The organism is Streptomyces sp. DT2A-34 (genome assembly GCF_030499515.1).
GTDB lineage: Bacteria > Actinomycetota > Actinomycetes > Streptomycetales > Streptomycetaceae > Streptomyces.
The window spans coordinates 5,042,161-5,098,922 of sequence record NZ_JASTWJ010000001.1 but is presented as its reverse complement, the minus strand read 5'-3'; the positions used below and the strand labels follow the sequence as shown (position 1 = coordinate 5,098,922).

General features: G+C 68.5%; 52 protein-coding genes, 1 pseudogene and 1 riboswitch (2 of these 54 only partly in view). Of the genes and pseudogenes, 29 read left to right on the top strand and 24 right to left on the bottom strand.

Annotated elements, in window-relative coordinates:
- The 3 genes in view from QQM39_RS22575 to QQM39_RS22565 are tightly spaced (each overlapping or abutting the next) and all read right to left on the bottom strand, a layout consistent with a single transcriptional unit that may run on beyond the window.
- Positions 1-25 carry the beginning of an ABC transporter ATP-binding protein gene (locus tag QQM39_RS22575; RefSeq protein ID WP_301999239.1) on the bottom strand. The gene continues 887 nt to the left of window position 1, outside the view, so only the first 25 of its 912 coding nucleotides appear in the window; it begins with the start codon at positions 23-25; its stop codon lies off the left edge, out of view.
- The gene (locus QQM39_RS22570; protein WP_301999237.1) at positions 22-948 is read right to left on the bottom strand and encodes an ABC transporter permease; all 927 of its coding nucleotides are present in this window, start codon (positions 946-948) and stop codon (positions 22-24) included. Before QQM39_RS22570 ends, QQM39_RS22575 begins: the two co-directional genes overlap by 4 nt.
- A complete protein-coding gene (locus QQM39_RS22565; protein ID WP_302003685.1) occupies positions 938-1,927 on the bottom strand; it encodes an ABC transporter ATP-binding protein in 990 nt (329 codons plus the stop codon). Before QQM39_RS22565 ends, QQM39_RS22570 begins: the two co-directional genes overlap by 11 nt.
- A gap of 302 nt (positions 1,928-2,229) precedes the next feature.
- Between QQM39_RS22565 and QQM39_RS22560 the strand changes: the two genes are divergently transcribed.
- From QQM39_RS22560 to QQM39_RS22530, 7 genes are all read left to right on the top strand, one after another.
- Positions 2,230-3,117 carry a M24 family metallopeptidase gene (locus QQM39_RS22560; protein WP_301999235.1) on the top strand — a complete coding sequence of 296 codons (888 nt, stop codon included), beginning with the start codon at positions 2,230-2,232 and terminating at the stop codon, positions 3,115-3,117.
- A gap of 8 nt (positions 3,118-3,125) precedes the next feature.
- Positions 3,126-4,883 (top strand): SDR family oxidoreductase, encoded by a 1,758-nt coding sequence (locus QQM39_RS22555; protein ID WP_302003683.1) that lies wholly within the window; start codon positions 3,126-3,128, stop codon positions 4,881-4,883.
- Between the two features lie 15 nt (positions 4,884-4,898).
- Entirely contained in the window at positions 4,899-5,924 is a 1,026-nt protein-coding gene (locus tag QQM39_RS22550) for a MerR family transcriptional regulator (RefSeq protein WP_301999233.1), read from the top strand.
- A gap of 122 nt (positions 5,925-6,046) precedes the next feature.
- Positions 6,047-6,595 (top strand): RNA 2'-phosphotransferase, encoded by a 549-nt coding sequence (locus QQM39_RS22545; protein WP_301999231.1) that lies wholly within the window; start codon positions 6,047-6,049, stop codon positions 6,593-6,595.
- Positions 6,596-6,620: 25 nt separating this feature from the next.
- On the top strand, positions 6,621-7,091 hold the full coding sequence (locus tag QQM39_RS22540; RefSeq protein ID WP_301999229.1) for a hypothetical protein: 471 nt from the start codon (positions 6,621-6,623) through the stop codon (positions 7,089-7,091).
- A 41-nt stretch (positions 7,092-7,132) separates the two neighbouring features.
- Positions 7,133-8,035 carry an LLM class flavin-dependent oxidoreductase gene (locus QQM39_RS22535; RefSeq protein ID WP_301999227.1) on the top strand — a complete coding sequence of 301 codons (903 nt, stop codon included), beginning with the start codon at positions 7,133-7,135 and terminating at the stop codon, positions 8,033-8,035.
- Between the two features lie 130 nt (positions 8,036-8,165).
- On the top strand, positions 8,166-9,038 hold the full coding sequence (locus tag QQM39_RS22530) for a Cof-type HAD-IIB family hydrolase (RefSeq protein ID WP_301999225.1): 873 nt from the start codon (positions 8,166-8,168) through the stop codon (positions 9,036-9,038).
- A 15-nt stretch (positions 9,039-9,053) separates the two neighbouring features.
- Here QQM39_RS22530 and QQM39_RS22525 read toward each other — a convergent pair whose 3' ends face one another.
- From QQM39_RS22525 to QQM39_RS22510, 4 genes are all read right to left on the bottom strand, one after another.
- Positions 9,054-10,136 (bottom strand): M23 family metallopeptidase, encoded by a 1,083-nt coding sequence (locus QQM39_RS22525; protein ID WP_301999223.1) that lies wholly within the window; start codon positions 10,134-10,136, stop codon positions 9,054-9,056.
- Between the two features lie 157 nt (positions 10,137-10,293).
- Positions 10,294-13,800, bottom strand: a complete 3,507-nt coding sequence (gene cydD, locus QQM39_RS22520) for a thiol reductant ABC exporter subunit CydD (protein WP_301999221.1) — start codon at positions 13,798-13,800, stop codon at positions 10,294-10,296.
- A 64-nt stretch (positions 13,801-13,864) separates the two neighbouring features.
- On the bottom strand, positions 13,865-14,884 hold the full coding sequence (gene cydB / locus QQM39_RS22515; protein WP_301999220.1) for a cytochrome d ubiquinol oxidase subunit II: 1,020 nt from the start codon (positions 14,882-14,884) through the stop codon (positions 13,865-13,867).
- Between the two features lie 20 nt (positions 14,885-14,904).
- Positions 14,905-16,413 carry a cytochrome ubiquinol oxidase subunit I gene (locus QQM39_RS22510; protein WP_301999218.1) on the bottom strand — a complete coding sequence of 503 codons (1,509 nt, stop codon included), beginning with the start codon at positions 16,411-16,413 and terminating at the stop codon, positions 14,905-14,907.
- Between the two features lie 140 nt (positions 16,414-16,553).
- Between QQM39_RS22510 and QQM39_RS22505 the strand changes: the two genes are divergently transcribed.
- Positions 16,554-16,946: a cyclophilin-like fold protein gene (locus tag QQM39_RS22505; RefSeq protein ID WP_301999217.1), complete on the top strand. Its 393-nt coding sequence runs from the start codon at positions 16,554-16,556 to the stop codon at positions 16,944-16,946.
- 44 nt (positions 16,947-16,990) lie between these two features.
- On the opposite strand, the gene hisC is transcribed toward QQM39_RS22505, so the two are convergent.
- Positions 16,991-18,070, bottom strand: coding sequence for a histidinol-phosphate transaminase (gene hisC, locus QQM39_RS22500; protein ID WP_301999215.1), 1,080 nt, complete (start codon positions 18,068-18,070; stop codon positions 16,991-16,993).
- A 428-nt stretch (positions 18,071-18,498) separates the two neighbouring features.
- Here hisC and QQM39_RS22495 point away from each other — a divergent pair, with 428 nt between their 5' ends.
- The 3 genes from QQM39_RS22495 to QQM39_RS22485 all read left to right on the top strand — a co-directional run bounded on the left by QQM39_RS22495 (position 18,499) and on the right by QQM39_RS22485 (position 21,993).
- Positions 18,499-19,611 carry a LacI family DNA-binding transcriptional regulator gene (locus tag QQM39_RS22495; RefSeq protein WP_301999214.1) on the top strand — a complete coding sequence of 371 codons (1,113 nt, stop codon included), beginning with the start codon at positions 18,499-18,501 and terminating at the stop codon, positions 19,609-19,611.
- A 242-nt stretch (positions 19,612-19,853) separates the two neighbouring features.
- Positions 19,854-20,930 (top strand): metallophosphoesterase, encoded by a 1,077-nt coding sequence (locus QQM39_RS22490; protein ID WP_301999212.1) that lies wholly within the window; start codon positions 19,854-19,856, stop codon positions 20,928-20,930.
- 193 nt (positions 20,931-21,123) lie between these two features.
- Entirely contained in the window at positions 21,124-21,993 is an 870-nt protein-coding gene (locus QQM39_RS22485) for a hypothetical protein (protein WP_301999210.1), read from the top strand.
- 174 nt (positions 21,994-22,167) lie between these two features.
- On the opposite strand, the gene thiC is transcribed toward QQM39_RS22485, so the two are convergent.
- Positions 22,168-23,952, bottom strand: a complete 1,785-nt coding sequence (gene thiC, locus QQM39_RS22480; RefSeq protein ID WP_301999208.1) for a phosphomethylpyrimidine synthase ThiC — start codon at positions 23,950-23,952, stop codon at positions 22,168-22,170.
- Positions 23,945-24,134, bottom strand: a riboswitch (TPP riboswitch). It overlaps the preceding gene by 8 nt.
- Positions 24,135-24,436: 302 nt before the next feature.
- Here thiC and QQM39_RS22475 point away from each other — a divergent pair.
- A complete protein-coding gene (locus QQM39_RS22475; protein ID WP_301999207.1) occupies positions 24,437-25,951 on the top strand; it encodes a YibE/F family protein in 1,515 nt (504 codons plus the stop codon).
- A 142-nt stretch (positions 25,952-26,093) separates the two neighbouring features.
- On the opposite strand, the gene QQM39_RS22470 is transcribed toward QQM39_RS22475, so the two are convergent.
- The 4 genes from QQM39_RS22470 to QQM39_RS22455 all read right to left on the bottom strand — a co-directional run bounded on the left by QQM39_RS22470 (position 26,094) and on the right by QQM39_RS22455 (position 28,396).
- Positions 26,094-26,531 (bottom strand): SsgA family sporulation/cell division regulator, encoded by a 438-nt coding sequence (locus QQM39_RS22470; RefSeq protein ID WP_062707976.1) that lies wholly within the window; start codon positions 26,529-26,531, stop codon positions 26,094-26,096.
- 95 nt (positions 26,532-26,626) lie between these two features.
- The gene (locus QQM39_RS22465) at positions 26,627-27,424 is read right to left on the bottom strand and encodes an IclR family transcriptional regulator (RefSeq protein WP_302003682.1); all 798 of its coding nucleotides are present in this window, start codon (positions 27,422-27,424) and stop codon (positions 26,627-26,629) included.
- Between the two features lie 280 nt (positions 27,425-27,704).
- Complete coding sequence (locus tag QQM39_RS22460) at positions 27,705-27,917, bottom strand: DUF5326 family protein (protein ID WP_030048440.1); 213 nt, start codon at positions 27,915-27,917, stop codon at positions 27,705-27,707.
- Between the two features lie 161 nt (positions 27,918-28,078).
- Positions 28,079-28,396, bottom strand: coding sequence for a cupin domain-containing protein (locus tag QQM39_RS22455; RefSeq protein WP_019755167.1), 318 nt, complete (start codon positions 28,394-28,396; stop codon positions 28,079-28,081).
- 60 nt (positions 28,397-28,456) lie between these two features.
- Here QQM39_RS22455 and QQM39_RS22450 point away from each other — a divergent pair, with 60 nt between their 5' ends.
- The 5 genes from QQM39_RS22450 to QQM39_RS22430 all read left to right on the top strand — a co-directional run bounded on the left by QQM39_RS22450 (position 28,457) and on the right by QQM39_RS22430 (position 32,192).
- The gene (locus QQM39_RS22450; protein ID WP_301999198.1) at positions 28,457-28,834 is read left to right on the top strand and encodes a phage holin family protein; all 378 of its coding nucleotides are present in this window, start codon (positions 28,457-28,459) and stop codon (positions 28,832-28,834) included.
- A 7-nt stretch (positions 28,835-28,841) separates the two neighbouring features.
- The gene (locus QQM39_RS22445; protein ID WP_301999196.1) at positions 28,842-29,333 is read left to right on the top strand and encodes a low molecular weight protein-tyrosine-phosphatase; all 492 of its coding nucleotides are present in this window, start codon (positions 28,842-28,844) and stop codon (positions 29,331-29,333) included.
- On the top strand, positions 29,330-30,484 hold the full coding sequence (locus QQM39_RS22440) for a cystathionine gamma-lyase (protein ID WP_301999194.1): 1,155 nt from the start codon (positions 29,330-29,332) through the stop codon (positions 30,482-30,484). Before QQM39_RS22445 ends, QQM39_RS22440 begins: the two co-directional genes overlap by 4 nt.
- Before the next feature lie 231 nt (positions 30,485-30,715).
- Complete coding sequence (locus tag QQM39_RS22435) at positions 30,716-31,621, top strand: LysR family transcriptional regulator (RefSeq protein WP_301999192.1); 906 nt, start codon at positions 30,716-30,718, stop codon at positions 31,619-31,621.
- 88 nt (positions 31,622-31,709) lie between these two features.
- Complete coding sequence (locus QQM39_RS22430) at positions 31,710-32,192, top strand: NUDIX domain-containing protein (RefSeq protein WP_062707956.1); 483 nt, start codon at positions 31,710-31,712, stop codon at positions 32,190-32,192.
- 34 nt (positions 32,193-32,226) lie between these two features.
- Here QQM39_RS22430 and QQM39_RS22425 read toward each other — a convergent pair whose 3' ends face one another.
- The gene (locus QQM39_RS22425) at positions 32,227-33,930 is read right to left on the bottom strand and encodes a globin domain-containing protein (RefSeq protein WP_301999188.1); all 1,704 of its coding nucleotides are present in this window, start codon (positions 33,928-33,930) and stop codon (positions 32,227-32,229) included.
- 415 nt (positions 33,931-34,345) lie between these two features.
- Positions 34,346-34,978 carry an HAD family phosphatase gene (locus tag QQM39_RS22420; RefSeq protein ID WP_301999186.1) on the bottom strand — a complete coding sequence of 211 codons (633 nt, stop codon included), beginning with the start codon at positions 34,976-34,978 and terminating at the stop codon, positions 34,346-34,348.
- A 252-nt stretch (positions 34,979-35,230) separates the two neighbouring features.
- On the opposite strand from QQM39_RS22420, the gene QQM39_RS22415 reads away from it, so the two are divergent.
- The gene (locus QQM39_RS22415; protein WP_301999184.1) at positions 35,231-36,094 is read left to right on the top strand and encodes a GNAT family N-acetyltransferase; all 864 of its coding nucleotides are present in this window, start codon (positions 35,231-35,233) and stop codon (positions 36,092-36,094) included.
- A gap of 5 nt (positions 36,095-36,099) precedes the next feature.
- On the opposite strand, the gene QQM39_RS22410 is transcribed toward QQM39_RS22415, so the two are convergent.
- Positions 36,100-37,317, bottom strand: coding sequence for an MFS transporter (locus tag QQM39_RS22410; RefSeq protein WP_301999183.1), 1,218 nt, complete (start codon positions 37,315-37,317; stop codon positions 36,100-36,102).
- Positions 37,318-37,459: 142 nt separating this feature from the next.
- Between QQM39_RS22410 and QQM39_RS22405 the strand changes: the two genes are divergently transcribed.
- Positions 37,460-37,918: a MarR family winged helix-turn-helix transcriptional regulator gene (locus tag QQM39_RS22405; protein WP_301999182.1), complete on the top strand. Its 459-nt coding sequence runs from the start codon at positions 37,460-37,462 to the stop codon at positions 37,916-37,918.
- A 9-nt stretch (positions 37,919-37,927) separates the two neighbouring features.
- Entirely contained in the window at positions 37,928-38,380 is a 453-nt protein-coding gene (locus QQM39_RS22400) for a GNAT family N-acetyltransferase (protein ID WP_301999180.1), read from the top strand.
- 46 nt (positions 38,381-38,426) lie between these two features.
- Here QQM39_RS22400 and QQM39_RS22395 read toward each other — a convergent pair.
- Positions 38,427-39,817: pseudogene (locus QQM39_RS22395) on the bottom strand (serine hydrolase domain-containing protein).
- Positions 39,818-39,877: 60 nt separating this feature from the next.
- Positions 39,878-41,356, bottom strand: coding sequence for a replicative DNA helicase (gene dnaB, locus QQM39_RS22390; protein WP_301999177.1), 1,479 nt, complete (start codon positions 41,354-41,356; stop codon positions 39,878-39,880).
- A 460-nt stretch (positions 41,357-41,816) separates the two neighbouring features.
- On the opposite strand from dnaB, the gene QQM39_RS22385 reads away from it, so the two are divergent.
- On the top strand, positions 41,817-43,154 hold the full coding sequence (locus QQM39_RS22385; protein ID WP_301999175.1) for an MATE family efflux transporter: 1,338 nt from the start codon (positions 41,817-41,819) through the stop codon (positions 43,152-43,154).
- 122 nt (positions 43,155-43,276) lie between these two features.
- Here QQM39_RS22385 and rplI read toward each other — a convergent pair whose 3' ends face one another.
- The 4 genes from rplI to rpsF form a co-directional block, all read right to left on the bottom strand.
- Positions 43,277-43,723 (bottom strand): 50S ribosomal protein L9, encoded by a 447-nt coding sequence (rplI, locus tag QQM39_RS22380; RefSeq protein WP_301999173.1) that lies wholly within the window; start codon positions 43,721-43,723, stop codon positions 43,277-43,279.
- Positions 43,724-43,741: 18 nt separating this feature from the next.
- The gene (gene rpsR, locus QQM39_RS22375; RefSeq protein WP_003949403.1) at positions 43,742-43,978 is read right to left on the bottom strand and encodes a 30S ribosomal protein S18; all 237 of its coding nucleotides are present in this window, start codon (positions 43,976-43,978) and stop codon (positions 43,742-43,744) included.
- Positions 43,979-44,035: 57 nt separating this feature from the next.
- Complete coding sequence (locus QQM39_RS22370; RefSeq protein ID WP_301999171.1) at positions 44,036-44,632, bottom strand: single-stranded DNA-binding protein; 597 nt, start codon at positions 44,630-44,632, stop codon at positions 44,036-44,038.
- 77 nt (positions 44,633-44,709) lie between these two features.
- A complete protein-coding gene (gene rpsF / locus QQM39_RS22365) occupies positions 44,710-45,000 on the bottom strand; it encodes a 30S ribosomal protein S6 (protein ID WP_005482942.1) in 291 nt (96 codons plus the stop codon).
- 263 nt (positions 45,001-45,263) lie between these two features.
- On the opposite strand from rpsF, the gene QQM39_RS22360 reads away from it, so the two are divergent.
- The 3 genes from QQM39_RS22360 to QQM39_RS22350 all read left to right on the top strand — a co-directional run bounded on the left by QQM39_RS22360 (position 45,264) and on the right by QQM39_RS22350 (position 48,042).
- Complete coding sequence (locus QQM39_RS22360) at positions 45,264-45,575, top strand: hypothetical protein (protein WP_301999169.1); 312 nt, start codon at positions 45,264-45,266, stop codon at positions 45,573-45,575.
- 218 nt (positions 45,576-45,793) lie between these two features.
- Positions 45,794-46,912, top strand: a complete 1,119-nt coding sequence (gene femX, locus QQM39_RS22355) for a peptidoglycan bridge formation glycyltransferase FemX (protein ID WP_128435528.1) — start codon at positions 45,794-45,796, stop codon at positions 46,910-46,912.
- Between the two features lie 98 nt (positions 46,913-47,010).
- Positions 47,011-48,042, top strand: a complete 1,032-nt coding sequence (locus QQM39_RS22350; protein WP_301999165.1) for an alanine racemase — start codon at positions 47,011-47,013, stop codon at positions 48,040-48,042.
- Between the two features lie 113 nt (positions 48,043-48,155).
- Here QQM39_RS22350 and QQM39_RS22345 read toward each other — a convergent pair whose 3' ends face one another.
- Entirely contained in the window at positions 48,156-49,655 is a 1,500-nt protein-coding gene (locus QQM39_RS22345; protein WP_301999163.1) for a glycosyltransferase family 87 protein, read from the bottom strand.
- A gap of 259 nt (positions 49,656-49,914) precedes the next feature.
- Here QQM39_RS22345 and QQM39_RS22340 point away from each other — a divergent pair, with 259 nt between their 5' ends.
- Complete coding sequence (locus tag QQM39_RS22340; protein WP_301999162.1) at positions 49,915-50,532, top strand: hypothetical protein; 618 nt, start codon at positions 49,915-49,917, stop codon at positions 50,530-50,532.
- A 241-nt stretch (positions 50,533-50,773) separates the two neighbouring features.
- The gene (locus QQM39_RS22335; protein ID WP_301999160.1) at positions 50,774-51,244 is read left to right on the top strand and encodes a transposase; all 471 of its coding nucleotides are present in this window, start codon (positions 50,774-50,776) and stop codon (positions 51,242-51,244) included.
- Positions 51,245-51,834: 590 nt separating this feature from the next.
- On the opposite strand, the gene QQM39_RS22330 is transcribed toward QQM39_RS22335, so the two are convergent.
- Complete coding sequence (locus tag QQM39_RS22330) at positions 51,835-54,474, bottom strand: transglycosylase domain-containing protein (RefSeq protein WP_301999158.1); 2,640 nt, start codon at positions 54,472-54,474, stop codon at positions 51,835-51,837.
- A gap of 352 nt (positions 54,475-54,826) precedes the next feature.
- On the opposite strand from QQM39_RS22330, the gene QQM39_RS22325 reads away from it, so the two are divergent.
- The 3 genes from QQM39_RS22325 to QQM39_RS22315 all read left to right on the top strand — a co-directional run.
- Positions 54,827-55,510, top strand: coding sequence for a PadR family transcriptional regulator (locus QQM39_RS22325; protein ID WP_301999156.1), 684 nt, complete (start codon positions 54,827-54,829; stop codon positions 55,508-55,510).
- A gap of 44 nt (positions 55,511-55,554) precedes the next feature.
- Positions 55,555-56,637, top strand: coding sequence for an inositol-3-phosphate synthase (locus QQM39_RS22320; protein WP_123761884.1), 1,083 nt, complete (start codon positions 55,555-55,557; stop codon positions 56,635-56,637).
- Positions 56,638-56,734: 97 nt separating this feature from the next.
- On the top strand, positions 56,735-56,762 hold the 5' end (the start) of the coding sequence (locus QQM39_RS22315; RefSeq protein WP_301999153.1) for an MFS transporter. The gene runs 1,250 nt beyond the window's last position; the window shows 28 of its 1,278 coding nt (coding positions 1-28); it begins with the start codon at positions 56,735-56,737; its stop codon lies off the right edge, out of view.

The following is a 56,762-nucleotide window of genomic DNA, read 5'->3' as shown; positions in this document are numbered from 1 at the left end:
CGTGGTCGATGGAGAGCGTGGTCACAGTCCGACCTTTCGGTAGCGGCGCATCAGGAGGCCGTAACTCGCGGCGATCAGGCCGAGGGTGACGAGGACGTAGACGACGCCGACGCCGTTGCTCGGGCCCACCGCGCCGGGGAACGCGGAGCTCGCGCCCAGGAAGGCCGACTGCACCCCGTCGATGAGTGTGACCGGCGAGAACAGGCCGATCCAGGCGATGGCGCCGCTGCTGCCCCCGCCGTCGCCGAGGGACTGGGCGTCGGCGATGGCCTGGAGGGTGGACACCGCACCGTAGGAGATGGTCAGGACGGCGATCACGGCCGCGATGCCGAAGCCCCGGCGCGGGGTGACGGATGCGATGACCAGGCCGAGGCCGGCGAAGAGCAGCGAGAGCAGTGCCACGGAGACGAGCCCCTGTGCGAATCCCTTGGTCTGGTCGGCGAAGTCGAGCTTGGCCAGCAGCGCGCCCACGTAGAGCACGATCAGCGGGGCCGCGGTGAGGATGAACAGCGCGGAGGCCAGCGCCGCGAACTTCGCCCGTACGTAGTCGGCGGTCTCGATGGGCCGCGAGAAGTACAGCGGTACGGTCTTGAAGCGCAGGTCGCGGGAGACGGACTGGGGTGCCTGCGAGGCGACGTACAGGCTGATCACGGCCTGCATGATGATCGCGTAGCGCGTGTAGTCGACGGGCAGGTCCTTGGCCTTGGTGGCGACCGCGACGGCGACCATGATGGCCGCGGGCACGCACATCACCACGAACAGCAGCATCGGCAGCACCTTGGACTTCACCGAGCGGCCGAGGCCGTAGGCGCCGCGCAGGGACTGCGAGTAGAGGGACCGCGTGGCGTAGGAGCGGCCGAGGCGGGGGCCGTCGTAGGTGCGGTAGCCGATGTTGTGGATGCGGGTCTGGTCACCCGACTGGGTGGCTACGGGATGCTCAACCGCCATGGCCGACGGCCTCCTTCCGCTGTGCGTCGGTGCTCTGCTCGCTGCCGTGCTCGCTGTCCGTGAAGACCTCCGCGATGTGGTGCCGGCGCTGTTCCATGCGCACCAGGCCGAGGCCGAGGTCGGCGACCACGTCGCGCACCAGGTCGTAGGTCTCGTCGCCCTGCGCGGTGAGCAGCAGGATGTGACCGGCGCCCGGGAGGCCGCCGTTGCCGTCGAGAACGTCCACCCCGCGCGCGTGGAGCGCGTCGCGCACCGCGCGGGTGCCGTCCGGGTGGTCGTCGGTGTCGGTGACCTCGATGGCGAGGGTCGTCGTGGTCTGGGTGAAGTCGGTGGTGGAGCTGGAGCGCAGGAGCTTGCCGCCGTCGATGATGACGACGTGGTCGCAGGTGCGCTCCAGTTCGCCCAGGAGGTGCGAGGTGACCAGGACCGAGATGCCGAAGTCGGTGTGGATGCGGCGGATGAGGCCGAGCATCTCGTCGCGGCCGACCGGGTCGAGGCCGTTGGTCGGCTCGTCCAGGAAGACCAGCTGCGGGTCGTGCACCAGGGCCTGTGCCAGCTTCACGCGCTGCTTCATGCCGGTCGAGTAGCCGCCGATGGGGCGGTAGCGCTCCTCGTACAGACCGACGTGGCGCAGCGTGTCCGCGGTGCGCTCGCGCGCGGCGGTGGGCGGCAGGCCGGACATGCGGGCCATGTGCACGACGAACTCGGTGGCCGAGACGTCGGGCGGCAGGCAGTCGTGCTCCGGCATGTACCCGACGCGCTCGCGGATGGCGCCGCCCTTGGTGGCGACGTCGAGGCCGAGCACTTCGGCGCGGCCCTCGGTGGCGGGGGACAGACCCAGCAGGATCTTGATCAGTGTGGACTTGCCGGCTCCATTGGCTCCGACGAGTCCGGTCACACCGGGCCCGACGTCCACGGAGAGCCGGTCAAGCGCGGTCACCCTGGGGAACCGCTTGCTCAGGCTTTCGGTCGCGATCACAGTCACGCTTCGAAGGTAGTCACGCGGGCCACGCCGGTCGTCACCCCGCAGAGCTGTCTTGGGGTCAGACTCCAGGACTACGGGACCCTAGGGGTCACCCTGAAGTCGAACAACGCGGCCCAGGTTTTCCACATCGGCGGAGACGTCGGCGGGGCATCGGCGGGGGCATCGGCGGCGATATCAGCGAGGTTTTCCACAGCCCTCGGCAGCCCTATTGACGCAGCCTCTAACAACTGTCACATTCGCCAGTGTCAAGTTACGGGCACGTACCGCAGTCGGCGTGGACGAAGTGGGGCGGTGGCATGACTACGGCGGTGACAGGCGAACTCCGTGCGGATTCCGCGGAATTGCGGGGGTTCAGGCAGGTCCAGCGAATGGCGTACGAGTGCGCCGAGGCCGTCGCCGCGCGGCTGGAACCGGGGATCACCGAGCGTGAGGCGGCGCGCATGCAGCGCGAGTGGCTGCGTGAGCGCGGTGTGCGGGACTGGTTCCATCTCCCCTTCGCCTGGTTCGGGGACCGCACGGCGTTCGTGAACTTCCGCATCCCGCTGCAGTTCTTCCCCACCAACCGCCGGCTGGAGCCCGGGATGCCGTTCATCCTGGACATGGCCCCTGTGTACGACGGCTACACGGCCGACATCGGCTACTCGGGCTCACTCGGCATCAACCCCGTACAGGACAAGCTGATGGCCGACCTGGAGGCGCATCGCGAACTGATCCTGCGCGAGGTGCGTGAGCGGCGGCCGCTGCGGGAGATCTACGAGGACGTGGACCGGCTCATGGTCCGCCAGGGCTACGCCAACCGGCACCGCGCCTATCCCTTCGGCGTGATCGCGCACAAGGTCGACCGGGTGAAGCAGCGCCGCTGGTCAGCGCATGTCTTCGGGTTCGGCACGCAGTCCCTGAAAGGGCTGGCGAGCGACGCGCTGCACGGTCACCGTGAGGGCTGGTCCCCGCTGTGGTCGCCGTACCGCTTCTCGGACCACCCGCCGCAGCCGGGCCTGTGGGCGGTCGAACCGCACCTGGGCTTTAGGGGTACGGGCGCGAAGTTCGAGGAGATCCTGGTCGTCACCGATTCCGCGGATCCCGAGGAGAGCGCCTTCTGGCTGGACGACGATCTGCCATGGGGGTCCCCCCGCGCGAGGTCGTTCGAGCGTGGGGGAGTGCGGCGTTGGGCGGAGGAGAAGTGACGGTGCCGGTGACTCTTCAGGGCGCGCGCGAACGCCGGGTGCGGACCGGCGGGGTCGAGCTGTGCGTCGCCGAGCTGGGCGACCCCGGGCAGCCGACAGTGATCCTCCTGCACGGCTATCCGGACAGCAAGGAGGTGTGGTCCGAGATCGCGCCGCGGCTGGCCGACCGCTTCCATGTCGTGCTGTACGACGTCCGGGGCCACGGCCGCTCCACGGCGCCGAAGCCGCTGCGGGGCGGCTTCACGCTGGAGAAGCTGACGGACGACTTCCTGGCCGTAGTGGCCGCGGTCAGTCCGGACCGGCCCGTGCATCTGGTGGGGCACGACTGGGGCTCGGTGCAGTCCTGGGAGTTCGCCACCGTCAAGCGCACCGAGGGCCGGATCGCCTCCTTCACCTCCATGTCCGGCCCGTCCCTCGACCACTTCGGTCACTGGATCAACAAGCGCCTCAAGCACCCCACTCCGCGCCGGGTCGGCCAACTCCTCGGCCAGGGAGCCAAGTCCTGGTACGTGTACCTGCTGCACACGCCCGTGCTGCCCGAACTGGCCTGGCGCGGACCTCTCGGCAAGAGCTGGCCGCGCATCCTGGAGCGCATGGAGAAGGTCCCGGGCGCCGGCTACCCGACCTCGTCCCTGCCGACGGACGCGGCGCACGGGGCGTGGCTGTACCGCGACAACGTACGGGCCCGGCTGCGCCGTCCACGTACGGACGCGTATGCGCACGCGCCCGTGCAGCTCATCACGCCCCTCGGGGACGCCTTCCTGTCGGAAAGGCTCTACGACGAACTGGAGCTGTGGGTTCCGCAGTTGACCCGGCGCACGCTTGCGGCGAAGCACTGGATCCCGCGCAGCCGCCCCGACCAACTCGCCGCCTGGATCACGGAGTTCGTGACGTCCGTGGAGGGCGGGCGGCCGGAAGCGGTGACGGCGACCGGGAAGTACGCCGACCGCTTCGGCGGGCAGCTCGTCCTGGTCACCGGCGCCGGCAGCGGCATCGGACGGGCGACGGCGTACGCGTTCGCCGAGGCAGGCGCGCGCGTGGTGGCCGTCGACCGGGACGCCGAGGCCGCGGCCCGCACGGCCGAGATGTCCCGTCTGATCGGCGCCCCCGCGGCCTGGGCGGAGACGGTCGACGTCTCCGACGAGCAGGCCATGGAGAAGCTCGCCGAGAAGGTCGCCACCGAGTACGGCGTGGTGGACGTCCTGGTCAACAATGCCGGGATCGGCCTGTCGGGCTCCTTCTTCGACACCACGCCGGAGGACTGGAAGAAGGTCCTCGACGTCAACCTGTGGGGCGTCATCCACGGCTGCCGCCTGTTCGGGAAGCAGATGGCCGAGCGCGGCCAGGGCGGCCATATCGTCAACACCGCGTCGGCGGCGGCGTACCAGCCCTCCAAGGCACTGCCCGCCTACAGCACCTCCAAGGCAGCCGTACTGATGCTGAGCGAGTGCCTGCGCGCGGAGCTGGCCGGCCGGGGCATCGGCGTCACCGCGATCTGCCCCGGCTTCGTCAACACCAACATCACCTCGACCGCGCACTTCGCCGGGGTCGACGCCGAGGAGGAGAAACGGCGCCAGAAGAAGTCCGCGCGGCTGTACGGGCTGCGGAACTATCCGCCGGAGAAGGTCGCCGACGCCATCCTGCGGGCGGTGGTGCGGGGTGAGGCCGTGGTTCCGGTGACGCCGGAGGCACGCGGGGCGTATCTCATGTCGAGGTTCACGCCGAGGGCGCTGCGCAGGATCGCGCGGTTGGAGCCGCCGCTATGAGTGGGGAGCACCACTATGAGTGAGGTCGGCCGGGTGGCCGGTCAGCGCGGTGAGGTCGGCCGCCTGGCGGACCAGCGCGGTGAGGTCGGCCACGCGGCCGACGGGCCGGCCCCTCCCGCCCACCGGATCGAGGACCTCGCGCACCTCAGCGGTGCCACCGTCCGCACCATCCGCGCCTACCAGGACCGGGGCCTGCTCCCCCGCCCCGAGCGCCGCGGCCGGGCCAACGTCTACTCCGACGCCCACCTCGTCCGCCTGCGCCAGATCGCCGATCTCCTCGACCGCGGCTACACCCTGGCCTCCATCAAGGAGCTCCTGGAGGCCTGGGACGCCGGACGGGGCCTCGGTGGGGTGCTCGGGCTGGTCGCCGAGGTGGACGGGCCGTGGACCGACGAGGAGGCGGTACGGATCTCGCGCGCCGAGCTGGACGAGCGCTTCGGCGGCACCCCGGACGACGCCGCCGTGGCCGATGCCGTGGAGCTCGGCGTGCTGGAGCCGGTCCCCGGCGACGAGGACTCGTTCCTCGTGCCGAGCCCTCAAGAACTCACTGTGGCAGTCGAGTTGCATGCGGCCGGGGTTCCGCTGTCCGCGATCTCGGGCCACCTAAGGGAGTTGAGAGGTCAGGTCGAGCACATAGCCGCCCGCTTCCTGGAGTTCACCACCGAACACGTCTTCGCCCGCTACCTCGACGGTCGACACCGTCCGACCGACGCCGAAGCAGCCGAGGCGGCCTCTCTCGTACGGCGGCTGCGCCCGCTCGCCCAGCAGACAGTGGACGCGGAACTCGCGCGCGCCATGCGCCTGTTGGCGGTTCAGCACCTGCGTCAGCACCTGGACTCGGGCGAGACCCCGGATCTGCGGAATCGGACGCGTTCCGTGACCCTCCCCGCCGACACGATGGCGGCCGTGGAAAGGCTCGTTGGCCCGGAGCAGGCTTCGCCCTTCATCGCACTGGCCGCCGAACGGGAGGTGCGCGCCCGCGTCTTGGACCGGCTCGCCGCAAGTCACGCCGCGTCAACTGATCTTGACGAAACCTCTTGAGTCGACGGGTCGTTGTCCACAGAATCGCCAATTCCCCTGTGGATAACCGCACTTGGTTGTGGATCAAACATCCGGAGCGAAATCATTCGCGTGATTCACACCTCTCCCGGCACGCTGGTCGCATGGACGAAAGACGCACCGTGAAGGTGTCGAAGTACCTCTCGAAGCACCTGCGCCATCAGCCCGAGCGCATCGGGCTCACGCTCGACGAGGCCGGCTGGGTCGAGATCGACACGCTGATCGCCGCCGCGGCCGCGCACGGATTCCGGTTCACCCGGGAAGAGCTGGACCACGTGGTCGCCGCCAATGACAAGCAGCGTTTCGCGATCGAAGGCACCCGGATCCGCGCCAACCAGGGCCACAGCATCGATGTGGACCTCGGACTGCCCCCGGCGACGCCACCGCCGTACCTCTACCACGGCACCGTCGCCGGCAACCTGGACGCGATCCGCGCCGAAGGACTGCGGCCCATGAACAGGCACGACGTGCACCTCTCACCCGACCGCGAGACCGCCACGCGGGTCGGCGCCCGGCGCGGCCGCCCCGTGGTGCTCTCCGTGGACGCCGGCGCCATGCACCGCGACGGCCATGTCTTCCACGTCAGCGCGAACGGCGTGTGGCTGACGAAGGCGGTGCCGCCGGAGTACCTGCGCTTTCCCGAGTCGCACTGATCCTACGTCCGGCAAGATCAGTGGTATGGACCATTACAAGAACCGCCACAGGGATCGCCTCACCACCACCGAGGCCGCCGTCACCGCACTCCGAGCCGTCGCCGCGGAGTACGCGCGCGAGATCGAGGTGAGCCATGACATCGGCGCCGACCAGACCTCCCGCCGCAGCGCCGCGGGCGTCGGAGTCACCACGGACCGGGACGGCTCACTGCCCCACGAGGCGTACGTCGAATTGGGCGGCCTGCCCCGGGTGAGCGTGCGGCTCTATCCGGAGGACGACGCGCTGATCACCGTCGAGGGCGTCGAATGCCCCGACGTCCGGCGCGACGATGTGCCCGCCTTCCTCCGCTCCCTCTACGACGGCCTGGCCCACGTCAAGGCGCGCCGCTTCCCGCCGGGCCACTTCTTGATCGTGCCGCTGCCGGGCGACCGTACATACCGGGAGTACATGCCGTTGATCGGCCTCACTCCGTGGCTGAGCGGCCGCGTGCGGTGACTGTTTCACGTGAAACCGTGCGGCCACTTAGGCTCGACCACATGAGTCTGCGCCTGAGCACCGTGATCCTCCCGTACCGCCGCTGGTCCGAGGGGGGCCGCGAGGCATGGCAGCGCGCGGAGCAGCTCGGCTTCCACACCGCTTACACCTACGACCACCTGTCCTGGCGCAGCTTCCGGGACGGCCCGTGGTTCGGTGCCGTGCCTACACTGACCGCCGCCGCGGCCGTCACCGACCGTCTCAGGCTCGGCACTCTGGTGACCTCGCCGAACTTCCGGCATCCGGTGCCCTACGCCAAGGAACTCATCTCCCTCGACGACATCTCCGGCGGTCGCTTCACGCTCGGCGTCGGTGCGGGCGGCTCCGGGTTCGACGCCACCGTGCTCGGCCAGGACCCGTGGACGCCGCGCGAGCGGGCCGACCGGTTCGCCGAGTTCGTCCAGCTCTTGGACCGACTGCTGACCGAGGACTCGGTGTCATACGAAGGCGACTTCTATTCGGCGCACGAGGCGCGTGACATCCCGGGGTGTGTGCAGCGCCCCCGGCTGCCCTTCGCGGTCGCCGCGACGGGACCGCGCGGACTGCGGCTCGCGGCACGCTACGGGCAGGCGTGGGTGACCACGGGCGACCCCAAGCTGTACGAGAACGGCACTCCTGAACAGTCGATTCAAGCCATTCGTGGACAGGCCGAGAAGCTGGCCGACGCCTGCGCCGAGATCGGCCGGGACACCGCCGGCCTCGACATGGTCCTGCTCACCGGTTTCACCCCGGACCGAGGCCGTCCGCTGGAGTCCCTCGACGCGTTCGTGGACTTCGCGGGGCGCCATCAGGAACTGGGATTCACCGAGATCGTGGTCCACTGGCCGATCCCCGACTCCGACTTCGCGGCCGACGAGAAGGTGTTCGAGCAGATCGCCATGGAAGCGGCGGCTCAGCTGCGGTGAGCCGGTCGCGCGCGACAGTGCTGGTCAGGGCTGTGTGGGCGGTGGTCTCAGGGGCGGTTTCTCCTCAGGTGCGGCCTCAGATGTGCGGACTGCCGCACGGCCGTGCGGGCATATGCGGGAGAATGACCCGGTGACCTCAGCGACTCGACAGCCCCAGACCCCGGCCGCCGCCGCTGTCCGCCCGCGGCTCATCGCCACCGACCTGGACGGCACCCTTCTGCGGGACGACAAGTCGGTCTCCCCCCGCACGGTGGCCGCGCTGGCCGCCGCCGAGGAGGCGGGCATCGAGGTGTTCTTCGTCACCGGCCGCCCGGCCCGCTGGATGGACGTCGTCAGCGACCACGTCCACGGTCACGGCCTCGCGATCTGCGGTAACGGCGCCGCGGTGGTCGACCTGCACGGCGGCCCCGGCGCCCACCGGTTCGTGAAGGTGCGTGAGCTGGCGCGGGAGAACGCGCTGGACGCCGTACGGCTGCTGCGCGAGGCGGCTCCGGGCACCGTGTACGCGGTGGAGCAGACCTACGGCTTCTACCAGGAGCCGGACTATCCCAAGCTGCACATGGAGATACCGGACGAGCTCGCGCCCGCCGAGGACCTCCTGGCGTCGGACGCCCCGGGGGCCGGCGAGCCCGTGCTCAAGATCCTCGCCTACCACCACACCCTCGACCCCGACGCCTTCCTCACCCTCGCCCGCCTCGCCATCGGCGACCGCGCCAATGTCACCCGCTCCAGCCCCAGCGCCCTGCTGGAGATCAGCGGCCCCGGCGTCTCCAAGGCCAGCACGCTCGCCCTGTGCTGCGCCGAGCGCGGTATCTCGCACGAGGAGGTCGTGGCCTTCGGGGACATGCCGAACGACGTGGAGATGCTGACGTGGGCGGGCCAGTCGTACGCGATGGGCAACGCGCACCCGGATGTCATCGCCGCCGCGTCGGGGCGGACGGTCGCCAACAACGAGGACGGCGTGGCGGTCGTGATCGAGCAGCTGCTGGCCCGGCGGGACTAGGCCCGGGCCGACCTCCTACCCCACCTGCACCCCGCGAGCCGACAGCCATGGCACCGGATCCACCGCCGAGCCCATCTCCGCGGTGACCCGTACCTCGAAGTGCAGGTGGGGGCCGGTGGAGTTGCCGGTCGTGCCCGTCTGGCCGATCCACTGCCCGGTGTCCACGCGCTCGCCCTGGTCGACGGCGGCGGAGGCGAGGTGGGCGTACTGCGTGAAGTAGCCGTCCGCGTGCCGGACGACGATCTCCATACCGAAGGCGCCCCCGCACGAGACCCTGACCACACGCCCGTCCCCGACCGCCCGCACCGGCGTGCCGATCGGCACCGCGAAGTCCTGCCCGGTGTGCTGGTTCGCCCACCGCGCCCCGCCGCTGCCGAACGCCGCGGACAGCTCGTACGACTCCACCGGCGCGACCCACTCGGTGGTGAAGTCCGTCTGCGGTTGGTCGAGCCGAACGGCACCGGCGCAGGATCCGGCGGCCACGGAGGCGTCGGCCTGCCCCTGCAACTGCCACCGTGCCGCTTCGAGCTTCTGCTCGATGCCCTTCTTCAGCTCGGCGAGCTCGGCGTTGCGCTTGTCCAGGCTCTGCCAGGCCGCCTCGGCTCTGTCCTCGTCCGCGGCCAGCCGGGCCTCGGCGCGACGGTTCTTCTCGATGGCGTTGTTGACGGCCAGGTTCGTCTGCGAGAAGACGTGCTGACCGCGCATCAACTGGTCCGGACTCTTGGCGAGGATCAACTGCGCGGTGAGCGGCATCCCGCCGCTGCTGCGGTACTGGGCGCGCGCGATCCGGCCCAGGTCCTCGTGCAGGATGCCGATCTGCCGCCGCTCGCGTTCGAGCAGCGCCTCGATCCGCTGTGCCTTCGCCCGCTGCACCTCGGCCTCCTGCCGCCCCTCCTCGTACCGCTGCGTCGCCAGAGCCGCGTCCTCGTACAGCCGCGCCACCTGCGCACCGAGGCCCAAGTCACCGCCGGTTCCCCCGCCGTCGCGGGCGGGGGTGTCCTTCCCGTCACCGGTGGCGTCGGCGGCCGGGGCGACGAGGAGGGCGAGCGCGCACAGCAGCGCCGGAACGAGCAGGCGTTTGCGGCGATATGAGCGCATGTCAGCGATCCTGGCCTGCGGACCGGGTCCGGGTCTTGTTCGGGTCGTACGCCTGGGGGACTTGTTGCTGCGGACGGGTCAGTACGGCTGTTGACGCGGGCGTCGACGAGCGGTCCCCACCGGAGAACATCACCCACGGCCACGGGCCGGTCGCGCGCTACGGCGCCCCCACCAGCGAATCCGCCTCCTCCTCCCGCTCCACCATCCCCCGCAGCGGCCCGTCCACAGCGGCCAGCTCCGCGAAGGTCCCCCGCTGCACCACACGCCCCTCGTTCAGGACGACAACCTCGTCCACCGCTTCCAGACCGGCCAGTCGATGGGTGATGAGCAGGGTCGTACGGCCCTCGGTGGCGGCCAGCAGGTCGGCGGTGAGGGCGTCGGCGGTGGGCAGGTCGAGGTGCTCGGCGGGCTCGTCGAGCACGAGGACGGGGAAGTCGGCGAGCAGTGCACGGGCCAGCGCGAGCCGCTGCCGCTGCCCGCCCGACAGCCGCGTCCCGTGCTCGCCCACGAGCGTGTCCAGCCCGTCGGGCAGGCTGTCGGCCCAGTCGAGCAACCGGGCGCGCTCGAGGGCGTCGCGCAGTTCGGCCTCGGTGGCGTCCTTCTTGGCGAGGAGCAGATTCTCGCGCACGGAGCTGTCGAAGAGGTGCGCGTCCTGCGCGCACAGGCCGACGAGCCGCCGTACGTCGTCGCCGTCCAGCGCGTACGCGTCCACGCCGCCCAGCGTGTACGAGCCCGCGTCCGCGTCCAGGAAGCGCAGCAGGACCTGCGCCAGCGTCGTCTTACCGGACCCGGACGGGCCGACCACGGCGATCCGGCGCCCCTCGTCCAGGGTCAGGTCGAGGCCGGCGAGCGCGTCCCTCTCCTGCCCCGCGTGACGGGCGGTCAGGTCCCTGACGGCGACCGGGAAGGGCGACGCGGGCGCCTGCCGGGGCCGCTCCGGCTCCCGTACGGGCTCAGGGGCGTCCAGCACCTCGTACACGCGCTCCGCGCTCTTGCCCACCCGCTGCCGGTACTGCACGGCGAGCGGCAGCCCCAGGACGGCCTCGAAGGCAGCCAGGGGGGTCAGGACGACGACCGCCATCGCCACGCCGCCCAGCCGCCCGTCGGCGACCCCCTGGGCACCCACGAGGGCGGTGGCGGCGACGGTGAGCCCGGAGATCAGCGCGATGAGTCCGTCGCCGAGCGCGGTGGCGGTGGCGGCCCGCGAGGCGATCCGGGTGAGCACCCCGTCGGCCCGCCGCGCTTCGGCCGTACGGCTGGGCAGGGCGCCGGCGACGGTGAGTTCCGCGGTGCCGGTGAGCAGATCCGTCACGCGGGTCGCGAGCACTCCGCGGGCAGGGGCCAGCCTGCGCTCGGCACGGCGGGCGACGGCACCCGTGACGAGCGGGACACCGGCCCCGGCCGCCAGAAGCCCCACCGCGAGCACAGCACCGGCCTCGGGCAGCAGCCACGCGGTGAAGCCGACGGCCCCGGCGGACACCACGGTCGCCGCGGCCGCGGGCATCAGCCACCGCAACCAGTAGTCCTGCAGCGCGTCCACATCGGCGACGAGCCGCGACAGCAGATCACCTCGACGCGTACGACGCAGCCCGGCGGGCGCCAGCCGCTCCAGCCGCCGGTACACGGCGACCCGGGTGTCGGCCAGCATGCGCAGCACCGCGTCGTGCGACACCAGCCGCTCGGCGTACCGGAACACGGCCCGCCCGATGCCAAAGGCCCGCGTCGCCGTCACGGCCACCATCAGGTACAACACGGGCGGCTGCTGCGAGGCCCGCGAGATGAGCCACCCGGAGGTCGCCATGAGCCCGACGGCACTGCCGAGCGCGAGGCTCCCGAGCAGCAGCGCGAGGGCGAGGCGACCGCGCCGGGGACCGGACATGGCGCGGACACGGGCAAGGACACCCCGTGCGTCCGTCGCAGGAGGCACGGCCTCGGCGTCGTCCGCAGCGGAACCGCCGTGCGCTTCCTGCTCGATCGGACGAATGGCAGACGCCCTCGGCAAGGCCTCTGCCTGCACAGGTGCCACGGCTTCCGCGAGCCGCACCACCCGGTCCGCCACGCCCAGCAGCGCCGGCCGATGCACCACCAGCAGCACCGTCCGCCCCACGGCCAGCCTCCGCACGGCCTCCACGACCGCGGCCTCGGTGGCCCCGTCGAGCGCGGCCGTCGGCTCGTCGAGCAGCAGTACGGGCCGGTCCGCGAGAAACGCCCGGGCCAGCGCGAGCCGCTGCCGCTGCCCTGCGGACAGCCCGGTCCCGTCTTCACCCAGCACGGTGTCGACGCCCCGGGGCAGCGCGTCCACGAACTCCAGCGCCCCGGCGTCCCTCAGCGCGCGTCGTACGGCGGCGTCGTCCGCGTCGGGACGCGCCAGCCGTACGTTCTCGGCGATCGTCCCGGCATACAGATGTGGCCGCTGCGGCACCCAGGCGATGCGTGAGCGCCATTCCCGCAGATCGAGTTCGGCGAGATCGACTCCCCCGACCAGCACCCGCCCCTCGGCCGGCCGCACGAATCCCAGCAGCACGTTCAGCAGCGTCGACTTGCCCGCGCCGCTCGGCCCGACGAGCGCGACCGTCTCTCCGGGCTCGACGGAGAGGGACACGTCCGACACGGCGTCGGTGGACCGTCCGGGGTAGCGGACGGAGACGCCCTCGAACGACACCGTCCCCGTCGGCACCGCGGCGGTCCCCGAGGCCGGCACCGGAGTCTCCAGCACCTCGAAGATCTCCTCGGCCGCAGCCAGCCCCTCGGCCGCCGCGTGGTACTGCGCGCCCACCTGACGCAGCGGGAGGTAGGCCTCGGGCGCCAGCACAAGGACGACCAGGCCGTCGTACAGATGCATCTCGCCGTGGACGAGCCGCATGCCGATCGTCACGGCGACCAGGGCCACCGAGAGCGTCGAGAGCAACTCCAGTGCGAAGGAGGAGATGAACGCGATCCGCAGGGTCCGCATCGTCGCCCTGCGGTACTCGCCGGTGATCCGCCGAATCGACTCGGCCTGCGCCTTGGCCCGCCCGAACACCTTCAGGGTCGGCAGCCCGGCGACGACGTCCAAGAAATGCCCGGACAGCCGGGACAGCAGCCGCCACTGACGGTCCATCCGGGACTGCGTCGCCCAGCCGATCAACATCATGAAGATCGGAATCAGCGGCAGGGTACCGACGATGATCGCCGCCGAGACCCAGTCCTCGGTCACGATCCGGGCCAGCACAGCCACGGGCACGACCACCGCGAGCCCCAACTGCGGCAGATAGCGCGAGAAGTAGTCGTCGAGGGCGTCGACACCTCGCGTGGCGAGGGAGACGAGCGAGCCGGTTCGCTGTCCGCTCAGCCAGCCGGGCCCCAGCTCGGCCGCCCGCCCCAGCAGCCGCCCCCGTAGCTCCGACTTCACCGCCGCGCTCGCGCGGTGGGCGGCGAGCTCGGTAAGCCACGCGACGACCGCACGGCCGACCGCCACGGCCGCCAACAGCAGCAGGGGACTACGCAGTTCGGCGGCGGACATCCCGTGCTCGAACGCGCCTACCACCGCCTCGGCGATGAGCATCGCCTGCGCGATGACCAGCACCGCACCGACGGCACCCAAGCCGACGACCGCGATCAGGAAGAGGCGAGTGGTGCGGGCGTATCGGAGGAGACGCGGATCGATCGGTTTCACGTGAAACATGCCCTTCGGTCCAGGGCGGGGTGTTTCACGTGAAACATCGTGAACCACCCCGCCCGCAGCGGACTCAGTGCGTGGCCCCCGCAGCGGCGTCCGCGGCAATGTGCTGCGTGCCGATCCGCTTGCGGAACACCCAGTAGGTCCAGCCCTGGTAGAGCATGACGATCGGTGTGGCGATCACCGCACACCAGGTCATGATTTTCAGGGTGTAGGGGCTCGACGAGGCGTTGGTGACCGTGAGGCTCCACTCGTCATTGAGCGAGGACGGCATGACGTTCGGGAAGAGCGTCAGGAAGAGCATCGCCACGGCCGCCACGATGGTCACGCCGGAGAGGGCGAACGACCATCCCTCGCGCCCGGCCTGGTTCGCCAGCAACGCCGCCACCAGCGCGGCCACGGCCACCACGAGAGCGACCAGGCTCTGCCCGTCGCCGTTCTCAACCTGCGTCCAGAGCAGGAAGAGCAGCGCCAGCCCAGCCGCGACGAGACCGACCCACAGGGCCAGAGTCCGCGCCCGCTCCCGGATCTCCCCGACGGTCTTGAGTGCGGTGAACACCGCCCCGTGGAACGTGAACAGCGTCAGTGTCACCAGGCCACCGAGCAGCGCATACGGGTTGAGCAGGTCCAGGACGCTGCCGACGTACTCATGACGCTGGTCGAGCTTCACGCCCCGCACGATGTTGCCGAAGGCCACACCCCACAGGAACGCCGGGATCAGCGAGCACCAGAAGATCGCGTGCTCCCAGTTGCGCTGCCAGTTCTCCTCGGGCCGCTTGGCCCGGTACTCGAAGGCGACACCCCGGACGATCAGGCTGACCAGGATGAGCAACAGCGGCAGATAAAAGCCCGAGAAGAGCGTGGCGTACCACTCGGGGAAGGCCGCGAAGGTCGCACCGCCGGCCGAGAGCAGCCACACCTCGTTGCCGTCCCAGACGGGGCCGATGGTGTTGATCAGCACCCGACGCTCGGGCCGGTTCCGGGCGAGCAGCTTGGTGAGGACGCCGACCCCGAAGTCGAAGCCCTCCAGGAAGAAGTAGCCGATCCACAGGACGGCGATCAGGACGAACCAGACGTCGTGAAGTTCCATGACTGTGCAGCTCCCTCGGCCTAGTACGAGAAGGCCATCGGCTTGTCGGCGTCACGGGAGTCGCCGCCGATCTTCGTGGGCGGGTTCAGGTCGGCCTCCGTCAGCTCGGGCGGGCCGGCCTTGACGTACTTCGCGAGCAGCTTGACCTCGACGACGGCGAGAATGGCGTAGAGCGTGGTGAAGACGATCATCGAGGTGATGACCTCGCCCTGGGAGACGCTGGGGGAGACCGCGTCACGGGTGCGCAGGACGCCGTAGACGACCCACGGCTGGCGGCCCATCTCGGTGAAGATCCAGCCCCAGGAGTTGGCGATCAGCGGGAAGGCCAGGGTCCAGATCGCGATGTGCCAATACCACTTCGTCAGCTTCGGGCCGAGCGCCTTCTTCGGGAGCAGCACCAGAAGCGGCACCTCGTCGTCCCCGACCCTCAGGTGCTGCGGCAGCATGAACTTCTTGCGGGTCAGCCAGAGTCCGACCATGCCGATGGTGAACGACGCCATGCCGAAGCCGATCATCCAGCGGAAGCCCCAGTAGGCGACGGGGATGTTGGGCCGGTAGTCACCAGGACCGTACTTCTCCTGCTCGGCCTTGTTGACGTCGTTGATGCCGGGGACGTACGAGGTGAAGTCGTCCTTGGCCAGGAAGGACAGCAGGCCGGGGATCTCGATCGCGACCTTGTTGTGGCCCTTGTCGACGTCGCCGACGGCGAAGACCGAGAAGGGCGCCGGCTCCTCGCCGTCCCACAGTGCCTCGGCCGCGGCCATCTTCATCGGCTGCTGCTCGTACATGATCTTGCCGAGGACGTCACCGCTGATCGCGGTGAGCATGCCGCCGATGACGACGGTGACCAGGCCGAGCCGCAGCGAGGTCTTCATGTCACGGATGTGCTTCTTGCGGAGCAGATGGAAGGCGGAGATGCCGACCATGAACGCGCCACCGGTGAGAAAGGCCGCGGAGAGGGTGTGGAAGGCCTGGGCGAGCGCGGTGTTCTGGGTCAGCACGAGCCAGAAGTCGGTGAGCTCGGCCCGCCCCTTCGCCTCGTTGATCCGGTAGCCGACCGGGTGCTGCATCCACGAGTTGGCCGCGAGGATGAAGTACGCCGACAGGATCGTGCCTATGGAGACCATCCACATACAGGCCAGGTGGATCTTCTTCGGCAGCTTGTCCCAGCCGAAGATCCACAGACCGATGAAGGTGGACTCGAAGAAGAAGGCGATCAGAGCCTCGAAGGCGAGCGGAGCGCCGAAGACGTCACCGACGAAGCGGGAGTAGTCGGACCAGTTCATGCCGAACTGGAACTCCTGCACGATGCCGGTGACCACACCCATCGCGATGTTGATCAGGAAGAGCTTGCCCCAGAACTTCGTCGCTCTGAGGTACTTCTCCTTCTCCGTGCGCACCCAGGCGGTCTGCAGCCCGGCCGTGAGAGCGGCCAGGGAGATCGTCAGGGGGACGAACAGAAAGTGGTAGACGGTGGTGATACCGAACTGCCAGCGCGCCAGAGTCTCCGGCGCCAAAGCCAGGTCCACGTCGCCGCTCCTTACTACGCTTGTGAAAGCGTTCACATTCACAAGCAATTATGCAGCACCCACTTTCCGGCCTCCGCGGGGGGTCCCTCATTAAGGTCACCCTCTTGGCGCGAACTTCAACATATTGTTGAATCGCCTGCATGCAGACACCGACACCACTCCGGATACGGATCTCCTGGCCCGCGGGGCACCTCACCGCGGCCCTCGACGACACCCCGACCACGCAGGCCCTCGCCAAGGTCCTGCCCCTCGTCTCCACCGCCCGCACCTGGGGCGAAGAGGTCTACTTCGACACGGGCGTCGCCGTTCCACGTGAAACCAACGCCCGGCAGGTCGTCCACCCGGGCACGGTCGCCTTCTGGACGGACGGCGACGCGCTCGCCCTCCCCTATGGACCCACACCGATCTCGCAGGGCGACGAGTGCCGCCTCGCGAGCCCGTGCAACGTCCTCGGCCGCATAGACGGCGACCCCCGCCTACTGGCGACCGTCCGCGCCGGTGACCCTGTGCGCGTGGAATTCATGGACGCCTGACCCTGCTCGCGGAGCCCTACAGCTCCTTGCCTGCTTGCGGAGCCCTACAGCTCCTTGCGGAACCCTTCCGCCACCTTCAGGAAGATGTCGTTCGCCTCGGCCTCCCCGACCGTCACCCGCACACCCTCGCCCGGGAACGGTCGGACCACCACGCCATGCTGCTCGCACGCCGCCGCGAAGTCGGCCGTGCGCTCCCCCAGCCGCAGCCACACGAAGTTGGCCTGAGTCTCGGGCACCGTCCAGCCCTGGGCACGCAGCCCGTCAACCACGCGGTTGCGCTCGCACACCAACGAGCCGACCCGGCCGAGCAGTTCGTCCTCCGCGCGCAGCGAGGCGATGGCCGCGTCCTGCGCGAGCTGGCTCACCCCGAAGGGCACGGCCGTCTTGCGCAGCGCCGCCGCGACCGGCTCCTGGGCGATCGCGAAGCCGACGCGGAGACCGGCGAGGCCGTACGCCTTGGAAAACGTCCGCAGGACACAGACGTTCGACCGCTCACGGTAGATCTCCACACCGTCCGGCACCTCGAGATCGCGGATGAACTCGCGGTACGCCTCGTCGAGCACCACCAGCACATCGCCGGGCACCCGGTCGAGGAACCGCTCCAGCTCGGCCCGCTTCACGACCGTGCCCGTCGGGTTGTTGGGGTTGCAGACGAAAATCAGCCGGGTGCGGTCGGTGATGGAGGCGGCCATCGCGTCCAGGTCGTGCACATCACCCGGGGTCAGCGGCACCTTCACGGATGTGGCACCGCTGATCTGCGTGATGATCGGGTACGCCTCGAAGGACCGCCAGGCGTAGATGACCTCGTCGCCGGGTCCGGAGGTGGCCTGCAGCAGTTGCTGGGCCACGCCGACCGAGCCGGTGCCGGTGGCCAGGTGGGAGGCCGGGACGCCGAAGCGCTCGGACAGCTCGTTCATCAGCGCCGTGCACATCATGTCCGGGTAGCGGTTGAAGGACGAGGCGGCGGCCGTCACGGTCTCCATCACGCCGGGCAGCGGCGGATAGGGGTTCTCGTTGGAGGACAGCTTGTAGGCCACCGGACCACCGGCCGCGGCGGGCTTGCCGGGCTTGTAGGTCGGGATCCCCTCCAGCTCGGCGCGCAGCTTGGGGCTCGTCTCGCTCACCGCAGTCCTCCTCGCGACCACCGGCGGCCCATCACCACCGCCGGCTCCAATACTCCTCACCTTATGAGGATTCGGCGCCGATGCGTACAGGTGTGACGCCCTCGAGTGCGGGCCCCTTCTGTCACACCTGCATCAGGGGCATCGTCATACGAAGTTGTACGAATTGGGGGGCGCGTCACACATATATCTACGCGCCGGTGGCTCGCGCCGTGGCGCGCATCCCCCGTGAAGGTGAGTTGAGACCTCTTCGAAACATCGGGCACTTGGCAGGCCCATGCGCGCCGACAAGTCAGGTCTTACCATTGGATCGTTCAACTCCCTTGGTTTCCAAGGTTCTTGACGCTCTATGACCATGCAGAAACGTGCCTGTCAACGCGTGCATATGCGTCCGCACTACCCCACCGCATGAGCCCTACTATCGGCTCGCCATGACAGCAGCAGGGAAGCACCAGGTGAGCCGCGCGGAAACCTCACGCCGAGGCAGTCGACCCGGCCGGGCCGGCATCAGAGACGTGGCCGCCGCTGCCGGAGTCTCCATCACGACCGTCTCCGACGCCCTCAACGGCAAGGGCCGGCTCCCGGACGCCACCCGACGCCATGTCCGCGAGGTCGCCGACCGGCTGGGCTATCGCCCTTCGGCCGCCGCCCGGACACTCCGTACCGGCAAGTCAGGACTCATCGGCCTGACCGTGACTACATACGGGGATGAACCTTTCACCTTCACCGAGTTCGCGTACTTCGCCGAGATGGCCCGCGCGGCCACCTCGGCCGCGCTCGCCCGCGGCTACGCCCTCGTGATCCTCCCCGCGACCTCGCGCCACGACGTCTGGTCGAACGTCGCCCTCGACGGCACGGTCGTCATCGACCCGTCCGACCAGGATCCGGTCGTCAGCGAGCTGGTCAGGCAGGGTCTGCCGGTCGTCTCCGACGGCCGCCCGGCGGGTTCGCTCCCCGTCACCGCCTGGGTCGACAACGACCACGAAGCCGCCGTGCTCGGCATCCTCGACCACCTGGCCGACGCCGGCGCCCGCCGGATCGGACTGCTGACGGGCACCACGACGGACACGTACACCCACCTGTCGACCACCGCGTACCTGCGCTGGTGCGAGCGGGTCGGCCAGGATCCGGTGTACGAGGCCTACCCGGCGCACGACCCGTGCGCGGGCGCCGTGGCCGCCGACCGGCTGCTCGCCCGCCCCGACCGCCCCGACGCCGTCTACGGCCTGTTCGACCCGAACGGCACCGACCTGCTCGCCGCCGCCCGCCGCTACGGCATGCGCGTACCGGACGACCTGCTTCTGGTCTGCTGCAGCGAGTCCACGGTGTACGCCAACACCGAGCCGCCCGTCACCACGCTCTCCCTCAAGCCCCGCCGCATCGGCACGGCCGTGGTCCAGCTCCTCATCGACGCCATCGAGGGGGTCGAGTCGGACCGACCGGTCGAGCAGGTGATACCGACCGAGCTGATCGTGCGTACCTCGTCCCAGCGACGTCCGCCGCGTACGACGGTCAGCCCGCCTCGGTCGCCCGAGGAGCGGTAGGAGCAGGTCGGGGGAGGGCACAAGCAGGTCGAGGAGCGAAAGAAAGCGCGGTCATCGGGCGGCCGAAGCCGTGCCCAATCGGGGCGAAAGCCGCGGTGAACAGGAGTCCTGCTCCGATTCACCACCCCTGGGTCATCACATGGCGCGATCGGCATTCCTATGATGGGCCCACGACACCCGCGGGCCGCTGCGACCAGGCAGTCCGATGCGGTGCAGCTGCGGCGCGATGGTGGAGGGGTCTGATGACTCAGGGGGCCGGTCAGGGACCCGAGATGGAGCGGACGGCGACGTTGCGCGACTTCCGAGTGCCCGCTTACGTCCACGAGACCGGTCCGTACGCCCACAGCACGCACCCGGGCGACGTCGCCCCGCCCCTCGACGATGCCTATCCGGAGGGCTACACGCCCACGCAGCGCGATCTGCCCGTGATCAACCGCGGTGACACCCTTCAGGTGACCGTCGATCCCGCGTCCGTGCCGGCTCCGCAGTCGGCGGACAGTCCGGGTCCGCTGTTCGTCGTCGGCGACGTGCACGGCTATCTCGACGAGTTGGTCGCCGCCCTCCAGGAGAAGGGCCTCATCGACTCGGCGGGCAACTGGTGCGCGGGCACCGCCCGGCTGTGGTTCCTCGGCGACTTCACCGACCGCGGCCCCGACGGCATCGGCGTCATCGACCTCGTGATGCGACTGTCGGCGGAGGCCGCCGCGGCCGGCGGCTACTGCAAGGCCCTGATGGGCAACCACGAGCTGCTGCTGATCGGCGCCAAGCGGTTCGGCGACACTCCCGTCAACTCCGGCGCGGGCACCGCCACCTTCCAGGCCGCTTGGCTGCTCAACGGCGGCCAGAAGACCGACATGGACCGTCTCCAGGACCACCACCTGCAGTGGATGTCCCGGCTGGACGCCATGGAGCAGGTCGACGGCCATCTGCTCGTTCACTCGGACACCACCGCCTATCTCGACTACGGCGACTCGATCGAGGCGGTCAACGACACCGTCCGCGAGACCCTCACGCGCAACGACGCCGACGAAGTCTGGGACCTGTTCCGCAAGTTCACCAAGCGGTTCTCCTTCCGCGACGAGGGCGGCGCCGACCATGTTCGTTCCCTGCTCGATACGTACGGCGGCACCCGCATCGTTCACGGCCACAGCCCCATTCCGTACCTGCTGGGCGAGGTCGGCTCCGAGGAGGGCGAGGACAGCGCCGGCCCTGTGATCGAGGGGCCGCACGTCTACGCCGATCGTCTCGCGATCGCGATGGACGGCGGCGTGACCATGGCCGGAAAGCTGCTGGTCCAGCAACTTCCCCTGGATATCTGAACGTTCGCCGGGCAGACGTCCCCCCATGGCGCAGTGACGGAAGACGGCGCAGGCCAGGGCCCAATTTTGTCAAACCCCCTGTCACCGTGTGCCGTCACCGCTCTACCATCGGCTTATCCGTAGCAGGCTCCCCTCCGTTTCTGCCCGACGGCTCGTTGGCATGCGAGCCCCAAGCCCTACGGAGCATCGGGGGATGCACATGAACAGCGTTCCGCAGCACCTGCACAGCGAGGACCGCCAAGAGTACGAGCGGATCCTCGATGAGGCGCTGCGCTCCGCACCACACCGCCCGGAACTGGCCGCTGTCGGACAGCGGCTCAACTCCGAACAGCTGCGCACCATGGCGCTCAACGCCACCGCACTCATCACGGCGGCCGCGGCGACCGAGTACCAGCACTATGTGAAGGTTCGCGAGGAACTGCGCCAGCCGGCGCCGTCCACCCCGTCGTCCAGCCGCGAGTCCAGCTCCACCGAGCCGGGCACGGGAGCGATGGGGCTCGCCACCACCGTGGGAGAAGTCGCCGAGACCGCCGGCCCCGGCGTCGTCGCCGTGGTCGCCGTCCTGGCACCCGTCCTCGCCGGCACCGCCGCGGCGATCTTCCTGCTCGTCGGCTACATCCTGAAGATGCTCGACCCCGAGCCGGCCTTCGCCCAGACGATGCTGACCACCGGGTGGGTGTTCGGCGCCGTGGCGGCGGCCGCGATCCTGGTCGCCGCCGTCGGACTCCTGCTCACCGCCCTGCGCAACCGGCCGGCATTCGACGGCGGTCCGTACGGCGAACTGAGCGAGGAGGTGGCCCGGGCCAGGGAAGCCTGGCGCGAGGCCCTGCTGGAGCGCGGCATCCTGCCCTTCCTGCGGGAGGCGCTCGCCGACCCAGGCACGGCATCGGCACTGCACCGCACGCCACCGTCGACGCCGGCCGGCCGTATCCCGAACCTCGGCTACGACCGCCCGGGTTTCAGCAGCCCGGACGACGGTGGCTCCCGGGGCTCCCGGCCGAGCTTCTGCAGCCCGGACTACACGAGCCCGGACTTCGGAGGGCCGGAACACCATCCGGAGTAGCCCCTCGGCTTGCGCCCCCGCCAGGGGAGAGCCCCCGCCAGGGGACCCTCCTCCACGACGGAGCCCCGGGGAGACCTCCTCGGGGAGGCGCAAGCCGAGCACCTGGCAGCACGCCCGACAGCGGGACAGCACGCCAGGCGCCGGGGCATGGCGCCCTGGGTCAGGACGTCGACGTCAGTCCGCCATCGGCAGGTAGACCCGGTTGCCCGCCGCCGCGAACTCCTTCGACTTCTGAGCCATGCCCTCCTCGATCTCCTCCTGGGACCCGCCGTGTTGGCGACGGATGTCCTGGGAGATCTTCATCGAGCAGAACTTCGGCCCGCACATGGAGCAGAAGTGGGCCGTCTTGGCGGGCTCGGCCGGCAGGGTCTCGTCGTGGAACTCCCGTGCGGTGTCCGGGTCGAGAGCCAGGTTGAACTGGTCCTCCCACCGGAACTCGAAGCGGGCGTCGGACAGCGCGTCGTCCCACTCCTGTGCACCGGGGTGCCCCTTGGCGAGATCGGCCGCATGGGCGGCGATCTTGTAGGTGATGACGCCGGTCTTGACGTCGTCACGGTTGGGCAGGCCCAGGTGCTCCTTGGGCGTGACGTAGCAGAGCATCGCCGTGCCCCACCAGGCGATCATCGCGGCACCGATGCCGGACGTGATGTGGTCGTACGCCGGCGCGACGTCCGTCGTCAGTGGGCCGAGCGTATAGAACGGAGCTTCATCGCAGATCTCCTGCTGAAGGTCGATGTTCTCCTTGATCTTGTGCATCGGGACATGTCCCGGGCCCTCGATCATGGTCTGAACATTGAAACGCTTCGCGATCCGGTTGAGTTCCCCGAGCGTCCTCAACTCCGCGAACTGCGCCTCGTCGTTGGCGTCCGCGATCGAGCCCGGCCGGAGGCCGTCGCCCAGCGAGTACGTGACGTCGTACGCCGCGAGAATCTCGCAGAGCTCCTCGAAGTTGTCGTACAGGAAGCTCTCCTTGTGGTGCGCCAGGCACCACGCCGCCATGATCGAGCCGCCGCGGGAGACGATGCCGGTCTTGCGGTTGGCGGTGAGCGGTACGTACGGCAGGCGCACGCCCGCGTGGACGGTCATGTAGTCCACGCCCTGCTCGGCCTGTTCGATGACCGTATCCTTGTAGATCTCCCAGGTCAGCTCCTCGGCCCTGCCGTCGACCTTCTCCAGCGCCTGGTACAGCGGCACGGTGCCGATCGGCACGGGGGAGTTGCGCAGCACCCACTCGCGCGTGGTGTGGATGTTGCGGCCGGTCGACAGGTCCATGACCGTGTCGGCGCCCCAGCGGGTCGCCCAAGTCATCTTCTCGACCTCCTCCTCGATGGAGGAGGTGACCGCGGAGTTGCCGATGTTGGCGTTGACCTTCACCAGGAACCGCTTCCCGATGATCATCGGCTCGATCTCCGGGTGGTTGACGTTGGCGGGCAGCACGGCCCGGCCTGCCGCGATCTCTTCGCGGACCACTTCCGGAGAAACGTTCTCCCGGATGGCCACGTACTCCATCTCGGGCGTGATCTCGCCGCGGCGCGCATAGGCGAGCTGCGTGACCGCCCCGCCGTCACGGCTCCGGCGCGGCTGGCGAGGCCGTCCGGGGAAGACCGCGTCGAGGTTGCGCAGGCCGCCGCGCGGCGAGGTGTGCTTGATCCCGTCGTCCTCAGGGCGGACGGGACGGCCCGCGTACTCCTCCGTGTCGCCGCGGCCGATGATCCAGTTCTCGCGCAGCGGGGGCAGCCCCCTGCGAACGTCGGTGTCGGCGAGTGGATCGGTGTACGGGCCCGATGTGTCGTACAGCGTGACCGACTGCCCGTTGGTGAGGTGCACCTGGCGGACCGGCACCCGCAGATCGGGGCGTGAGCCCTCGATGTACGCCTTGTGCCAGCCGATGGACTTCCCGGCCTCCTCGGACTTGTCGTCCTGAGCGGAGGCAGGCGTGCGCGCGTCCTTGATGGTCATGAGACCTACTCCCTACGCCGGCATTACCCGGTAACAGGTTCGGCGGTCGACGCAGCGGTTTCCGTCTGCCGACGTTTCGTGGGGAACGTCACTCTCTTCGGATGATGTTCCACGTGAAACATCGCAGGGACGGAGGTCAGCGCCCTCTCAGCCCGGTGCTCCGAGCTCCCGCGTGTACAAAGGTGGCTCCACGCTAGCGTCAATTCGGGCGCGGTGAACAGAGGGCCCCGGTCGTTCTTGCGATGATCGGTCGGTGACCACGACGCATGAGCCTCCGTACCCACCGCCCGAGCCGCCCCGCGGCTCCGGCTTCGGAAACGGCCCCCGAAACGGCCCCACACGGGGCAACGGCCGTACAGACGGCCGCGGTTCGGGAGTTGCCGGAGGTAGATACGGCGGTGGATACGGGCCTGGTTCCGGCGGCGACGACGATCACGCGACTGGTTCCGGCGGCTGGCACGAACACGGGACCGGGGCCAGCGGGATGCAGGGGCACGGGAGCGGGGGCAGCGGGGGGCCTGGGCGCGGGCCCGGCTCCGGCGGCTCAGCGGAGCAGGGGCCCGGACCGAGTGACGGTCACGACTCCGGGGGTGGCCACGGGCACGGGCCCGGATCCGGCGGATCGCGTGGCGGCGGTAAGGGCGGCGACGGCGGTGGCGGGCACGGGCACTCCCACAGTCACGCCCACGGTCCCGCGGCGCCTGTCTCCCGGCACCTGCGCAAGGTCATCGCGGCGGTCCTGATCCCGTTCGCCGCGGCGGTGGTGGTGGGGCTCGCTGTGCTGTGGCCGGGCGGTGCCCCGCCGCACGAGCGCACGGGGGTCGGCTTCGACCGGCAGACGCACAACGCCACGGTCACCAAGGTGGTCGAGGTCAGCTGCAAGGACGTCGGCGCCTCGGGAGTGCCCCCGACCGGCGACACCTCCACTGCCGAGGGTTCCTCCGCGGTGCAGCAGGAGAGCGGCACCTGCAAGAGAGCGACGATCCGCGTCGATACGGGCAAGGACAAGGGCCGCACTTTCACGGAGATCGTGCAGCCTGACCAGTCACGCCAGTTGCACGAGGGCCAGGACGTCGTGGTCGCCTATGAGCCCTCCGCGCCCAGGGACCTGCAGTACTCGGTCACCGACGTGAACCGCAGGATCCCGATGGCGCTGCTCGCCGGCATCTTCGCGCTCGCCGTCGTGCTGGTGGGCCGGATGCGCGGTGTCATGGCGCTGGTCGCGCTGGCCATCAGCTTCCTGGTGCTGACCTTCTTCATCCTCCCGGCGATCCTGCAGGGATCGAACCCGCTGGTCGTAGCGGTGGTGGGGGCGAGCGCGATCATGCTGATCGCCCTCTACATGTGCCATGGCCTGTCGGCCCGTACATCCGTGGCCGTGCTCGGCACACTGCTCTCGCTGCTGCTGATCGGCCTTCTGGGCTCGGGGTTCATCGACTGGGCCGCGCTCACCGGCAATACGGACGACAACACCGGTCTGATCCACGGGCTGTACCCGTCGATCGACATGAGCGGTCTGCTGCTCGCCGGCGTCATCATCGGTTCGCTCGGTGTCCTCGACGACGTGACGGTCACCCAGACGTCCGCGGTCTGGGAACTGCACGAGGCCAACCCGACGATGGGCTGGCGCGGGCTGTACCGCGCGGGTATCCGGATCGGCCGCGACCACATCGCGTCCGTCGTCAACACACTGGTCCTCGCCTACGCCGGCGCCGCGCTGCCGTTGCTGCTGCTCTTCTCGATCGCGCAGAGCAGCGTCGGCACGGTCGCCAACAGTGAGTTGGTGGCGGAGGAGATCGTGCGCACGCTGGTGGGCTCCATCGGCCTGGTCGCGTCGGTGCCGGTCACCACGGCTCTCGCGGCCCTGGTGGTCTCGGCCGACCGTCCGGAGAAGGGGGCGGTGTCTGCGGGTGCCCAGCCGGTGCCGGCGGGCGGGCAGTCGGGTCCGGGGCAGCCGGCTCCGGGACGGGGCGGGCGAGGACGACGCCGGAAGCGGTGACGGACACGGCCGCCGATCTCGCGTAGCCGGCGGCCCTGCCCATCCGACGGAACACGACGCACGCCCGCGAAGAAGAAGCGTTCCCGCGCGCCCCCTCAGCGTCCCGGCGAAGCGTTACGCCACCCCTCGCTGCCTTAGCGCTTCAGCCCGCGCTCTGCTCCTCCGCCAGGATGCGGTCCAGGGCCTCGTCGAGGTGGGCGTCGAAGTCGGCGAGCGCACCCTCCTGCCCGAGCGGCACAAGCTTGTCGGTGCGGTCGAGGAAGGCCACGAGGGGCGCCACCGAGGAGCGGAACAGGGCCTGGTCGGCACCGACCTGAAGCCGGATCAGGACGTCGCCCAGCGTCTCGGAACCGGCCGGTGAGACCCGTACATCTCCCTCCCCGCACGGTCTGCCCACCCCGTCGACCAGCAGCTCGCGGCCGAAGGCCCAGGTCACGGGGGCATCACCGGGCAGGTGGAAGGTCAGCCGTACGGCGTAGGGATCACAGGTCTCGTAGCGCAGCTCCACCGGGATGCGGAAGGAGAGCTCCTCGGACACGAGAAAGCTCATCATGACCTCTGCCTGTACGGACTCGCGCATCGCCTACCCCGTCGTTTGCCTTCGACTGGCCGGGAACGGACCCGACACTGTGGAATCTTGCTGAACGTACACGAGAGATCACAAGGAGTGAGTTTTCAGATACTGATAGAGATCGCCAGTGACCCTAGGAGCCGCCCGACCTCGTCCTGCAGCTGCCGTGCCGCCGACAACAGCCGGTCGTCCTGATGAGCGGGCAGGGAAATGGCCATCGTCGCGGCCGTGGTGCCCACCGTGATCGGAATCGCCGCGCACACCGTGCCCAGCGCGTACTCCTGACGTTCGGTCACCGGCTCCATCCGACGCGTCCGTTCGAGGCGTTGCAGCAGCGTGCGGCTGTCGCGCACCGTGTACGGGGTGATGGACTGCACGGGATGGCGGTCGAGGTGATCGCGGCGGGCGTCCTCGTCCAGCTGGGACAACAGGCACTGACCGATGGCGTGCGCGTGGCCGGTCTCACGGAAGTCGGCCCATTCCTCGACCGCCGGATTGCCCGGGGTGTCGGAGACGCACATGACCTCGATCTCGCCGTCGCGGTACTGGGCGTAGTAAACGGGGACACCGATGGCATCACGCCATTGGGCGAGTGCTTCGGCGACCGTGCTGCGACGTTTCTGCTGGGCTCCGCTGCTGCCCAGCCGAACCGCCGCCTCGCCGAGGAAGAACAGGCCCTTGTCTCGGCGCAGATAGCCCTCGTGGACCAGCGTCCGCAACAGGTGGTACGCGGTGGGCAGCGCCAGGCCCGTCTCGCGGGCGAGCTGCTTCGCGGGAGCGCCGTACTCGTGCTCGGCGACGCATTCCAGCAGGCGCATCGCACGCTGGACGGATCCGATGAGCGTCGCGGAATGCGGCTGCTCGGGGGATGTCGGGGAGGCCTGCCTCGGCACCTTGGGCACGGAGGAGTGCGGCCGTCCGAGGGGGGCGTGGGGGTCTGAGGGTGCGGTGTCAACCGTGGCCAAGGGTCACTCCCAAAGGCGCGAGGGGGGAGCCCGTGCTGGGGAACACGGGAGGGGGTGCACGCCGCTCGCGGGGACGTCCCCGCGTCGATTTCCGGACTCTATTCGTCCATCACCGCTCGCAGGCGCCCTGCCCGGAAAACTTCCCTCGCCCGAGGGAACCAGTGATTCCTGTTACCGCCTCCCCGTCCCCACGGCCCTCATCAGCCGCTGCAGGCCCTCACCAGTCGCTGCGCGACGAGGAGCTCGACGTGAACTTCCGTACGACGTAGATCAGTCCACCGACCAGTGCCACGAAGACCAGCACCTTGAAGAGCAGCCCGATGACGAACCCGACGACGCTGGCTATCAACCCGCCGAACACGACCAGGGCGATGACAGGCACCGCGATCCACTTCACCCACCACGGCAGTCCTGCGAAGATCTCACGCATCGCCCTCGTCCTTACCTCTCCGCCCGTCACAGTGCCGGGTCCGATCCTTCGAAATCTGCTGATTCCCTGCACTCGATGCTAGGACGGGCAGGTGCCCGGTGGGGGCCTCGCAGCCCTTGTCCTCCCCTGATCGATCCCCTAGGGAACCCCGAGGCCAAAGGTCAGCTTTCTGGCGGAGAGAACACCACGAGCACCCGAAGGTCCTCACTGATGTGGTGGAACTTGTGGGCGACTCCGGCCGGCACGTACACCACGCTGCCGCGCGCCACCTGCGTGGTCTCCATGCCGACGGTGATCTGGGCGCGCCCGCTCACAACGAAGTAGACCTCGTCCTGGTTGTGCGGCTTCTGTGGATCGTGCTCGCCGGCGTTGAGCGCGTACAGACCGACCGACATGTTCCGCTCCCGCAGAAACTGCAGGTAGGCGCCCTCATTGGCGGCGCGCTCCGCCTCCAGTTCGTCCAGCCGGAATGCCTTCATCGCTGTCGTCCGCCCTTGTCCCAGTGCCCGTGGCCGATCTCGTCTGCCACGATCAGACACATGAAGAATTTCGTAGTCAAGACGATCGCCAACGCGGGGGCCCTGGCGGTCGCTGTGTGGCTGCTCGACAAGATCACCCTCACCGGTGACAGCACGGGCAAGAAGGTCGGCACCCTACTCGTCGTCGCGCTGATCTTCGGCGTGGTGAACTTCCTGGTCAAGCCGATAGTCAAGCTCCTGAGCCTCCCGCTGCTCATCCTGACGCTCGGCCTGTTCACGCTGGTCGTCAACGCGCTCATGCTGCTGCTGACCTCGTGGCTCGCCGACAAGCTCGACCTGAGCTTCCATGTCGAGGGCTTCTGGACCGCCGTGCTCGGCGGCCTGATCATCTCGATCGTCTCCTGGGCGCTCAACGTCGTCCTGCCCGACGGGGACTGAGCATCCGATGACCTACCGCGTCTGCTTCGTGTGCACCGGCAACATCTGCCGCTCCCCGATGGCCGAGTCCGTCTTCCGCGCCCGCGTGGCGGAGGCCGGGCTCGACGGCTTGGTCGAGGTCGACAGCGCCGGCACCGGCGGCTGGCACGAGGGCGACCCGGCCGACCCGCGCACCGTCTCCGTCCTCGAGGAGCACGGCTACGAAGGCGGCCACACGGCCCGGCAGTTCCAATCGTCCTGGTTCGCCCGCCTCGACCTCGTCGTCGCGCTCGACTCCGGGCACCTCAAGGCGCTGCGCCGCCTCGCGCCCTCGCCACAGGACGCGGCGAAGGTGCGGTTGCTGCGTTCGTATGACCCCGCCGCGGGCGAGGACCTCGATGTACCCGACCCGTACTACGGGGGCCGGGACGGCTTCGAGGAGTGCCTCGAGATGGTGGAGGCGGCAAGCACAGGCCTCCTGGCGGCGGTCCGCGAGCAGGCGGAGGGGAAGGCAGCATGAGCGGTACGGGTCCTCAGGGGCTGCCTTCCGGGGGCGGAGACGGCACGCGCGCGGTGCGGGCCGGGCTGCCCGAGCCGGTCAAGTACGAGCCGACCCTGCCGGGTCCGGTGTTCGCCGCCCACTACCACCTGCCGGGCGAGCCCACGGGGCCGTACACCTACGGTCGCGACGAGAACCCGACCTGGACCCACCTGGAGCGCGCCATCGGCGAGCTGGAGGCGCCTGGGGAGGACGGTGTCGAGACGCTGGTCTTCGCGTCGGGCATGGCCGCCGCCTCGTCGGTGCTCTTCTCCCAGCTGCGCGCCGGGGACGCGGTCGTCCTGCCCAGCGACGGCTACCAGGCACTGCCCCTGGCACGGGCGCAGCTGGAGGCGTACGGCATCGAGGTGCGCACGGCGCCGACCGGCGGGGACGCACAGCTCGGCGTCCTGGACGGCGCGAAGCTGCTGTGGATCGAGAGCCCGTCGAACCCCGGCCTCGACGTGTGCGACATCCGACGGCTCGTCGAAGCGGCACACGCGCGTGGCGCGCTCGTCGCCGTCGACAACACGCTCGCGACGCCGCTCGGGCAGCGGCCACTGGAGCTCGGCGCCGACTTCTCGGTGGCCAGCGGCACCAAGCAGCTGACGGGGCACGGCGACGTGCTGCTGGGATACGTCACCGGCCGCGACGCCGATGCCATGGCCGCCGTACGGCGCTGGCGCAAGATCGTCGGGGCGATTCCCGGGCCCATGGAGGCCTGGCTGGCGCACCGTTCCCTCGCCACGCTCCAGCTGCGTGTGGAGCGGCAGAACGCCAATGCCCTGGCAGTCGCCGAAGCGCTGCGGAACTGGCCGGAGGAGCTCGGGGTGCGTTATCCGGGGCTGCCCGGCGACACCTCTCACAAGGTCGCCTCGCAGCAGATGCGGGCTTACGGGTGCGTGGTGTCCTTCACGCTGCCCACGCGCGCGCGTGCCGAGCGCTTTCTCGGCGCCCTGCGTCTGGTCGACGACGCGACCAGCTTCGGCGGGGTGCGATCCACGGCGGAGCGGCGGGGACGCTGGGGCGGCGACGCCGTACCGGAGGGCTTCATTCGTATGTCGGTCGGTGCGGAGGATCCCGAGGATCTGGTGGCCGATGTGCTGCGTGCCCTGGACGAATCGGCGGAGTGATCGGGTTCGCCCCTGCGGCCGTCGGTGTCCGGCTACGCAGAACGGACGGTCCGAACCTGCCCCCTCGTGGCTCGGACCGTCCTCGGTTCTGCGCGCGAAGAACCGCGCGAACAAGGCTAGTTGACTCTCTGTCAGTGTCCAATCACAGTAGCGACAGCGACCTATCGACTTATTTATAGTTGGGCCCTGCCCTGGGGGTGGGGAGAAGGGCGGGGAAGGGGAGGATGCGGCATGGATCTGGCCTTGTTGCGCACTTTTGTGACGGTGCACCGGGCCGGCTCCTTCACCCGTGCCGCCGCGCTGCTCGGGCTGTCACAGCCGGCCGTGACCTCGCAGATACGCACCCTGGAACGGCAGTTGGGCCGCCCCCTGTTCCTGCGGCAGGCCCGCGGAGTGACACCGACGACCATCGGAGACGAACTCGCCCACAAGGCGGCACCGCACCTCGACGCCCTGGTGGAGATCGCCGAGACGGGTCTGGACGACGAGTCCTCCTTACGTACCCTGCACCTCGCCGGCCCTCCTGAGTTCACCGCCGAGCGGGCACTGCCCGCCCTCACCGAGCTGACCGGCGACGACGGCCAAGGCTTCGCCCTGCGCACATCTTTCGGAAATGCCGAGGAGACCCTCGAAGGGCTGGCCGCCGGGCATCACGATCTGGCCATCTGTACGGCCCGTCCACGAGGCGCTCTGCTCACGGCGGCTCCGCTCTGCGACGAGGAGCACGTCCTCGTCGCCGCTCCCCGCTGGGCCGAGCGGATCGGTTCGGGGACGCTGCGTCTCAAGGGAGCACACGCGCTGGAGGAGATCCCAGTGGTGGAGGTGCATGAGTCCTTGCCCTTCGTCTCCCGCTACTGGGCTTCGGTCTACGACTCCCGGCCCGCTGCTCCGGGCACCGTGATCGTCCCCGACCTGCGCGCGGTACTCGCCTGCGCGGCCGCGGGGGCAGGGCTTGCGGTGTTGCCCCGCTATCTGTGCGCGGCCGCCCTGGAGCGCGGCGACGTCGTCGCCCTGCACGATCCGCCGGTGCCGCCCCTGCGGACGTACTTCCTGGTGGTCCGCACGGGCACGCTGGCGATGCCGCACGTCGCGCGGGCCCACGAGTGGTTGCTGCAAGCGGCTTCCGACTGGGCCTGAGCAGGGCATTCAGGTCCATCACACCGTGGGCTCGACCGGTGACGTCTTGCGATGTTTCACGTGGAACCAGCCGGGCCACATTTCTCCCATGACCGTCCGACCCGTGGTCAAGCGCACCGCACGCGCCGTTCTCCTGGACGGCGACGATCTGATCCTGATCAAGCGCACCAAGCCTGGTCTGGATCCCTACTGGCTCACTCCCGGTGGTGGGGTCGAGCCGACGGACACGACCGTCGTCGAGGCCCTGCATCGCGAGGTGTACGAGGAGCTCGGCGCCAAGATCATCGACGTGGTGCCCTGCTTCGTCGACACCGTCGAGCACATAGGCGAGGACGGCGGCGCGACCGGTGTGAAGGTGCAGCACTTCTTCGTCTGCCGCCTGGAGTCGATGGACACGTCCTTGCGGCACGGGCCCGAGGTGGACGAGCCCGTCGGCGAGTACGAGATCGTACGGGTGCCGTTCACTCGGGTCGGGATCGCCTCCGTCCATCTCGTACCGCTGTCACTACGGCACTACCTGGACGGGAACATCGAGGGCGTCCGCGCCATGCACGCCCCCGACCTGGGCTGATACCGACGGCCTGCCTCGGCTTCGGCGACGCTCGTCAGTCCCCGGTGGCGACGAGTTCCTCCACCGAGTCATGGCGTATGCGCTCGGACGGAATGCCGATGTCCCTCAGCGCATCCACACCGCTGCGGATCATGCCAGGCGGTCCGGAGACATAGGCGTCGTACTCGGTCCAGGGTCCGTACTCGCGTATGGCATCGGGAAGCTGGAGCAGTCCGTGCCGGTCCACGACGGGGCGGACCTCCAGCCAGGGGTGGGACTGCTGGAGTCGGAGCATCGTGTCGATGTCGTACAGGTCCTGGTTGGTACGGGCGCCGTAGAAGACCTCTACCGGTCGCCGTTCGCCGTGCTCGGCGACGTCCTCGACGAGTGCCTTGATGGGCGCTATGCCGGTGCCTCCGCCCACGCAGAGCAGACCGCTGTCGGTGGTGTGGTCCACGGTCATCGAACCGGTCGGCGGGCCGAGCCGGATGATGTCCCCCGGCCGGGCTCGGTGCACCAGCGCGTTGGAGACCCAGCCCGCGGGCACGGCCTTCACATGGAACGTCAGCAGGCCGTCGGAGCGGGGTGCGGAGGCGAAGGAATAGTGCCGCCAGATCCGCGGCCACCAAGGCGTCTCCAGGCTCGTGTACTGCCCGGCGAGGAAGGGGTAGGGCTGGTCGGGGCGGACCGTGACGACGGCGATGTCCGAGGTCCTGAGGTCGTGCGACACGACCTCCGCGTACCACCAGGCTGGGGCGCGCAGTTCGTCTGCGGCCGCCGCGTCGATCATGACCTGCGAGATCGTCGTGTACGCCCGCACCCAGGCGGCCTCCGTCTCCGCGTCCCAGACGCCGGCGGCGTACTTGTTCAGGGCGCCGATGAGGCACTCGCCGACGGCCGGGTAGTGCTCGGCGCGGGTGCCGTACTTGCGGTGGCCCCGGCCGAGGTTCTGCAGGTACTCGACGAGGACGGGCGTGTTGTCGATGTGCTCGGCTGCGGTGAGCAGCGCCTTGAGCAGCCGGTCGCGCTGAGTGTCCATCGCGGCCGGGAACAGGGAGCGCAGGTCGGGGTGGCGTACGAAGAGCAGCGCGTAGAAGTACGAGGTGACCTTGTCGGCCACGGGAGCGACCTCGGCCATCGTCCGGCGGATCAGGATGGCGTCCGGGGAGGCGGGTTGGGCCGGGGCGGGGCGCTGGGTGGGTACGCGCAGTTGGGGGGAGGGCGGGGATATGGGGCTGGGGCCTGATATCCCCGGGTGGGCGGTGGACGCCTGGGCGGCGGCGGGGGCAGGTGGCGCTTGGCTTGGGGTTGGGGCAGGTGCAGCCGGCGCTTGAGTTCTGGCCGGGGCCGAGGCGGGAGCAGGAGCGGGGGCGGGCCCAGGACTCCAGGTCGGGTCAGCGGAGGCGTTCGACGCCCGGCCGGGTTCGCCGGCGCCGTATCCGGGGCCGGCGGGCGTCCATTCCGGGGCCGGGCGGGAGGCGGGGTCCGGTGTTCCGGGACCGGCGCCGGGGTCTACGGGGGTGGGGATGGGCGCTGCCGGGCCGACCGTCGTGGCAGGCTGTGTGCCGTCCTGGGCCGAGGGGGACGTGTCGTCGCCCGTCGACGTCCTGCCGACCGGGCGCATCGCGGCCAGGCGGCGACCGTCGGCCGTCTCCTGTTCGCTGCCCGGAGTCGTCGCCGGCTGCTTGCGCGGCGTGAACCAGCCGCCCCCGCCGCCGGAAGTGCCGTTGTCGGCCGACGTGGTGGTCGGAGCGTCCATGGTGTGCCTCGCCTCGAACATCTTTCGGTCGGTCTGCGCACTTCCTCGGTCGGAATGTGCCTGCTTCCCCCGCGACGGCTTGCTTTTCCCCGTTCGTTGCCGCGACCAGTACGGCCACATTCAACCCGTATGCATACTCGGTACGGACAAGTAAGGCGAGAGTGTGACATTGGCCGCAGTACTCTCACCGCAGCATCCCACCGCGCGTGGGCGCCCCGGCCGCATACCCGTGAATGCGGGTCTTCGATCTCTCCGTCCCGTTAGGCTGCATTGCCTTGCGCTCGGTCCGCGCCGGGAGTCTGCATCACAGCTCGGACACGAACCGGAGTCGACCCTACCGGCCGATGCCCCGATCACAAGTCCCCCCTGCCTCCCTCACGAATTGGGCGAGGCAGCGAACGACTAATTCCTGCAATTACCGGCTGCTGCGCACCAATTCATAGGCTTCCCACAGATCCATCCCCATGTAGGAGTGGGTCGCGAGTCCGGCCAGATGTCTGTCGGCGTTGACGGCGACGGAGACCGGGACGGCACCGAACAGGTCCTTGTCCGACAGCGAGTCGCCATAAGCGACGCAATCGGCCCGCGTCACCCCGAACTCCTCACAGAGCCGGTCGGCGATGAGGACCTTGGCCGCGGCACTGAGAACTCCGGCCGGGTCGACGGGCTCGGTGAACGGCACAGCTGGAAAGCGGGAGCCGTACGCCGCGTGCGCGCCCCAGCCCGTCAGCCGCTCCACGAAGAAGGAGGGCGAGAGCGATATGACCGCGCAGTAGTCGCCCTGTCCCCTGATCTCCGCCCAGACTTCATGGATCCGGGCCAGCCAAGGAGCGCCCTCGAAAGCGGCCGCCACATGAGCCTCGGTGAGATCCACCCAAAGCTTGTGCACCCGCGCCGCATACTCAGGTGACCCGATCAGCCCTGCCGAGATTTCCCGGTCGAGCGCCACGGTCTCGGCTTCCAGCCCGAGTTGTCGCGAGATCTCGACGGGGGCGGAAGTTCCATGCAGAAGCGTGCCGTCGAGGTCGAAGAGGTGAAGTCTCGCCATGGGCCTTGAGGCTAATGGGATGTGCTGTAGCCCCCTTGCCGGGGACCGTCTTGACCGGAGACCGCCCTGGCCGAAGACTCCCGCACTTGATGATCGCTCGCCTGCTGGACTCCAGCCGTTTCTCCATGTTTCACGTGAAACACCCAGCGTCCATAGGCGCGCTGTGCGTCGGCCCATGACACGGCCAAAAGCTCGTACGTCTCGCTGGAAACGGCTGGACGACCAGGGCAGTCGTCAGACAGCCTGACCTGCGTGCCGACTCCTTCCCTCGCCGCTCTGCCCATCCGCCGTCTGACGCCTCGCGATCTCACCGCCTGCGCCGACTTGTCCGAGGATCGGGGCTGGCCCCGTGAGGAACACAAGTGGGGGTTCCTCCTCACAGCCGGGAAGGGCTACGGCATCGACGACCCCGACGGCGGGCTCGTCAGCGCCTGCGTCGTCACGGAGTACGGGCCGCACGACCGCCTCGACCTGGGCGCCATCGGCATGGTCCTGGTCGCCGAGCGGCATTCCCGCCAGGGAATCGGGCGTCGCCTGATGCGTCACGTCGTCTCCGCGATGGGCACGACACCGCTGACGCTGCATGCGACGCCGAACGGCCAACCGCTCTACGAGGAACTCGGCTTCAAGGTCACCGGCCGGGCGGAGATGCTGTGCGGGCACTTCACGCCCGGCCCCTCGCCGTCGGTCGTCACGCGCGGCGCCACCGCCGCGGACCTCACCGCGATCCTGCGGCTCGACGAGGACGTGTTCGGCGCCGACCGAACGCACATCATCACGCGGCTACCCGCATTCGCCGATCAGCTGCGCGTCGCCGAGGAGAACGGCCGGATCATCGGATACGCGGGGGCCTGGCCCAACATGGCCACGCAGGTCGTGGGCCCACTGATCGCCCGCGACACGGAGACCGCCAAGGCGCTCATCGCCTCCCTCGCCGCTCACACCGACCGCCCGTTGCGCACCGACATCGACGTACGCCACGAGGAGTTGCTGACCTGGGCGAAGGAACGCGGTCTGGCCTCCGTCGCCTTCAACGCGGTCATGACGTACGGCATCTCGGAACTGCCCGGCGACTGGACCCGGCGGTTCGCTCCCCTGACGGTCGCGGCGGGCTGAGACGTTCATGGGCGACGCCGGTCCCGTCGGGGACCGGCGTCTCGTTGTCGGCGTTTACAGTCGACGCCTTCGTAATCGATGCCTTCGTAATCCAGGGCGGCCGAGAGGAGGGCCAGCAGCAGCGCGGCCGCGGCCAGGGCGGCGCCGACCCAGTTGGGGGACGTGTAGCCGAAGCCTGCCGCGATGACGATGCCGCCGAGCCAGGCGGAGAGGGCGTTGCCGAGGTTGAAGGCGCCGATGTTCACCGCCGAGGCCAGCGTCGGGGCACCGTGTGCCTGGTCGAGGACGCGCTTCTGCAGCGGGGGGACGGTGGCGAAGCCCAGGGCGCCGATCAGCGCGATGGTGACGGCCGCGAGGACCTTGTTCTGGGCCGTGAGCGTAAAGAGCGCGAGCACGACGGCGAGGGCGCCCAGGGAGACGTACAGCATGGGCATCAGCGCGCGGTCGGCGTACATACCGCCGACGAGGTTTCCGCCGACCATGCCGAGCCCGAAGAGGACCAGCAGCCAGGTGACAGAGCCGTCGGCGAAGCCGGCGACATGCGTCATCATCGGTGCGATGTAGGTGATGGCCGCGAAGACGCCGCCGAAGCCGAGGACCGTCATCGCCATGGCGAGCAGGACCTGGGCGTTCTTGAATGCGGCCAGTTCGTGGCGCAGGCGTACGCCCTGGGGCTGGGACAGGTCGGGGACGAGCTTGGCGATGCCGACCAGGCCGACGACGCCGAGGGCGGCGACGATGCCGAAGGTGACGCGCCAGCCGGCGGCCTGTCCGACGAACGTGCCCAGCGGGACGCCGACGACGTTGGCGACGGTCAGGCCGGTGAACATCATCGCGATGGCCCCGGCCTTCTTGTCCGGCGCGACCAGGTCTGCCGCGACGACCGAGCCGATACCGAAGAAGGCGCCGTGGGCGAGCGAGGCGACCACACGGCCGATCAGCATGACGCCGAAGGTGGGGGCGAAAGCGGAGAGCAGGTTGCCGGCGCTGAACAGTCCCATCAGCAGCATCAGCATCCGCTTGCGGGAGACCTTGGTGCCGAGCACGGTCATCAGAGGAGCGCCGAGGACCACGCCGAGCGCGTAGCCGGTCACGAGCAGCCCCGCCGTGGGGATGGAGACCCCGAAGTCGCCCGCGACCTCGGGCAGCAAGCCCATGATCACGAACTCGGTCGTTCCGATTCCGAAGGCCCCGATCGCGAGGGCCAGAAGCGCGAGAGGCATGTAGGGGTACACCTTCCCAGAAGATTGCAGGAGCGTTTTACGACTGGAGACAATACTTGCACACGCTCCATACTTGCAAGCGCAGGCTATTTCGCTTCTGCCCTACTCAGGCCTGGAAACCGCTCAGCCCGGAGGAAAAGCCATGACCGCCACGGACCCCGCGCTCACCGCCCTCGCCCAGGGCTGGTGCGCCCTCTCCCTGCTGTACGGCAGGATCGAGGCGCACATCGAGCGCGCTCTGCAGAGCAAGCACGACCTGAGCGTGCGCGAGTACTCCCTGCTCGACGTGCTCGGCCGCCAGCACGACGGCGAAGGCGGGCATCTGCAGATGAAGCAGGTCGCCGACGCCGTCGTCCTCAGCCAGAGCGCCACCACCCGGCTCGTCACCCGCCTCGAGGACCGCGGCCTGCTCTCCCGCTACCTCTGCCCCACCGACCGCCGCGGCATCTACACCGACCTCACCGACGCAGGCCGCAACCTCCTCGAAGAAGCCCGCCCCACCAACGACACAGCCCTGCGCCAAGCCCTCGACGAAGCCGCGAAGAACCCCGAACTCGCCCCACTGGTCCGGGCCGTGGAGACGCTTCCGACCCCCGCGTAGGGTGCGAATATGGGAGATCTTGAAATACGAGCCGCCGTCGCCGATGACATCCCCGCGATCGTCGGCATGCTCGCAGACGATCCACTGGGCGCCCAGCGTGAATCACCGCACGACCTGACGCCTTACCTGGCCGCACTCGACCAGCTCAGCAGCGACCCGAACCAGCACCTGGTCGTCGCGGTCCGTGAGGGCCGAGTCGTCGGCACGCTCCAGCTCACAGTCATTCCGGGTCTGTCCCGCAAAGGCGCGACCCGCTCCATCATCGAAGGTGTACGCATCCACGCCGATGAACGCGGCAGCGGCCTCGGCACACAGCTCATCGAGTGGGCGGTCGCCGAATCCAGGCGCCAGAACTGCCAGTTGGTGCAGCTGACCTCCGACAACACCCGTACGGACGCCCATCGCTTCTATGAGCGGCTCGGCTTCACGGCCTCGCACGTGGGCTTCAAGCTCACGCTGTGACGGCGAAGCGCCTGTTTCACGTGAAACAGGCGCCGTCACCAGGCGGTCAGAACGAGCCGGTCCCCCGCCACCCATCGGGATCCACGCCGCCGGGTACGGCAGCTCCCTCGTCGTACGGCTGACGCGTGAAGACGAACGACCCGAGGTCCAGATGGTCCACGGCGCCATTCGGGCGTCGTACGGCCTTCAGGAGCTCGCCTGCGTAGTAGCCCTCCAAGCCCGTCCATGTGCCGTCACCATTGGCCCGGAACCGGGAACGGCGACCCTTGCCGGACAACGGCTCCAACGACACCAGCCCGTCGGCCGTCAGCCGCAGACCGAAGGCGTGGGTTCCCCAGTACCACTGACCCGCCAACTCCAGTGCCGCTGATTCGACTTCGGGCATCGGACGCCACGGCTCGGGGATGCGTGGCTCGGCCTCGGCGACGATGCGGACGAGGTCGGCGGCAACAGAGAACAGCAGAGGCCCAGAGGTGCAGTTGGCCAGGACGACGACGGCCACATCGTCCTCCACACCGATGGCGAGGCAGGCAAGGAAACCCGGCAGGGAGCCCGTGTGTCCGACCAGAGTCCTGCCGTCCTGGTGCCGGATCTCCAGCCCCAGGCAGTACGCATAGCCACTCGCCACGTCCGCCGCCTCCGGCGGAGCCGCCGGCGTCCTCATCTCACGCAGCGACTCGGCCCTCAGCACACGGTCGTCGCCCTTGGCCAGAAAGGCCGCGAACCTCGCCAAGTCGCCGGTTGTCGACCACAGTTGACCAGCCGGCGCCATCAGGCCGAGGTCCTCGACGGGCTCGGGAAGCATCACGTCGGCCCAGGGATGGACCGCCCAGCCTCCCGCGTGCGGCGCCTGCGGCCGCATACTCGTGCGATTCAGACCCAGGGGTTCGAGCACTTCACGCCGGAGTACGTCCTCCCAGGAAGCCCCCCGAAGCTTCTCGACCAGCGCGCCCAGCAGCGCGTAGCCGGGGTTCGAGTAATGGAATCGACGGCCGGACGGGTGCAGGAGGGGCTGCTCACCCAGCACGTCGGAGAGCTCGGGTCGCAGTGATGCGGGGCTCCGCTCCCACCACGGTCCCGGCGTCTCAGCCGCCAGCCCACTCGTGTGCGCGAGCAGTTCGGCGATGGTGACCTCCCCCACACCTGTCCGCGGCAGATGCTTCTCCAGCGGGTCACCGAGGTCGAGCAGTCCCTCGTCCCGCAGGCGCAGGACGAGAAGCGCCGTGAAGGTCTTGGTGATCGAGCCGATGCGGTACTGCACGTTCTCGTCCGGCGCGTGCCCGTCCACCGAGGTACGCGAGCCGTGCCACACGGTCCGGCCGTCCCGTACGACAGCGGCGACCAGCGAGGGCGCACGCCCTTCGGACTGTGCCACGGCGATGCGGTGCAGCAGCGCCCGCGGGTGGCGGGGAGCAGCTCTTCCTGAGATGTCGTCATGCCCCCAGTCCACCCCGGTGGACTCTCGGGAGTCGAGCGCATATCCCTGAGTGAGGGGGATCAGGTCTGCGCCATGTCCACGAACCGCGAGTAGTGGCCCTGGAAGGCCACTGTGATCGTCGCCGTCGGGCCGTTACGGTGCTTGCCCACGATGATGTCCGCCTCACCGGCGCGCGGCGACTCCTTCTCGTAGGCGTCCTCGCGGTGCAGCAGGATCACCATGTCGGCGTCCTGCTCGATGGAGCCGGACTCACGCAGGTCGGACACCATCGGTTTCTTGTCCGTGCGCTGCTCGGGACCACGGTTGAGCTGTGAGAGCGCGATCACCGGGACCTCCAGCTCCTTGGCCAGGAGCTTGAGATTACGGGACATGTCCGAGACCTCCTGCTGACGGCTCTCGGAGCGCTTCGAACCACCGGCCTGCATCAGCTGCAGATAGTCGATGATCACGAGCTTGATGTCATTGCGCTGCTTCAGCCGGCGGCACTTCGCACGGATCTCCATCATCGACAGGTTCGGGGAGTCGTCGATGTAGAGCGGCGCCGCCGAGACCTCGGGCATGCGCCGCGCCAAGCGTGTCCAGTCCTCGTCCGTCATGGTGCCGGAGCGCATGTGGTGCAGGGCCACCCGCGCCTCGGCCGACAGCAGACGCATCGCGATCTCGTTGCGCCCCATTTCCAGGGAGAAGATGACGCTCGCCAGGTTGTGCTTGATCGACGCCGCCCGCGCGAAGTCCAGCGCCAGCGTGGACTTACCCATGGCAGGACGTGCCGCGATGACGATCATCTGGCCCGGGTGCAGACCGTTGGTGAGTGAGTCGAGGTCCGTGAACCCGGTGGGCACACCCGTCATCTCGCCGCTGCGCGAGCCGATCGCCTCGATCTCGTCGAGCGCGCCCTCCATGATGTCGCCGAGCGGCAGATAGTCCTCGCTGGTGCGCTGCTCGGTGACCGCGTAGATCTCGGCCTGGGCGCGGTTGACGATCTCGTCGACGTCGTCGTCGGCCGCGTATCCCATCTGCGTGATGCGGGTGCCGGCCTCGACCAGGCGGCGCAGGACGGCGCGCTCATGGACGATCTCCGCGTAGTACTCCGCGTTCGCCGCCGTCGGCACCGTCTGGACGAGCGTATGGAGATACGACGCGCCGCCGACCTTGTTGATCTCGCCGCGCTTGGTGAGCTCAGCGGCGATCGTGATGGGGTCGGCCGGCTCGCCCTTGGCGTAGACGTCGAGGATCGCCTGGAAGATCGTCTCGTGCGCGGGCTTATAGAAGTCGTGGCCCTTGAGGACCTCGACGACATCGGCGATGGCGTCCTTGGACAGAAGCATGCCGCCGAGGACGGACTGCTCGGCGTCGAGATCCTGCGGCGGAACCCGCTCGAAGGCCGAACCACCGCCGTCCCACTCGCCATCGTCCCGGCCGCGATCATGCTGCTCGCCGCGTCCCCGGCCACCATCACCGCGTCGGCGGGAGGCAGGTAGACGATCACTGGGACCGCTGTCGGCCCACGGGTCGTCCAAGGGCTCGGAAATGCTCAACCGAGCCACCTCCTCCCGTCCGCCGAGCGGACCTCGCCGTGCCCCTCAGTTCTACGGCACGCCACTGACAAATAAGAGGCCCAACTCCGGTTCTGGCTCGCCGGTTTTGTGAGGGTTTCACGGTCGGCGGACGGAGTGGGCGCCGGACCACGGTAGGCCCGCGGGCACCGTCAGCCAATCTGGTTATCCACAGGCCATGTGGACGACGGCCCGGATGCTGTGGAGAACTCCGCAAAACCTGTGCACGAGGCGGTGGACAGCCCTGTGAACAAGCTCCGCAAGAATTCCGCACACCTACCCTGACCTGCAAATTCACCGTCCACCGGCTGTGCAGAAGAAAAACTTCCCCAGTCGGACCAAGATCGCTTCGAACGGTACACAGAAGCACACACCACGAGACGGTCAGTAAGGGTCAATACTCCATTGCATCTCTTACCTGTGGACGATTAGATTGGTGGCCATGACACAGGCTCCCGCGACTCCTACGGCCACACGGCGAAAGCACGACCGCGAGATCGTCGCACTCGCCGTCCCGGCCTTCGGCGCGCTCGTCGCCGAGCCCCTCTTCGTCATGGCCGACAGTGCGATCGTCGGCCATCTCGGCACCGCACAGCTCGCCGGACTCGGGGTCGCCTCGGCTCTCCTCATGACAGGCGTCAGCGTCTTCGTCTTCCTTGCCTACGCCACCACTGCCGCCGTGGCCCGACGCGTCGGCGCGGGTGACCTCCAGGCCGCCATCCGCCAGGGCATGGACGGCATCTGGCTGGCTCTCCTGCTCGGTGCCGCCGTCATTGCAGTTCTCCTGCCGACCGCACCGTATCTCGTGGAACTCTTCGGCGCCTCGGACACAGCAGCCCCCTACGCCACCACCTATCTGCGGATCTCGGCACTCGGCATACCGGCCATGCTCGTCGTACTCGCTGCCACCGGCGTCCTACGCGGACTGCAGGACACCAAGACACCGCTCTACGTCGCCGTCGCGGGCTTCGTCGCCAACGCCGCCCTCAACGCGGGCCTCGTCTACGGCGCCGACCTCGGCATCGCGGGCTCCGCCTGGGGCACCGTCATCGCCCAGTGCGGCATGGCCGCGGCCTATCTCGTGGTCGTCGTCCGCGGGGCACGCAAGCACGATGCTTCCCTGCGCCCCGACGCGGCCGGGATAAGGGCCTCCGCACAGGCCGGAGTGCCCCTGTTGGTCCGCACCCTCTCGCTGCGGGCGATTCTGATGATCGCCACAGCTGTCGCAGCCCGCCTCGGGGACGCCGACATCGCGGCGCACCAGATCGTCCTGTCGCTGTGGAGCCTGCTCGCTTTCGCACTGGACGCCATCGCCATTGCCGGGCAAGCCATCATCGGGCGGTATCTCGGTGCCGACGACACCGAGGGCGCCCGGGCCGCCTGCCGCCGCATGGTGGAGTGGGGCATCGCAGCCGGCGTCGTACTCGGGCTGCTCGTGGTGCTCGCCCGACCACTCTTCCTGCCGCTGTTCACCAGTGACACGGTCGTCAAGGAAACGGCGCTTCCCGCCCTGCTCATGGTGGCGCTCTCCCAACCGATCTGCGGCGTCGTCTTCATCCTGGACGGTGTCCTGATGGGGGCAGGCGACGGTCCCTACCTAGCATGGGCCATGGTGCTCACCCTGGCGGTGTTCACCCCAGTGGCCCTGCTCGTCCCCGCGTTCGGCGGCGGCCTCACCACAGTCTGGGCGGCCATGACGCTCATGATGACGGTGCGCATGCTGACGCTCTGGGCGCGCACGCGTTCGGGCCGCTGGATCGTCACCGGCGCGACGCGCTGAATGTTTCACGTGAAACACGCTGTTTCACGTGAAACGGGCCGGATCCGCTCTCTGTACAGCGAAGGGGCCGCACCCCACTGGGTACGGCCCCTTCATTCAGCTGTTCAAGCCGAGCGCAGCGATCAGGCCGCGACGACCTCGATGTTGACCTTGGCGGCAACCTCGGGGTGCAGACGCACGGACGTCTCGTGGGCGCCCAGGGTCTTGATCGGCGCACCGAGCTCGATGCGGCGCTTGTCGACCTCGGGGCCACCGGCAGCCTTGATCGCCGAGGCGACGTCGGCCGGGGTGACGGAACCGAAGAGACGGCCGGCCTCGCCGGAACGGACAGCCAGACGGACCTTGACCGCCTCGAGCTGGCCCTTGACCTGGTTGGCCTGCTCGATGGTCTGGATCTCGTGGATCTTGCGAGCGCGACGGATCTGCTCGACGTCCTTCTCGCCGCCCTTGGTCCAGCGGATAGCGAACTTCCGCGGGATCAGGTAGTTGCGAGCGTAACCGTCCTTGACGTCGACGACGTCGCCCGCGGCACCGAGGCCGGAGACCTCGTGGGTGAGGATGATCTTCATGTGTCGGTCGCCCTTCCCTTATCGCGCGGTGGAGGTGTAGGGCAGCAGCGCCATCTCACGGCTGTTCTTCACGGCCGTGGCGACGTCACGCTGGTGCTGCGTGCAGTTGCCGGTCACGCGGCGGGCACGGATCTTGCCGCGGTCGGAAATGAACTTCCGCAGCATGTTCGTGTCCTTGTAGTCCACGTACGTGACCTTGTCCTTGCAGAAAGCGCAGACCTTCTTCTTCGGCTTGCGCACAGGCGGCTTCGCCATGGTGTATCTCCTGTGTGATCAAGAAGTTTGGGTACGACCCGCCCCTCGGCCCAAGGCCTAGAAAGGGGGCTCGTCCGAGTAGCCGCCGCCGCTGCCGCTGCCGCCGGAGTTTCCACCCCAGCCGCCGCCACCGCCACCGCCCTGCTGGCCACCGGCGGGAGCACTGGTCGCCCACGGGTCGTCAGCGGGAGCGCCGCCGCCCTGCTGACCGCCGCCGGGGCCACCGCCCCAGCCGCCGCCACCCTGGCCGCCACCGCCACCGCCGCCATAACCACCCTGGCCACCGCGGCCGGCGGTCTTGGTGACCTTGGCCGTGGCATTGCGCAGGCTGGCGCCGACTTCCTCGACGTCCAGCTCGTAGACCGTGCGCTTGACGCCCTCACGGTCCTCGTAGGACCGCTGCTTCAGCCGACCCTGCACGATGACGCGCATGCCTCGCTGGAGCGACTCTGCGACGTTCTCCGCCGCCTGACGCCAGACCGAGCAGGTCAGGAACAGGCTCTCGCCGTCCTTCCACTCGTTCGTCTGACGGTCGAAGGTCCGGGGCGTGGACGCGACACGGAACTTCGCGACGGCCGCACCGGAAGGGGTGAAGCGCAGCTCGGGGTCATCGACAAGATTGCCGACGACCGTGATGACGGTCTCGCCTGCCATGGGGGAACCTCTCGGCGGGTTTGCTGCTGGCTGCTTGTGCTGCTACTCGAATCCCGAGATGAGCTGAGCGGGAGAGCTCAGTGGGTCTCGGGGCGGAGGACCTTGGTCCGGAGGACCGACTCGTTCAGGTTCATCTGGCGGTCGAGCTCCTTGACGACCGCAGGCTCGGCCTGCAGGTCGATGACCGAGTAGATGCCCTCGGGCTTCTTCTTGATCTCGTACGACAGACGACGACGGCCCCAGGTGTCGACCTTCTCGACCTTTCCGTTGCCCTCACGGACGACGGAGAGGAAGTTCTCGATCAGGGGGGCGACAGCGCGCTCCTCCAGATCGGGGTCGAGGATGACCATCACCTCGTAGTGACGCATGTGGAACCCACCTCCTTTGGACTCAGCGGCCACGGTCGTTCCGTGGCAGGAGGGTTGTGATGCGTACGCAACGGTATCGGCCGCCACTGACAATCGGAGGTGACCTCACGGTTCTCCGAGCTGGCCCGGGCAGACACCGGTGCAGACGGTACACAGTACCTGCACACCGGCGTCCGGTTGAAATCCGGGCGCCGTCACCGACAATCTGTACACATCGGGTGTGTATGGCGCTACGATGCGCCGCCTTTCGCAGGAGGTGCCCTATGGCACAGGCAATGCGACCCAACACCGTCGGAGGCCTTTTCGCCACGGACGGAAAGCCCCACCCTCTCCAGGACACCCTGCTCGCGGTGACCCTGGTGCTGGGCATCACGGCCTTCGTCACGGCGATGTTCCACAACCTGCACCTGCTCAGCTCCTGGACCGGTCTGGTGGGGATCCTCACCGGCGCTTACGGCCAGTGGATCTCGGAGACGACCCGCGAGCGCTTCGGGCTGATCATCGGCCTCGGCGCCGCGGCGGTCGGCTTCTTCCTCGGCATGGCGCACGGCGGCCTCTTCGGGGGGTTCTTCTGACGCCAGGGCATCGTCCTCCGAAGAACCGGCCACGGAGACTGGCCTCCGAACACCGGTAGAACAGCGCATAGAACACCACCGAACGCCTCGGTGGCCCACAGGGCCGGGGCGAAGCTTCCATACGCCCAGTCGGGGCGCTCCCAAGGCGCAGTAGGCTTCGGCGCGAGAGCCGGAGCCCCTGTACCCATGGGGACACACCAGCCCGAGGAGCGCCCCGAATGAGCCTGACCCTGAGGACGATCAGTCGCGAGCAGCATCTGGCATACATCCAGAGCCTGCCGTCGGCGAGCCACATGCAGGTTCCGGCCTGGGCGGACGTCAAGGCGGAGTGGCGCTCGGAGAGCCTCGGCTGGTTCGACAAGAGCGGCGAACTCGTGGGCGCGGGCCTCGTCCTCTACCGACAGCTACCCAAGATCAAGCGCTATCTCGCCTATCTTCCCGAGGGCCCGGTCATCAACTGGTTCGCGCCGAATCTGACCGACTGGCTGGAACCGATGCTCGCGCATCTGAAGCACCAGGGCGCCTTCTCCGTGAAGATGGGCCCACCGGTGATCATCCGGCGCTGGGAGGCCACCTCGATCAAGGCGGGCATCCAGAACCCGGATGTGAAGCGGCTGAGGGACATCGAGGCCGACTTCATCGAGCCGCGCGCCTTCGAGGTCGCCGACAAACTGCGCCGTATGGGCTGGCAGCAGGGCGAGGACGGTGGCGCCGGCTTCGGCGACGTCCAGCCGCGCTACGTCTACCAGGTGCCGCTGGCCAACCGGTCCCTCGAAGAGGTCCACAAGAACTTCAACCAGCTGTGGCGCCGCAACATCAAGAAGGCCGAGAAGGCCGGCGTCGAGGTCGTCCAGGGCGGTTACCAGGACCTCGCGGAGTGGCAGCGCCTGTACGAGATCACGGCCGTACGCGACCATTTCCGGCCGCGTCCGCTGTCGTACTTCCAGCGTATGTGGACGGCCCTCAACACCGAGGACCCCAACCGCATGCGGCTGTACTTCGCCCGCCACAACGGTGTGAACCTGTCGGCGGCGACGATGCTGATCGTCGGCGGGCACGTCTGGTACTCCTACGGCGCCTCCGACAACATCGGCCGTGAGGTCCGGCCCTCGAACGCGATGCAGTGGCGGATGCTGCGTGACGCCTACGCGCTCGGCGCGACCGTCTACGACCTGCGCGGCATCTCCGACTCACTGGACGAGACCGACCACCTCTTCGGCCTGATCCAGTTCAAGGTGGGCACGGGCGGGCAGGCCGCCGAGTATCTCGGGGAGTGGGACTTCCCGCTGAACAAGTTGCTCCACAAGGCGCTCGACATCTACATGTCGCGCCGCTGACCTCCCGTTCTCTGCTTCGATACCGTCAACTGCTGCACCGTCGATAGCTTCCATACCTCTGATACACCGCAGCCACGAGAAAGGTTCCAGGTCCGGCCATGGCGCTCACGCTCTACGTCGACACCGCGCGCTGGCGGGCGCACCACAAGCACGTGCAGGAGCAGTTCCCGGGGCTCGTCCCGGTCTGCAAAGGCAACGGCTACGGGTTCGGGCACGAGCGGCTGGCGGAAGAGGCCACGCGTCTGGGTTCCGAGGTCCTCGCCGTCGGCACGACATACGAGGCCGCGCGCATCAAGGACTGGTTCGGCGGCGACCTGCTGGTGCTGACGCCGTACCGGCGCGGCGAGGAGCCGGTGCCGCTGCCCGACCGGGTCATCCGCTCGGTGTCGTCGGTGGACGGCGTGTACGGCCTCGTCGGCGCCCGCGTCGTCATCGAGGTGATGTCCTCGATGAAGCGGCACGGTGTGAGCGAGCGCGACCTGCCGCAGCTGCACGCCGCCATAGAGAACGTCCGGCTCGAGGGTTTCGCCATCCACCTGCCGCTGGACCGCACCGACGGCTCGGACGCCGTCGAGGAGGTCATCGGCTGGATGGACCGTCTGCGTGCCGCGCGGCTGCCACTGCACACGATGTTCGTCAGCCACCTCAAGGCCGAGGAACTCGCCCGCCTGCAGCAGCAGTTCCCGCAGACCCGCTTCCGCGCCCGTATCGGCACCCGGCTGTGGCTGGGGGACCACGAGGCCACCGAGTACCGCGGCGCGGTCCTGGACGTCACGCGCGTCTCCAAGGGCGACCGCTTCGGTTACCGGCAGCAGAAGGCAGCCTCCGACGGCTTCCTGGTGGTCGTGGCGGGCGGTACGTCGCACGGGGTGGGTCTGGAGGCCCCCAAGGCCCTGCACGGCGTCATGCCGCGCGCCAAGGGCGTCGCCCGGGCCGGCCTCGCCACCGTCAACCGGAACCTTTCTCCCTTCGTATGGGGCGGCAAGCAGCGCTGGTTCGCGGAGCCGCCGCACATGCAGGTCTCCATCTTGTTCGTCCCCTCGGACGCTCCCGAGCCGAAGGTCGGCGACGAGTTGGTCGCCCATCTGCGGCACACCACCACGCAGTTCGACCGGCTCGTCGACCGCTGAACGAACGCCGCTGGCACTGAAGCGACCACCGCTCGGCACTCCGAACGGGGAAAGGCCGTACACGGACTCTTCCGTGTACGGCCTTTCGCGTGCCCTGCCTACGCCCTGTTCGCTCAGAGCGAACCGCCGGTCGTCCCCTGCTTGCCCCACTCCACTTGCGGCCCGTCGAAGTGGGCCGCGTGCCGCGGTGGATGTGCTGCGGGGCCGAGCACGAACACGTCGTCCACCCGGTCGAGCACGCCGCCCGAGGGATCGTCGTCACCACCCCGGCGCACCGGGTCCCGTTCCGGCATGAGGATGTCCCGTACGACGACGGCGCACAGGTACAGCGTCCCGAGCAGGTGCACGCCGATGGCCCAGTGGTAGCCGTCGGGCGGCAGTCCCTTGTGGGCGTCCCCGCTGGTCGTGTACGCGAGATATAGCCAGATCCCGAGGAAGTACGCCACCTCGCCCGCCTGCCAGATGAGGAAGTCCCGCCACCTCGGCCGGGCCAGCACGGCCAGGGGCACCAGCCACAGCACGTACTGAGGCGAGTAGACCTTGTTGGTGAGGATGAACGCCGCGATGATCAGGAAGGCCAGCTGGGCGAACCGCGGACGTCGCGGTGCGGTGAGCGTGAGGGCCGCAATGCCGGCGCAGCACAGCAGCATCAGCAGAGTGGCAAGCGTGTTGACGGTCTCCGTACTCAGTGGGTCGGTGGAGTTCTGGGCCATGATCAGCCAGAAGGAGCCGAAGTCGACGCCCCGTTCCTGACTGAACCGATAGAACTGCGACCACCCGTCCCAGGCAAGCAGCATCACCGGAAGGTTCACGACCAGCCAGGCGACGACGGTGCCGCCCAGCGCCTTCCCGAAGTCCCGCCACTTGCCGGCACGCCAGCACAGGACAAACAACGGGCCGAGCAGGAAGACGGGGTAGAGCTTCGCGGCCGTGGCGAGCCCCAGCAGGATGCCGAAAGCAAGGGAGCGGCCGCGCGACCACATCAGCATCGCTGCGGCCGTCAGGGCGACGGCCAGCAGGTCCCAGTTAATGGTCGCGGTCAGCGCGAAGGCGGGCGCGAGGGCGACCAGTAGTCCGTCCCAGGGGCGCCGGGCGTGCGTGCGGGTCACACAGACGGCGATGACGGCCGCGCACACCATCAGCATCCCGGCGTTGACCATCCAGTACCACTGCTCCTGGTCCTGGATGCTGCCGCTGCCCGGCGTGAGCCAGGAGGCGACCTCCATGAACACACCGGTCAGCACCGGGTATTCGAGGTACTGCATGTCGCCGGGGAGCTTGTCGAAGTACGGCACCAGCCCGTCGGCGAAGCCGCGCCCCTGGTAGAGGTGCGGGATGTCCGAGTAGCAGGCATGTGTGTACTGCGAGCTGGCGCCGAAGAACCAGGCGCCGTTGTAGCAGGGTGCCTTCTGGACCAGACCGAGGGCGAACATGCCGATCGCCACGAGAGCGACGATCCGCACGGGAGTCCACCAGGACGTCCCGAGCAGGGCGCGCCGTCCGATGGGGCCACCGATCAGCTCACTCCCGCTCGCGGCGACCTCGTCCTCCTTGGTCGGCCGCACCGGGTCCGGCTCGTGCACGCTCGTGGGCGTCGTCTCTGCACTGGGCATGGGGCACATCCTGCCGTACGCGAACCGAGCACCGAACTGATGCTCGTCCGACCGGCCGCCTGCTGATCACCCACCAGCCAGTCCGCCAGGCCAACCACAGGTTCGTACCGCCAGGTTAGAAAGGGGCCAATAACCACGTGAACTGACACAAAACAATTTCGCGAGACACCCGGAGCGCCAGAACCCCGACATCCCTCATCAGGTACACTTCAAACGATCGTCATAGAGTTACGCGATCTCATAAGTAATGGTGCACCAAGTGCTGGCGGCAGATGAGAACTCGCCTGCATCGGACTTGTTCTATCTTTCCGTAGACCATCGACGCCATGCAGTTTCCACACGCATTGCTCCAGGATCAAAATACCTGCCGAAAACGAGAGACTTGATGAAGTCAAAGATTTCTCGCCGTGCCACCGTGCTAGCAGCTTCAGCACTGGCTGTCGCCAGCTCGCTCGTTCTAAACACTCCTGCTCAGGCGCTTGGCGGCTGCGGCTCTGAGCAGCATAGGGAGTTCGGAACTTCAGGTTACAATACTGACGTATACATCCAGATGTGCGTGACCCGCGAGAGAAGTAACCCCGATAAATTCTGGGCGAGCGCCGAGGGATACTGGATCGACGGTGGCGGAGCCCGGAAGTTCGACAATTTTGACATAAAGGTCCGTCTTGAGCGGAACGACTCGGCCATCCTGACGGCTACGTGTGATTACACTGCGGAAATCAATGGGGCCTCTTCCGGTACGATCCAGTGTAAGACCGGAAGTCACTACACCACTTCGCAAACTGGACTGAGCGGCGACGGTTGGGTGAATTTCGACCTCGACGCTGACGGCCTTGGCGGGGACACCTGGGAACTTACGGGGTCACCACGCTTCTAGTGACTCCGGTCTCCACTCTCCTAAACAGCCCGCCATTCACTTCGGCAGGCCGTTTAGCCTTCAGCTGAGCGGAAACTTCAGGTCCCTATCGCATCACGCGGTGGGGACCTTCTGCCTCCCGACTCAGCACTTCAGGTGTAGATCATAATCTTGCTGGTCGGGGCCGGTGCGGAGATGGCCATGGGCCGGATTGCGGGCCCGTTCTCCCGGGTTGATGCCCGGGTAGGGGGCAGAGCGGTTGGTGCTGGGGCTGCTGTCGGACCTGCCGGGCGCGAAATTGCCGGACGAGACCGGCAACGTGAAGAAGGGCATCCATACCGTCAGGGTCCAAAGCCGGTACACCGACACCGCTGGCCGAATCGAGAACTCCCAGGTCGTCGTCTACGCCGGGCGAGCGAGGACACGCGGCGGTAGACCGGGAGCTGCACATCCCGTGCTCCTGGACGTGCGCCCCCGGAAGGAACGCTCCCGGGCCGCGGGCCTTGGCCAAGACGCCCTCTTCACGACCAAGCCGGAACCGGCCTGGGTGATGATCGAACAGTCCCTTCATGCCGGACACCGCGTCGGCTGGGTCACGGGTGACGAGGCCTACGGCGGCAACGAATACTGCGAACGACTTTGGAGAATCGCGGCATCGGTTACGTCCTCGCGGCGGCCAGTTCGGCCGAAGTGCCCACCGGTGCAGGCACGTTCTGCACCGACGCCCTGGTGAGGAAGGTGCCGATGTGGGCCTTGGCAGAAACCCTCGGCCCGACGCGGAGCAATGGGGCAGGAGTTCTACGACTGGGCCGTCATCGATCTCGCCGCCCCGTCGCCGGGCCGTCACCAGTTGCTCATCCGCCGCAACCGCACCACAGGTGAACCCGCCTGCTAACACTGTCACTCCACCACACCGGCGTCCCTGGTCACTCTGGTCAAGGGGGGCAGGTTCCAGATGGCGGATGGAGGAGACCTTCCCGAGTGAGAAAGGGCTGGCTGGGCTGGATGAGCACCAGGTCCGCCGCTATCCCTCCTGGAGCCGCTGGGTAGCCCTCGCGATGCTGGGCCCGTGCCTTCCTCGCCGTCATCCGCGCCGACGAGCACGCACACCGACCCACACCGGACGAACCGATCCCGCTGACCTGCAACGACAACCAGCGCCTGTTTCATCACTGGCGCCGTCCGACCCGATCACGGCCCGGCGCACCGGCTCCACTGGTCCGCCTGGCGACGCCGCCACCAGGCGGACCACGAGCGAGTCATTACTGACGGCGAGCCCCACCCCAGACATGAAGATCACGATCTACAGCTGGAGCATCGGGACTACTGACCGTTCGCACCTCCGAAGATGCCTCCGTTGCCGTTGGCATTCCCTCCGTTACTATCCGTCTCCGTTTCCGTGGGTGTCGCTGACGAGGTCACGCCGCCGTCCGTGCCACCGTTCTGTCCGCCGTTGGCGGTGTCGCACTGCCAGCTGATCTGGCAGGTCTCACTCGCCGAAGGTGTCGGAGAGACGGCACTCTCACTGGGCGACGCACTCGGCGTCGGGGAAGCCGACTCGCTCGGCTCCGGAGTGAAGGACGGCGTCGGCGACGGCGCGCCCACGGCGTCGGCGATCTCGCCGATCTCCTCGGCCTCCGGGAAGCCGGGGTCGCTCTTGCCCTTGAGCGCGGCCTTCATGTACTCGGTCCACACCTCCGTGGGGACGTCACCACCGTGGATGGAATCCTCGCCGGCCGTGCCGTTCATGGAGAGCAACCTGTGGTCCTTCGGATTCTCCCGGAACATCGCGACCGCGGTCGAGAGCTGCTGGGTGTAGCCGACGAACCAGGCCGACTTGTTCTCGTCGGTGGTACCGGTCTTACCGGCCGCCGTACGGCCCAGGGCCTTGGCGTTCTGGCCTGTACCGTTCTCGATGACGTTCTCGAGGGTGTCCGTGACGTTGTTTGCCACGTTCTCGGGCATCGCCTGAGTGGCCTTCGGCTTGGTGAATCCAGAAAGCGGTTGGCCGTCCTTCTTGACCTCGACGACCGAGTACGGATCGGTGTGCTGACCTGACGCGGCGAACGTCGCGTAGGCGTCCGCCATGCGAATCGCACTGGGAGTCGACGTGCCGAGTGCAAAGGACGGGTTAAGCGTGGCAAAGCTGTCCTTCAGGATGCCGGACTTCTGGGCGACATCCCGCACCTTCGACATCCCGACGTCCCAGCCGAGTTGTACGAACGGCGTGTTGATCGACTGCTCCATCGCCTTGCGCAAGGTGATGTAACCCCAGGCACGAGTGCTCTCATTGCGCTGCAGGAAGACCTGGTCATCCTTGTCCAGGACATAACTGCCGTCCGCGTTCCTGACCTTGAGCTTGTCGTTGCCGTTGTACTTACTCATCGGCGACAGAGCCTCGCCGTTGGTGTCGTACCGGCCGTACTGCATGGCCGCGGCTAGCACGAACGGCTTCCACGTCGAACCGACCGGTACACCTGAGGTGTCAGCATTGTTGGTGAAGTGGTCGTTCTCGTAACCGGCGCCGCCGTAGATAGCGACGATGGCACCGTCATTGGGCTTCACCGACGCCGCACCGAACTGGACGTACTTGTCCAGTTCACGCTTCTCTGGGTCGAGGCGCTCACTCTCGATCTTCTTGACGGCCTTGGTCAGGGCATTGACCTTGTCCTTCTCGAAGGTCGTGGTGATCTGGAAACCGCCCTTGTCGAACTCCGTCTGCGTGATGTCCGAGTGGCTGAGGACGTACTTCTTGGCCGTGTCGACCAGGTAGCTGATCTGGCCGGTCATGCCCTTGGTTGCCTTGAGGCCCTGAGGCGTGGGGTACTTCTTGATGGCCTCCTGGTACTGCGCCTCCGTCAGATGGTCGTCCTTGCGCATCTCGCCGAGGATCCATCCCCAGCGCTCCTGGGAACGCTTTTTGTTAGCCGCAGGAGTCGCCGACCGGTCAAGGTTCGTGTTGCCCTCAGGGTCGTAGTACGTCGGGCCTTTGAGTAGCGCGGCAAGGAAGGCACACTCGCTCGGCGTGAGCTTGACCGCGTCCTTGCCGTAGTAGGTCTGGGCCGCAGCCTGGATACCGTAGGCGCCACGGCCGTAGTACGAAGTGTTCAGGTAGCCCTGGAGGATCTCGTCCTTGGTGAGTTCACCCCCCACCTTGATCGAGATGAACATCTCCTTGAACTTCCGGGAGAGCGTCTGCTCCTGGCTCAGGTAGGTGTTCTTGACGAACTGCTGAGTGATCGTCGAACCGCCCTGCGTGTCACCGCCCCGGGCCATGTTGGCCAGCGCTCGGGCGATGCCCGCGGGGTCGATGCCCGAGTCCTCGTAGAAGGTCTTGTTCTCGGCGGAGATCACCGCGTACCGCATGGCCTTCGGGATCTTGTCGATCGTGATGTTCTGACGGTTCTGGCCGCTACCCGTAGCGACCATCTGAGTGCCGTCTGCCCAGTAGTAGACGTTGTTCTCAGACTTGGCCGCCGCGTCCTCCTTGGGAATGCCGACCATCGCGTACCCGATACCCGCAACGGCCACGAGGCTGCCGAGGAAGCCGATGAACAGGCCGGTGACGAGCCGCCACGACGGCACCCACCGCGCCACTCCGTACTTGCCCGCGCGCGGATAGTCGACGAACCGCCTACTGCCGGGTGGGGCCGCGCGCCCTCTGCCGCGCCCAGGGCCGTTCGGCCCGCCGGGAGCGGCACGGCGGCCGCCTCTGCCCGGTTCGGCCGCTCTGCGGCGGCCGCCTCCACTTCTCTGGGCCGCGCGGCGTGCCTCGGCGCGGCCGCCGTACGGCCGTTCCTCGCCTCCCGAACCGCTGGAACCCGACCCGTACGAGTCGGAAGGAGATCCGGTGGCGCCTCGCGGTGCCGCTCGGCGGCCGGCGGACGAGCCGGGCTGGCCGCGTCGGGCCGCGGCACGTCCGCCTCCCTGCGGCTGCGGCGGTTTGCGACGGTGCTCGCTCATCGAACGACTACTCCTCGGGCAGGCGCACCCCTGCGCGCCTGGCAACGGCGGCTGATTTCCGGTCCCCCCGAAGTACGGATGCGGTCGGTTCCGCATTCACCCGTACTGCACCAAGGACGACGACGCCCTCAGGTGTCACTCGGTTCCCGGTGGTGTGCATGGCGCACAGACTACGCACCGTCAAAGCCCACCTAGCCCCGAACTTCACCCCAAATCAGGCAACTCGCTCCACATGAATCGTTGATGTGATCCCGTTCACCGTCCCCCCACTTGTCGCATCCGGAAGGCCGTTCTATCGTCGTGATGTATCGAGTCGATACATCAGCGCGAGATATGACGAGGAGGCGAGGGGATGAGCCGACGTTCCGGGATCCTCGAGTTCGCCGTCCTCGGACTGCTCCGCGAGTCCCCGATGCACGGCTATGAGCTGCGCAAACGACTCAATACGTCACTGGGTGTGTTCCGTGCGTTCAGCTACGGCACGCTCTATCCCTGCCTCAAGACGCTGGTCGCCAACGGCTGGTTGATCGAGGAACCGGGGAACACCGTCGAGGACGCCCTCGCCGCACCACTCACGGGGCGCCGCGCCAAGATCGTCTACCGGTTGACGGCGGAAGGTAAGGAGCACTTCGAGGAACTGCTCTCACAGACCGGCCCCGACGCGTACGAGGACGAGCACTTCGCTGCCCGATTTGCCTTCTTCGGACGCACGCCGCAGGACGTACGCATGCGCGTACTGGAGGGCCGCCGCAGCCGGCTGGAGGAGCGCCTGGAGAAGATGCGCGCCTCCCTGGCACGCACCCGGGAGCGCCTCGACGACTACACGCTTGAGCTCCAGCGCCACGGGATGGAGTCCGTGGAGCGCGAAGTGCGCTGGCTGAACGAGCTCATCGAGAGCGAGCGGGCCGGGCGGGACCTGAAGGGTTCCGCTTCCGGGGGGTCCGCTCAGCAGGATACCACATCTGGAGAGCCGGGCGATCTGCCCCGGCCCGGGGGCACCCCCGGGCCGGATTCGCCCGGCGACACCGCCACGTGAGAGCCCAGTCAGGGCCTCACTCGTACACACAGGGAGCAACCGGAATGGGTTCGGTTCGCGTAGCCGTCGTCGGCGTGGGCAACTGCGCCGCGTCGCTGGTTCAGGGAGTCGAGTACTACAAGGACGCCGACCCGGCGTCCAAGGTCCCCGGCCTGATGCACGTGCAGTTCGGCGACTACCACGTCCGTGACGTCGAGTTCGTCGCCGCCTTCGATGTCGACGCGAAGAAGGTCGGCCTCGACCTCGCGGACGCCATCGGCGCCAGCGAGAACAACACCATCAAGATCTGCGACGTGCCGAACACCGGCGTGACCGTGCAGCGCGGCCACACCCTCGACGGCCTCGGCAAGTACTACCGCGAGACCATCGAGGAGTCCGCCGAGGCCCCGGTCGACGTGGTCCAGGTCCTCAAGGACAAGCAGGTCGACGTCCTCGTCTGCTACCTGCCCGTGGGCTCCGAGGACGCGGCGAAGTTCTACGCCCAGTGCGCCATCGACGCCAAGGTCGCCTTCGTCAACGCCCTGCCGGTCTTCATCGCCGGTACGAAGGAGTGGGCGGACAAGTTCACCGAGGCGGGCGTCCCGATCGTCGGCGACGACATCAAGTCCCAGGTCGGCGCCACCATCACGCACCGCGTCATGGCGAAGCTGTTCGAGGACCGCGGCGTCGTCCTGGACCGCACGATGCAGCTGAACGTCGGCGGCAACATGGACTTCAAGAACATGCTCGAGCGCGACCGCCTCGAGTCGAAGAAGATCTCCAAGACGCAGGCCGTCACCTCCCAGATCCCCGACCGGGACCTCGGCGAGAAGAACGTCCACATCGGCCCGTCCGACTACGTCGCCTGGCTCGACGACCGCAAGTGGGCCTACGTCCGCCTTGAGGGCCGCGCCTTCGGTGACGTCCCGCTGAACCTGGAGTACAAGCTCGAGGTCTGGGACTCCCCGAACTCCGCCGGCGTCATCATCGACGCCCTGCGCGCCGCGAAGATCGCCAAGGACCGCGGCATCGGCGGCCCGATCCTGTCCGCGTCCTCGTACTTCATGAAGTCCCCGCCGGTCCAGTACTTCGACGACGAGGCCCGCGAGAACGTCGAGAAGTTCATCAAGGGTGAGGTCGAGCGTTAAGCAGACGGCGCCGCACTAAAAACGCTCCTGCCAGAGCTGCTGAGGGTCCCCGGGTTGCACCGCCCGGGGACCCTCCCCATATGTGAGGCTGTGCCCCATGTCCGTCGTACGCGACCTGCGGGTCC

Coding starts and splice junctions, on each gene's coding strand:
- QQM39_RS22460 (WP_030048440.1), bottom strand. CDS start 27,917: ATGCGTGAGATCTTCGCAGGACTGCCGTGGTGGGTGAAGTGGATCGCG.
- QQM39_RS22430 (WP_062707956.1), top strand. CDS start 31,710: ATGACCGTCCGACCCGTGGTCAAGCGCACCGCACGCGCCGTTCTCCTG.
- cydD (WP_301999221.1), bottom strand. CDS start 13,800: ATGTTTCACGTGAAACCGATCGATCCGCGTCTCCTCCGATACGCCCGC.
- QQM39_RS22560 (WP_301999235.1), top strand. CDS start 2,230: ATGACTACGGCGGTGACAGGCGAACTCCGTGCGGATTCCGCGGAATTG.
- thiC (WP_301999208.1), bottom strand. CDS start 23,952: ATGACCATCAAGGACGCGCGCACGCCTGCCTCCGCTCAGGACGACAAG.
- QQM39_RS22545 (WP_301999231.1), top strand. CDS start 6,047: ATGGACGAAAGACGCACCGTGAAGGTGTCGAAGTACCTCTCGAAGCAC.
- QQM39_RS22405 (WP_301999182.1), top strand. CDS start 37,460: ATGACCGCCACGGACCCCGCGCTCACCGCCCTCGCCCAGGGCTGGTGC.
- QQM39_RS22570 (WP_301999237.1), bottom strand. CDS start 948: ATGGCGGTTGAGCATCCCGTAGCCACCCAGTCGGGTGACCAGACCCGC.
- QQM39_RS22350 (WP_301999165.1), top strand. CDS start 47,011: ATGGCGCTCACGCTCTACGTCGACACCGCGCGCTGGCGGGCGCACCAC.
- femX (WP_128435528.1), top strand. CDS start 45,794: ATGAGCCTGACCCTGAGGACGATCAGTCGCGAGCAGCATCTGGCATAC.
- QQM39_RS22440 (WP_301999194.1), top strand. CDS start 29,330: ATGAGCGGTACGGGTCCTCAGGGGCTGCCTTCCGGGGGCGGAGACGGC.
- QQM39_RS22320 (WP_123761884.1), top strand. CDS start 55,555: ATGGGTTCGGTTCGCGTAGCCGTCGTCGGCGTGGGCAACTGCGCCGCG.
- QQM39_RS22325 (WP_301999156.1), top strand. CDS start 54,827: ATGAGCCGACGTTCCGGGATCCTCGAGTTCGCCGTCCTCGGACTGCTC.
- QQM39_RS22410 (WP_301999183.1), bottom strand. CDS start 37,317: ATGCCTCTCGCGCTTCTGGCCCTCGCGATCGGGGCCTTCGGAATCGGA.
- QQM39_RS22535 (WP_301999227.1), top strand. CDS start 7,133: ATGAGTCTGCGCCTGAGCACCGTGATCCTCCCGTACCGCCGCTGGTCC.
- QQM39_RS22470 (WP_062707976.1), bottom strand. CDS start 26,531: ATGCGCGAGTCCGTACAGGCAGAGGTCATGATGAGCTTTCTCGTGTCC.
- rpsF (WP_005482942.1), bottom strand. CDS start 45,000: ATGCGTCACTACGAGGTGATGGTCATCCTCGACCCCGATCTGGAGGAG.
- cydB (WP_301999220.1), bottom strand. CDS start 14,884: ATGGAACTTCACGACGTCTGGTTCGTCCTGATCGCCGTCCTGTGGATC.
- QQM39_RS22550 (WP_301999233.1), top strand. CDS start 4,899: ATGAGTGAGGTCGGCCGGGTGGCCGGTCAGCGCGGTGAGGTCGGCCGC.
- rpsR (WP_003949403.1), bottom strand. CDS start 43,978: ATGGCGAAGCCGCCTGTGCGCAAGCCGAAGAAGAAGGTCTGCGCTTTC.
- QQM39_RS22450 (WP_301999198.1), top strand. CDS start 28,457: ATGAAGAATTTCGTAGTCAAGACGATCGCCAACGCGGGGGCCCTGGCG.
- QQM39_RS22400 (WP_301999180.1), top strand. CDS start 37,928: ATGGGAGATCTTGAAATACGAGCCGCCGTCGCCGATGACATCCCCGCG.
- QQM39_RS22385 (WP_301999175.1), top strand. CDS start 41,817: ATGACACAGGCTCCCGCGACTCCTACGGCCACACGGCGAAAGCACGAC.
- rplI (WP_301999173.1), bottom strand. CDS start 43,723: ATGAAGATCATCCTCACCCACGAGGTCTCCGGCCTCGGTGCCGCGGGC.
- QQM39_RS22445 (WP_301999196.1), top strand. CDS start 28,842: ATGACCTACCGCGTCTGCTTCGTGTGCACCGGCAACATCTGCCGCTCC.
- QQM39_RS22505 (WP_301999217.1), top strand. CDS start 16,554: ATGCAGACACCGACACCACTCCGGATACGGATCTCCTGGCCCGCGGGG.
- QQM39_RS22455 (WP_019755167.1), bottom strand. CDS start 28,396: ATGAAGGCATTCCGGCTGGACGAACTGGAGGCGGAGCGCGCCGCCAAT.
- QQM39_RS22425 (WP_301999188.1), bottom strand. CDS start 33,930: ATGGACGCTCCGACCACCACGTCGGCCGACAACGGCACTTCCGGCGGC.
- QQM39_RS22490 (WP_301999212.1), top strand. CDS start 19,854: ATGACTCAGGGGGCCGGTCAGGGACCCGAGATGGAGCGGACGGCGACG.
- QQM39_RS22540 (WP_301999229.1), top strand. CDS start 6,621: ATGGACCATTACAAGAACCGCCACAGGGATCGCCTCACCACCACCGAG.
- QQM39_RS22330 (WP_301999158.1), bottom strand. CDS start 54,474: ATGAGCGAGCACCGTCGCAAACCGCCGCAGCCGCAGGGAGGCGGACGT.
- QQM39_RS22525 (WP_301999223.1), bottom strand. CDS start 10,136: ATGCGCTCATATCGCCGCAAACGCCTGCTCGTTCCGGCGCTGCTGTGC.
- QQM39_RS22370 (WP_301999171.1), bottom strand. CDS start 44,632: ATGGCAGGCGAGACCGTCATCACGGTCGTCGGCAATCTTGTCGATGAC.
- QQM39_RS22435 (WP_301999192.1), top strand. CDS start 30,716: ATGGATCTGGCCTTGTTGCGCACTTTTGTGACGGTGCACCGGGCCGGC.
- QQM39_RS22420 (WP_301999186.1), bottom strand. CDS start 34,978: ATGGCGAGACTTCACCTCTTCGACCTCGACGGCACGCTTCTGCATGGA.
- QQM39_RS22495 (WP_301999214.1), top strand. CDS start 18,499: ATGACAGCAGCAGGGAAGCACCAGGTGAGCCGCGCGGAAACCTCACGC.
- QQM39_RS22345 (WP_301999163.1), bottom strand. CDS start 49,655: ATGCCCAGTGCAGAGACGACGCCCACGAGCGTGCACGAGCCGGACCCG.
- QQM39_RS22475 (WP_301999207.1), top strand. CDS start 24,437: ATGCAGGGGCACGGGAGCGGGGGCAGCGGGGGGCCTGGGCGCGGGCCC.
- QQM39_RS22360 (WP_301999169.1), top strand. CDS start 45,264: ATGGCACAGGCAATGCGACCCAACACCGTCGGAGGCCTTTTCGCCACG.
- QQM39_RS22485 (WP_301999210.1), top strand. CDS start 21,124: ATGCACATGAACAGCGTTCCGCAGCACCTGCACAGCGAGGACCGCCAA.